Raw genomic sequence first — 56719 nt, 5'->3', positions numbered from 1 at the left:
ACGGCGACCCGCGCCCGCCGGTGCACGCGCACCGTGCCGTGCCCGGTGGCGGCCAGCGCGGACAGCGCCGCGCCGGTGGCGAGGCTCCCGGCCGCGAGGACCGGGTCGCCGGCCACCAGGTCCTCGCCGGCGCGGCGCAGGTGCTGGCCGGTACCCGGAGCCCGGTACACGGTCACGGTCTCGGCGAGCGGAGCCATCGGGTCGTCCCGGTCGGTCTGCTCCAGGGGCACGACGGCGTCGGCCGCCGTGGGCACGACGGCCCCGGTCATGATCCGGGCCGCCTCGCCCGGCGCGAGGTGGGGGTCGTCGCCGGACCCGGCGGGCAGGTCGGCCACGATCCGCAGGGTGATGCCGTGCTCGTGCGTGGCCGCAGCAATGTCGCCCGCCCGCACGGCGTAGCCGTCCATGGCGGAGTTGTCCCAGGTGGGGACGGCGATGGCGGCCGTCATGTCCTGCGCCAGGCGCAGCCCGTGCGCCTCGGCCAGGGGCAGCACCGTTGTGGGGAGGGGGGCGACGGCGTCGAGCACCCGGGCGCGCTGGTCCGCCACGGAGCGCATGGCACCCCCGGCCGGTGCCTGATCGCCGCGGGGAGGGCCGCTCACGCTCGCACCTCCCGTGCCCGCATGGCCTCGACCTGGGCGGGCGGCAACGCCTCGGCTCTCACGCCCGCGGCCTGGAGCGCCCGCGCGGCGCGGGTGGCCCGGATCCCCGCCGAGCAGTAGGTGCGCACGGGGGCGTCCGGGTCCACTCCGCGCATGATCAACAACTCACGCAGGGCCGTCGGTCCCCGCCGCGCGGTCTGCTCGACCTCCGCGACGCTGAGGTGCACGGCGCCCGCGAGGGCGTCCTCCCGGAACTCCGGACCCTCCCGCACATCCACCAACGCCCCCGCACCGTCGAAGGGTTGAGCGGATGGCGGCCCGACGGCCTCTCCCTCACCCCCAACCCCAGAGAAGCCACGAGGAGACGAAGACGACGGGACGAGCGGCACCTCGTGCACCCGCATCGCCAGCCCGTCCACCACCGCGACCCGCCCGAGCAGGGCCTCCCCGATTCCCGTGATGAGCTTGACCGCCTCCGTCGCCATCATCGAGCCGACCATGCCGCACAGGGCCCCGAGCACCCCGGCCTCGGCGCAGGAGGGCACGGTCCCGGGCGCGGGCGGCGCGGGGAAGAGGTCCCGCAGCCCCACCGGCACCGCGGGCGCCGGCGGCGTGGACCAGAACACCGAGACCTGGGCGTCGAACCGGAGCACGGAGCCCCACACCAGGGGCACGCCGAGATCCGCGCAGGTGTCGGCCACCAGGTAGCGGGTGGCGAAGGTGTCGGTGCCGTCGAGCACCACGTCCCAGCCGCGCAGCAGGTCAGCGGCGTTCTCGGGCACGAGGCGGGTGCGCAGTTCGGTCACCCGCACCTGCGGGGCGACCTCCCGCATCCGGCGGGCGGCACTGGCGGTCTTGGGCTCCCCGACGTCGCCCGTGCCGTGGATCACCTGGCGGTGCAGGTTGGAGGCGTCCACGTCGTCGTCGTCGATCACCCCGATCTCCCCGACGCCCGCCGCGGCGAGGTAGAGCAGGGCCGGTGCCCCGAGTCCGCCCGCGCCGAGCACGAGGACCCGGGCAGCGGCGAGCCGTCGCTGACCGATCTCGCCGAGCTCGGGCATCCGGGTGTGCCGCGCGGTGCGTTCCGCCTCGGCCGCCGAGAGCGACGGTGCCGGTTCCACGATCGGGGGAAGGGCCATGTCCCCACCGTAGATCAGGCCGACAGCCGCGCGGCGGCGCGTAGGTTGGTCGCATGACCAGATCCACGCAGCGCCGCCCCGTCACGCGGTTCTCGCTGGACCGCGACCCCGTGACGCGACCGGACACCCTGGCCGCGGAGGAGCCCCTGGAGATCCGGGTGGCGGGGCGCCGGTTCGCGGTCACAATGCGCACGCCCGGCAACGACTTCGATCTCGCGGCGGGGTTCCTGGTCTCCGAGGGTGTGGTGGCACGCGGCGGGGACATCGTGACCACCCGGTACTGCGCGGGCGAGACGGCCGACGGGTCCACCACTTACAACGTGCTCGACGTGACGCTCGCGCCGCATGTGCCGCCACCCGATCCGCAGCTCGCGCGGGAGCACACCACCACCTCGGCCTGCGGTCTGTGCGGGAAGGCCAGCATCAGCGCGGTGCGCACCCACTCCCACCACCCGGTGGCCGACGACGCCGCGCACCTGAGCGCCTCGGCCCTCCTCGCGCTCCCGGCCAGGCTGCGCGAGCAGCAGCGCCTGTTCGAGACGACTGGCGGCCTGCACGCCGCCGGCCTGGTCGATACCGCCACCGGCAACCTCCTGGTGGTGCGCGAGGACGTCGGACGGCACAACGCGGTGGACAAGGTCATCGGCTGGGCGCTCGCGAACGATCGGCTCCCGCTGACCGGTACCGCGCTGCAGGTCTCCGGTCGGGCGAGCTTCGAACTGGTGCAGAAGGCCTCGATGGCGGGCATCCCTATCCTGGCGGCCGTCTCCGCGCCCTCGAGTCTCGCCGTCGACCTGGCCGTGGAGGTGGGTCTGACCCTGGCGGGATTCGTGCGGGAGCGCTCGTTCGTGCTCTACAGCCGCCCCGATCGGATCGACCGACTCAGGCCGGACGGCGCCGACGCGAGGCCCAGATGAGGGCGAGGCGGTGGGCGCTCCTGCCCGCGGTGGCCGTGACGCTGCTGATGGGATGCGCTGAACCCGCCCCCACGCCGTCGCCCTCCGTGACGGGGCAGGAGGCCGCAGATGCGGAGATCTCCGGGGACCTGGTCGTGCTCGCCGCATCCTCGCTGGCGCAGGTCTTCACCGACCTCGGGGCGCACCTGGAGGCCGAGCATCCGGGGCTGACCGTGACCTTCTCCTTCGCCGCGAGTTCCGCGCTCGCCGCCCAGGTGGTTGCCGGGGCCCCCGCCGATGTGCTGGCCACGGCGAACCGGGTCACGATGACCCAGGCAGGGGACCGGGCCACGGACCCGGTGGTGTTCGCGACCAACACGCTGACCATCGTCACCCCGGTGGGGAACCCGGCCGGGGTCACGGGTCTGGCGGACTTCGCCGACCCCGACCTGCGCATCGCGGTGTGCGCGGTGGAGGTGCCGTGCGGGGCGGCCGCCATGCAGGTCTTCGACGCCGCGGGGGTCACGCCGGCCGTGGACACCTACGCCGCGAATGTGTCCGGCGCGCTGACCCTGGCCCGAGCCGGCGAGGTGGATGCCGCGCTCGTGTACACCACCGATGCGGCGGCCGCCGGCGGGCAGGTCACCGAGGTGCCGACCCCTCAGACCGTGGCCGCGGTGAATGAGGACCTGATCACCGCCCTTCAGGACGCGCGGAACCCCGAGGCCGCGCAGGCCTTCGTGGACCTCGTGACCTCCCCGGCGGGGGCCGAGGTGCTGCGTGCGGCGGGTTTCGTCGTTCAATAGCGGGATGAGGGAGACGAACGCGGTGCGCTCGGCACCGGCCCGCCGCTCCGGCCGAGGAGCGCGCCGAGGGCGCCGCCTGCCACCCTGGCAACTCCTGATCCCCGGCGCGCTCGGCTTCGCGTTCCTCACGCTGCCGCTGATCGCGCTCATCGCGCAGGCCCCGTGGGCGGACCTGGCCGGCACGGTCACCTCCGCTCCGGTGGTGCAGGCCCTGGGGCTCTCGCTGCGCACCGCCGCGAGCGCCACCGTGATCAGCGTGGTGCTCGGCGTGCCGCTCGCCTGGCTGCTCGCCCGGGGCGACCTGCCCGGGGCGGGGGTGTGGCGCGCCGTCGTCACCCTCCCCATGGTGCTGCCCCCCGTGGTCGGCGGCGTCGCCCTGCTGGCCCTGCTGGGGCGCCGCGGCCTGCTCGGCGGCGCGCTGGAGGCCCTGGGGATCACGCTGCCGTTCACCACCGCCGCGGTGGTGCTCGCCCAGACGTTCGTGGCGATGCCGTTCCTCGTTCTCTCCGTGGAGGGCGCCCTGCGGGGAATGGACCGGCGCGACGAGCAGATCGCCGCCACCCTGGGAGCCTCGACCTTCTACGCCGCACGGCGGATCACGCTGCCCGCGGCCGCCCCCGCGATCGTCTCCGGCGCCGTGCTGTGCTTCGCCCGCGCCCTGGGGGAGTTCGGTGCCACCATCACCTTCGCCGGGAACTTCCCCGGCACCACCCGCACCATGCCGATCGCGATCTACCTCGCCCTCGAGCAGGACCAGGATGCCGCGATCGCGATGGCGCTGCTGCTCATGGTGATCTGCGCCGTGGTGCTGATCGCGCTGCGCTCGCGGTGGCTGGGGTGGTGGCGGCGATGAGCGACCTCACCCTGGCCGGGGTTCGTCTGGAGCGAGGTGGGTTCACCCTCGAGGCGAGCCTCGCCGTCGCGCCGGGGGAGATCGTGGCCCTCGTGGGCGCCAACGGTGCCGGGAAGACCAGCCTGCTGCACGCCGTCGCGGGCTTGCTCGCTCCCGCCGCCGGGGAGATCACCCTGGGCGGGATGGTGCTCGACGGCGCGGCCACCCGCCTGCCCCCGGAGCGGCGGGGCGTGGGCCTGGTGCCGCAGCAGCATGTGCTGTTCGGGCACCTGAGCGCACTGGAGAACGCGGCGTTCGCGCTGCGTGCCAGGGGGGTGCGGCGCGCGCAAGCGCGCCGGGAGGCGCTCGCGGAACTGACGCGACTCGGCGTGGCCGATCGCGCCGGGGTGCGGGCCCGGGACCTCTCCGGGGGGCAGGCGCAGCGCGTGGCGCTCGCGCGCGCGGTGTGTGCGCGACCCCGGGCGCTGCTGCTGGATGAGCCGTTCGCGGCGTTGGACGCCGGTTCGCGCGGTGAGATCGCCGAGGCGGTGCGCCGCCTGGTGGACGACCTGGCGGTGCCGTGCCTGCTGGTCAGTCACGACGCCGGTGAGGTGGCGCGCCTCGCGGACGCCGTGGTGCCGGTGGCGGGCGGCCGCGCCCGCCGCTGAGGCCCGGCCCGGGGTCAGGAGTTGCGGGGGCCGAACATCGCGGCCGCCTCCAGGTGCGCCACGCCGGGGGAGAGTTGGGCGATCTGCAGGGTAGTGCGCCGGGAGAACAGCACCCGCAGCAGCTCGAAGTCGTCCCCGGCGAAGTCGAACTCCGCGATCGGGGTCTCCACCCGCCAGGTGTGCTCGCGGGTGGTGACCACGAACCCGTTGACCGCGACCTTCGCGCTCAACGCCGCTACGACGGAGGGCAGCAGCGAGCGCCAGGTCTCCTCCGGGGCGCGCGGTAGGTCCAGGGCCTCGCGGATGTCCGCCTCGTGCACGATCGCGTCCCACGCCGGGGTCACCCCGCCGCCCGCGAACGCCTCGGCCGGGATCTGCGCGGCGTACTCCCGCCACTCCGCGATCATGTCCGCGGCCTCGGTGTGGCGACGCGCCACGACCTGACGGTTGGTCCAGGCCGGGCTCGGCGCGTCGGCCATGTCCCCCTCCACGATGTTGCGCGCGGTCCCGGCCTGGTGCGCAAGCACGTCGCGCACGCTCCACATCGGTGTCGCGGGCACGATCGTGCCCCACTGCGCGGGGCTCAGGGTCTCGGCGAGGGCGGCCACCCGGTCCACGGTGGCGGCGTACAGCGCGGCGGAGTTCACCGTGCGAATCTACCCGGCCGCCTCGCGCGGCCGGGTCCTCGGGCCGACCGCGCCGGCGGAGACGTCTCGTCGATCGCGCGGAGCGGACTCAGGCGGCGCGCTCCAGGGCCCCCACACGGGTGGTGCGGCGGGCCGCCGTCGCCATCCACGTCAGCACCAGGCCCGCCACGCCCCAGAGGATCACGATCACCAGCGCCCCGGTGCCGCTCGGCGCACCCGGCACCAGGAGCCCCGCGAGCGCCTCGGCCGCGGCGCCGGTCGGCAGCGCGGAGTCCCAGGCGAGCGGTGTGATGACGGCGGCCACCGCCACGCCCGCGAGCAGCAGCGCCAGGAGCCGGCCGAGCACGGGAGCCGCGACGACGAACGCCGCCTGCAGCAGCAGGAACGCCAGGGAGCTCACCGCGCCGATCAGCACCGCGGCCGGGTAGTCACCGGCGTCCGCGCGCGCCCACCCGGCCACGATCGCGCCGGCGAGGGCGCCCAGCGCCAGCGACCACAGGGCCGGGCGCGCCAGTGCCGAGAGCGCCAGCCTCAGCGAGGAGCGCACGGAACCGAACGCCGTCGGGAGCAGGGCGGGGAAGGTCAGCAGGAGGGCAAAGGCACCGAGCCACAGCATGAGCGTGACCGCTGCCATCCCGGTGGCGGGCACCCCGGTCTCCACCGAGGGGGCGGTCACGGGTGTGGCGATCGCGGCACTGAGGGAGTCCACCTCGGAGTCGGTGTAGCTCGGCAGTTCCGAGACGGCGGTCTGGAGACCGCCGGCGAGCTCACCGGCCCCCTCGGCGATCTGGGAGGTGCCATCGGCCAGGCCATCGGCGCCCTCGGCGAGCTGACCGGTGCCGTCCGCGAGGCCCACGGCGCCCGCGGCCAGTTCCCCGGTCCCGGCGGCGAGGTCACCCACGCCTGAGGCCAGGTCTCCGGCGCCCACGGCGAGGTCGCCCGTGCCGGAGGCGACCTGCTCCACCCCGCCGGCGGCCTGGTCGGCGCCCGCGGCCAGTGCCCCGGTCCCGGCGGAGAGCTCAGCCGCCCCGCCGGCCAGCGCCCCGGCGCCGTCGGCGAGGCCCGAGATCCCCGTGCTGGCCTCCTGGATGCCGCCGCTGAGGCCGGTCACCCCGGTGGCCAGGCCATCGGCGCCGGTCGCGAGCTCGGAGGCACCAGCGGAGAGCTGACCGAGTCCGGCGGCGAGCGCGGGTGCGCCCTGCGCGGGATCGTTCAGGGCGGTGATGCCGCCGGCGAGCTGGCCCACGCCGTCGGCGAGCCCCTGGGCCCCGGTCGCGAGTTCGTCCGCCCCGGTCGCGAGCGCGTCCACGCCGGCGGCCGCGGCCGGCAGCCCGGTGGCCGGGTCCACGAGTGCCGCGGTGCCGGCGCTCACGCCCTGCGCCCCGGTGACCAGCGCGCCGAGGTCGCCGAGGCTCGCGCACGCGGCACCCATCGTCTCGCCGGCGTCGCAGGAGGCCTGCAGGAAGGCGAGGTAGCCGGCCAGGCCGGTGGCCACCCCCTGCGCCCCGGCGTCGAGCTCCTCGAGCTGCGGGAGCTGGCCGTCCAGCTGGGTGGCGAGGTCCCCGAGCCCGGTCGCGAGGCCGGCGGCGCCGTCCGCCACACCCGTGGCGCCCGCGGTGAGCTCGCCGGTGTTCTCGGCGAGCTGCCCGACGCCGTCGGCCAACTGTGAGGCGCCGTCTGCGGAAGCGGCCACACCCGCCGCGAGCTCCTCCGCGCCGCCGGCGAGGTCGTCGGCCCCGGTCGCGAGCTGCGCGCCCCCGGTGGCGAGTGCGTCCATCCCGGTGGCGGCCTGGTCGGCGCCGTCGGCGAGCTGGGCGGCGCCGTCCGCGGACTGCGCGGCACCGTCGGCCAGCGCGCCGGTGCCGGTGGCGAGCTCCCGCACACCGGAGGCGGCCTGGTCGGCCCCGTCGGCCAGCTGCGCGGCGCCGGCGGCGAACTCCCCGGCCCCGGAGGCGGCGGCCGAGGCGCCGTCAGCCAGCGCGAGGGTGCCGTCGGCCAGTTGGGTGGCGCCGTCGGCGCTCTGCCCCAATCCGTCGGCGAGTTGGGCGGCGCCGTCCGCGGACTGGGTGGCGCCGTCGGCCAGGTCGCTGGCGCCGTCGGCGGCCTCCCCGAGCTGCTCGCCCGTGGTGGTGAACCCGATGAGCACGTTCTGCAGGTAGTTCTCGGTCAGGTCGGTGCCGAGCGTTGCTGCGGCGGAGGAGGTGATGAGCTGCGCCACCGCGTCGGCATCGGCCGAGGTCCCCGGCCGGGTGGCGACGTCGATCGTGGCCGAGGTGGCCAGGCCCGGCTCGTCGGCGAAGGACATCGCGGCAGCGGAGAAGGTCTCCGGGATGGTCACCACCACGTCGAAGGTGCCGTCCGCGAGACCGTCGGCGGCCTCCGGCTCCCCGGTCACCGTCCAGTCGTAGGGGCCCGGGTTCGCCACGATCTCCGCCGCCAGCTGCCGGCCGAGCGGCACCAGCTGCCCGTCGATCTCGGTCGGCTCGTCCAGGTTGACGATCGCCCCCGACATGGTGCTGCGCGAGGTGGAGATGCTGTCGCCGGAGGCGGGGCGCCCGATCGCGGAGAGCACCACCACGAGGGCGAGTAGCCCGATCACCGCGGCCGCCAGGACGGTTCCCAGGGGTGCGCGTGCGGTCCTCATGCGTGGATCTCCTCGGTCGCGTGCGATGCCGTGTGGGCGGTGTCGATGTCGGGGGTGGTGTCGGGGGTGGGCGTGTCGAGGTCGTGCACCGGCAGGTCACGCACCCCGGCGTGCTCGACGGCGGAGGTGAGGGCCCCGGCGATCACGGCCAGCCCCGAGGGGGCCGCCTCGGCGAGCGCCGCGAGGTCGCGCGGCAGGTCCGCGGCGGCGGTCAGGTCGACCACGGCCACGCGGGCGCCGTCGCGCCGAGCGGCGTTCAGGGCTACGGCGGCGGCCTGCGGTCCGGCGACGTCCTGGGCGTGTAGCACCGCGACCAGTCGGCGCACGCGGGCGCCGCGATCCGGCAGGAGGAAACCGTCGACCTTCACATCGCCCTCGGTGACCTTCAGGCGCCCGGCCACGCTGAGCAGGAACGCCTGTACCTGGCGGGGTGAGGTGGCCGTCACGACCTGGGCTGCGCCGTCGGGCACCTCCAGGCTGGTGGCGGGGAGCACCTCGGAGTGGGCGTCGGTCACCCGCAGGTTGCGGGCGGCGACCACCACCCCCTGATCGGGCCACTGCGCCAGATCCAGCTCGCGCACCAGCCCCTCGCCCTCCACGTCGAATGTGGGCAGCAGGCGGTCCAGCCAGCGCGGGATCCACCAGGCACGATCACCCAGCAGGGTCATGATCGCGGGGATGAGGGCCATGCGGACCACGAACGCGTCCACGGCCACACCGATCGCGAGCCCCAGCGCGATCGGCTTGATGTTCTGATCACCGTGCGGCACGAAGGCCACGAACACGGCGATCATGATGATCGCGGCGGCGGTCACCACCGAGGCCGAGCCCCGGAACCCGGCGTGGATGGCGGCGCGTGCGTCCTTCCCGTGCACGTACTCCTCCCGCATCCGGGAGACCAGGAAGACCTCGTAGTCCATCGCGAGTCCGAACAGCACGCCCATCAGCAGGATCGGCATGAAACTGATGATGGGGCCGGTGTCGGTGACGTTCAGCAGCCCCCCGAACCAGCCGTACTCGAACACCAGCGTGGACGCCCCGAACGCGGCGGCCACGGACAGGATGTAGCCCAGCGTGGCGGTGATCGGCACCCAGACGGAGCGGAACACCATCGCGAGCAGGATGAGGGAGAGACCCACCACCACCACCCCGAACGGCAGGAGCGCGGCGCCGAGCTTCTCCGAGACGTCGATGCCCGCGGCGGTGAACCCGGTGACCTGGAGGTCCACACCGTAGGTCTCGTTCAGGACCTCACGGTCCTCGCGCAGCTGGTGCACCAGGTCGGCCGTCTCCTGAGTGGTCGGACCGTCCTGCGGGATCACCGTGATGACCCCGACCGTGGCGTCCTGGTTGGGCGTGGCCAGCGGCACGTCCACGACCCCGGGGAGCGCGGAGATCTCCTCGGCGAGATCCTCCATGAGGCCGACCGGGTCGGTGCTGGTGACGATCGGCGTGGTCAGCAGCAGCATGCCGTTGTAGCCCTCACCGAAGTGCTCGGAGACCAGGTCGTAGGTGATCCGGGCGCTGTTGTCCTGGGGGAGGCTGCCGGCGCCGGGCAGGGCCAGTTTGAGGTTCTGCGCCGGCAGGGCCAGGGCGCCGACGGCCACGACGAGCGTGACCAGGGTGAGCACGGGCTTGGCCGTGACCACGCGGACCCATCCGGCGAAGAACCCGGCGGGCTTGCGGGACTGCTCCCCGCCGGCCGTCCCCTGGTTCAGGCTGCGGCGGGCGCGGCGGCTGAGCAGGCGGGGACCGACCACGGCCAGCAGCGCCGGGAGGAAGGTGAGGGAGACCAGGACGGCCACGCCCACCCCGGCGGCCGCCGCGATCCCCATGGTGGTCAGGAACGGGATCCCGGCCACGCTGAGTCCCACCAGCGCGATCATCACGGTCAGGCCGGCGAAGATGACGGCGGATCCCGCCGTGGCCACGGCGCGCGCGATCGACTCGTGTACGTCGATGCCCTCGCGCAGTTGGTCGCGGTGACGCGAGACGATGAACAGGGCGTAGTCGATGCCCACGGCCAGGCCGAGCATGACCGAGAGCAGCGGTGTGGTGGTGTTGATCGAGGCCACGGAGGTGGCCCCGAGCATCAGCACGGTGGTGAGCGCCACGCCGAGGATGGCGTTGACCAGCGGGAGGCTCGCGGCGACCACGGTGCCGAGCGCCAGCACCAGCACGAAGAAGGCGACGATCACGCCGAGCGCCTCGGTGGCCGTGAAGCCGGGGATCTCCACGGCGAACAGCGAGCCGCCGATCTCGGACTGCGTCCCCTCGGGCAGCGCGGCCGCGAGGTCCTCGGCCACGTCGCGGAGTTCGTCCTTGGTCTCGTCCGTGACCGAGGGTTCGCCCTGGTCGAGTTGGATGGTCAACAGGGCGGCCTGCTCGTCGTCGCTGATGTCGGCCGCCAGCAGGTCGCCGTCGATCTCCGAGACGGCGACCACGTGGTCCACGGCCTGGAAGTCCTCCACGGCCTGGTCCACCGGTTCGGTGATGCTCGGGTCCAGCACGGATGTGCCTTCGGGCGCGACCACGATGACCTGCGCACTGGCACCCACGATCTCGGGGAAGACGGCGCTGAGGCTCTCCAGTGCGTCCTGGGACTCGGTGCCCGGGATGGAGATGGCGCTGTCGAAGCCCTGATTGATGGCGACGGCGCCGCCGGAGATGGCGACGAAGGCCACAAGCCACAGGGAGATCACCAGGCGCCTGGCGTGGATCACCCATCGGGTCAGGGCGAAGAGCAGTGACGACAACGAGTCCTCCGTGGTGCGCCGGTTCGGGTGCGGGCCGGACTCGCCGTTGAATCCGATACACGACTGTATCGAATACGCTGCTGTATCGACATGTCCTACCTGTGAGCACCCTGAGGACGCATGACCGCCACACCGCCCCATGACCGCCCGAGCCGCCGCCGAGGCGCGACCCGCGAGCGCCTGCTGGACGCCGCCTACGCGACCTTCGCGCAGGCGGGGGTGGCGCAGTCCTCCATCGAGGCGATCTGTGAGGCGGCCGGGTTCACCCGGGGGGCGTTCTACTCCAACTTCTCCAGCAAGGAGGAGTTGTTCCTGGCGCTCGCGGACCGGGAGATCCATGCCCGCATCGACGCCCTGGAGGACGTGGTGGAGCGGGTGACGCGCGATCCCGCGCTGCTCGCGCAGGGACTGGCCAATCGGGAGGCGCGGCAGGCGCGAGAGGCGCGAGAGGCGCGAGAGGCGCGAGAGGCGCGAGAGGCGCGAGAGGCGCGAGAAGCGGGTGCGCCGCGCCCTGCGGTGCCCGGGCCTGGAGTGGAGCCGGGGAGTGCTCTGGAGCGCCCGATCGTCCAGGCGATCCTGGCCGAGGTGTTGGCGGATGTGCACGGCGAGCGCCAGTGGCACCAGATGAACCTGGAGTTCGAGCTCCTCGCGCTGCGCGATGCGCAGGTTGCCCAGGCGTTCGCCGCCCTGCGCCAGGCATACCTGGCGCGTGTGGCGGACGTGCTGGAGCGGATCCTGGCCCGGCTGCGACTGCGGTTGCGGACCGCGCCGGTCGCCGCGGCCCAGATCCTCATCGCGGGGTACGTGGCCGCGACGCGCGAGGTCTACATCGCCGGCGATGGCGAGCGCTCGGGGGTGGGTGCGGCTGGGTCGACCGGGGCGGCCGAGCCGACCCGGACCTGGTTCACCGCGCTGATCGAGTTGGTGGTCGAACCGGACTGAGTGGCCGGGGTCCACGCCGACGGTGTCGCCGCGAACCCCGGCCATGGCTCGGGTGGTGCCTGTCTCAGCCCGGAATGGCGGCGCGCGCCTGTTGCAGCGCTCGGCGCGCCACGTCGTCGTTCTCCGAGAGCGAGGTACGGATGGCCGCGATGACGTCCCGCACCTGCTGGCCGGCGGTGTTCCACTGCTGCTCGAGCGCCGCGTACTCCGCGGAGACGCCGTCGGCCTGGTAGTCGGCCATGGCCTGCTTCACGTCGCTGTCGCGGCGATCGAGCGCGGCCTCCAGGCGGGCGGCCACCGCCTCGAAGTTCGCCTGGGCGGACTCGGAGGAGGAGATGTTGTAGTCGTTGCGGTCGGCGATGTTCATGGACACGGTGGTCTCCTTCAGTCGGGGTGCGGCCTCAGGCCTGCGGGCCGATGCGGTTGAGGAACGCCTCGGCGCTGAAGTCCGTGGCACCCGCCGTCGATTCGTGCGTGGCGGCGCCCTCCTCGGCGGCGGTGGTGAAGGCGAGGTTCTGACCACCGATCGAGGTGACGATGCCCGCCAGCGCCCCGTTGAGGGAGTGCGAGATCGCATCCGTCTTCGCCTTGAAGGTGTTGAACGCGGCCTTCGCTGGGCCGTTGAACGTGGTGGCCAGAGGCTCCGCGGCATCACCCAACTGCCGCACGAGCTCGGCAAGGTCATCGGATTCCGTCTGGGAACGCTGCCCCAGCGTGACGAGCGTCTGTGCTTCCATCGAGAACTTCATCGAGTCATCCCCTCCGGGCCCGGCGGCCGCTGTCGGCGCAGCGGTGAGGGCCGTCGTGCCCGTTGTCTTGGCCGCGATATCGGCGCGGCCAGGCTGACACGGCCACGGCGGTGGCGTCCAGGGCCGCGCATGGGGAGAACTCCCCATCGAAGATCTCCTCGTGCCTCGCTAGCCTCCAGCAAGTGTGGGGACGTGGGGAGATTCCGGCGAGCGTGCCCAGAGTGGCCGCCTCGGTGGTGATCGACGCTGCCCTCGTGCTCGGCCTCGCTGCGGGCGCCGGCCTGCTCGCTGCGAGCGGCTACGGACCCCGCGCAGCCTGGGTCAGCGCGTGCGCGATCGCCGCGAGCTGCCTGGGGGCATGGTGGTGGGACCGGGCGACGATGGGAACGAGTCCGGGGCACGCCGCCCTCGGCCTGCGCACTGTGGCGGCCGCCGACCGCATGCCCTCCCACCCCCTGCGCGGGCAGCGACTCACCCTGGACATCGGGACGGGTGCCGACCCGCTGCGGCTCCGGGCCCGGCCGATCCACCTGGATCCGCCCGCCCGGCGGCAGCGGCGCAGCGACCGGGCGGAGGTGCGTCTGGTCTTCGAGGATGGGACCCGCGTGGAGGGTCGGGGCACTTTCGTGCTCGGGCGCGCACCCAAGCCGCAGCGCCACGGTGACGCCACGATGGCGGTGCCGGATCTCACGCGCAGCCTTGCGCCGTCCCACGCCGTGCTGCGGGTGGACGGTCGCGGTGTCACCGTCACCGACCTCGGGAGCGCCCACGGCACCATCGTGGTGGACGCGGCCGGCCGCCGAGCCCTGCAGCCACATCTTCCGACGCACGTGCCGTGGAACTCCACCCTCACCCTGGGTGAGCGCTCCGCCCTCCTGGAACGGCGCGACCCGATCGAGGCACGCGAATGATCGACGCCGACCGCACGCTGGTGGAGACGACGGCCGCCCATCGTGAACGCATGGTCAGGGTGCTGACGCGACCGCCCCGGGGACCTCGTCGCCGCTTCCGCTCCAACGTCGGCAGGCTGATGGGGTCGGTCGTCCTCGCGGCCGTGATCTGCTGTGCGTGTCTGGGAACGGGCTTCGTCCTCGGCCTCCTGGAGCGGCAGCGACACACCGAGGCGGTGGCGGCCTTCCAGGCCGCGCTCGCTGCCAACCCGATCCAGCCAGGAGACGGGCTCCTCGAGGAGGAGGGCACCGCCTTCCTCCTCGATGAGGACTCCGGCGAGTACATCGACCCCCGCACGGGGTTCCCGGTCGATCCCGAGACCGGGTACGCCACCGATCCCCAGGGGCGTCTCCTGGACACGCGTCTGGGCTGGTACGTCGATCCGTTGACCGGCTGGTACACCGACCCCACCAGCGGCGTGACCCTTGACCCGCAGACCCTCACCGTTGTGGAGGACCCGTGACCTACACCCGCGTGACGATCCGAGGGAGCCGGCGGAAGGCAGACGTCACGGTCCCGAGTGAGGAATCCGTGGGCACCCTCATGCCAGCACTGCTGGACCTGCTCCAGGAGCCCTCACGCGGTGGCGAGGCCATGGTGATCAGCGACCTCGCGGGGTCGGCACTGGACCCTGACCTGACCTGGCAGGAGCAGGGCATCCGACCCGGCGCCCTGCTACAGGTGACAACGGTCGACGACGCACCTCAGGCGCCCGAGGTGATCGCTGTGACGGACGTGCTCGCCGATCGCCTCGCCCACCGTCGGGATGCCTGGAACCCCGGGTACACCGCGGCGGGCATCCGGCTCGGGGTCGCGGTGATGGGCTTCCTCATCGCCCGACTCCTCACGAGTCGACCGGAGCTGCTGGCGGGAGCGTCGGGAGCGCCGAGTGCGTGGACGATCGTGTCTCTCCTGGCCGGGGGCGGCGTGGTGCTCGGCGCGGTGGTGAACCGGCGTGGACTCCCCGGGCCCGGTGGCGCCCTGATCGCGCTCGGGTTCGGTGCCTCGCTGCCGCTCGCGGGACTGCTCGGAGGAGGTGACCTGGTCAGCGTGAGCGTGTGGGCGGCGGCGCTCGGCTGGCTCGTTCTGGCCGTCGGACTCGGCCTGGGCAGGGGGAGCACCTCCGCCCTGATCGGCGGCGGGCTGGGCACCGCCGTCTCCGCGCTGCTGCTGGTCGCCCTCGCCTGCGGAGTGCAGCCGGCCACGATCGCCGTGATCGGGGGGATCCTGGCGATCGGGGCCCTCGGCCTGCTGCCGGGAATCGCCCTGGCCCTCAGCGGCCTGACCGGCTACGACGAGCGTGCCATGGGGGGTGCCGTGGTGCCAGGAGCCGACGTGGTTCGCAGCGTGGGCTCGGCGTTCGCCACGCTCACCTGGACCACCGTGGCGGTGGCACTCGTCGCTGCCGAGGCCATGGTGGTGCTCGTCCTCACGGGCCGAGGGTGGCATATGGGGCTCGCGGTGGCGCTGGCCGTGGTCACGGCGCTGCGCGCCCGCACCTTCGCGCTGGCAGCCTCGCGGGCGGCGCTGCTGGCCGCGACGGCGGCGCCGGTGATCGCGTGGGTGGCCGCCTCCTCCGCGGGCGTCACCGAGCGGATGATCGCTGCCGGGCTGGCGGTGCTGCTCCTCCTCGTGTGGTCCGCGGCGCGTCCGAGTGACGTGGTGCAGGCGCGGCTGCGCCGCCTGGGCGATGTGGCGGAACTCCTTGCGATGCTCGCGACCGTGCCCCTGGCGCTCGCCGCACTGGGAGTGTTCAGCGACCTGCTGCAGGTGTTCGCATGAGGGCCGCGGGCGCACTCGGAACACTGCTGCGCTCCGCCGGGCCGGCGTCCGGTCGGGACCTGCGCGCGTGGCACAGCGGGGCGGTCGCGCCGCTAGCGGTGAAGCGACGCGTCGGCGTGACGGCACTGGCGGCGGGCGCCGGGTGCACCACGGTCGCCCTCGAACTCGCCACGCTGTTCGCGACCCGTCGCGCCGGCGGGGCGCGACTCGTCCTGGCGCAGGGACCGGGGACGCCGCGCTCCGCCCGCCTGGAGACACCCGGGCTCGAGGTCGTCACTCTTGCTCGTGAGGCGTGGCCCGCCGATACCGCGGCGTGGCGGGCCGCCCAGGATCGACTCGCGCCACCGGTGGACCTGACGATCACCGACTGGGGTGCCACACCCGCGAACCGTCTGCGGGACCTCGCCGACCACTCGCACGCGATGTGCGTGGTGACGAAGGCGGACCGCGCGAGCATCCAGGAGGCGTTCGACGTGGCGACGGCGCTGGCCGTTCGGGTGCGGATCGTGCTCATCGCCGTCGACCGTGCCGGGAGCGCCGGGCGTGCCACGCGCTTCGTGCTCGAGGCACTGCCGCTCCCGGCGGTGCTCATCGAGCACGACCGGGTGCGCGCCCGCGGCGTGGACCGTGCGCTGGCCGCTCCCTCGCTCTACCGCGCTGCGGCCACCGTCATCGAGGCCCTCGCCGCACCGACCGAGACCACGCCGGCGGCCCACGCGGTCACCCCCGCACCCGGGACCCACGAGACCACGCCCGCGGCCGGTGCCACCGAGACCCTCCCGACCCGCCGCCGGCGCCGGGCACGTACCACCGGCAGGGCCGGGGACTTCCAGGCCGGGGACGGCGAGCCCGAGGAGGGGAGATGAGCATCGACCCGCACCACAGGCACCGGCCCACCCGGACCCTGTTCAGCGCGCCGAGGCCACCTGCCCTGCAGGTGGCCACACCGCCGGTGCTGAGCGATGACGCCACCGGGACCCCGTTCCAGTTCCTGCTCCCCGTGGTGGGCGCGCTGACCTCCGTCACGATGATGGTGGTCCTGCGCAACGGGCAACCACTGTTCATGCTGATCGCGGGGATCGTGTTCCTCGTCGCCGTGGTCTCGGGGGTCGGGTTCGCGGTGTCCGCACGGGGACGCGCGGGCCGGGCCCTGCGCCTTCGACGCAGCCGGTACCTGGACTACCTGGAGCGCACCCGCATCCGTCTTCGGGAGCAGGCGCTCGGCACAGCGGCCGCCCAACGCGAACTGCACCCGGCACCGCCCGCGTTGCTGTCGGTGGTCCGCGACCCCGCTCGGCTCTGGCACCGCCGGCCCCGCGATGAGGATCATCTGCTCGCGCGGATCGGGACCGCCACGGTGCCCTGGTTCGACCTCTCGGTGGATTCCGAGGAGTCCCCGACCGAACCCCTGGATCCGATTCTGCTGCGTGAGGCCGAACTCCTGGTCGAGGCCCATCGGGAGGTCCCGGGAATGCCCGCCCTGGTGGATCTGCGCTCGGCCGGGACCGTGGCGGTCATCGGGCCGCGGGAGGAGACACTTCCCCTGGTCCGGGCGATGCTCGCGCAGGTGGCGAGCCATCAGGTCCCGGAGGACCTCGCTCTGGCCGCGGCCTACCCGCACGACCGGGCCGCGGACTGGCGCGGGTTCGACCTGCTGCCCCACGTGCACAACCCCCAGTTGTTCGATGGGCCCGTCCCGGCCCGTCGTGTTGCCCCTGATCTGCGCCAACTGGCGCAGGTGCTCGGCGCCGAATTGGTGGACCGGACCCAGGCTGCGATCCAGGCACGGCGCCGCGGGGCACCCGCGGCTGACCTCCCGCGCCTGATCGTGGTGGACGACGCATACGGCCACCCGGCCGGTTCGCTGCCGCTACCGGATGCGGCGCTGCGGCCGCTGGCGCTGGGTATCACCGTGATCCATCTGGTGGCGGACCGGCTCGACGAGCCGGACGATGTGGACGTGCGGATCGTGGTCGACCCGCAGCCAAGGCTCACCCATGCCGCAGACTCGCCGCAGGCTGCGCACCTGACCTTCGAGCCCGATGGGATGACCGCTCCCGCGTTCGAGGGGCTTGCGCGTGGCCTCGCTGCGCAGCGCACGTTCGCGGCAGCCACATCGCCGGACGACGCCCCGGCGGCCGACCTCGCCGACATCCTGGGGGTCGAGAGTCTGCACGGCATCGATCCGCAGCAGGTGTGGCAACCGCGGCCTCCCGGGGAGTTCCTGCGGGTGGCGTTCGGCGTGAACGACCATGGCCAGCCGGTCCACCTCGACCTGAAGGAGAGCGCGCAGCAGGGCATGGGGCCGCACGGGATCTGCATCGGGGCCACGGGATCGGGCAAGTCCGAGATGCTGCGCACCCTCATTCTCTCGCTGGCGATCGCGCATCCTCCCGAGGACCTGGCCATGGTGCTCGTGGATTACAAGGGAGGTGCGGCGTTCGCTCCGTTCGCCGGCCTTCCGCACCTCGCGGGCCTGATCGACAACCTGGCCGATGACCCCCAGTTGACCGAGCGGGCGCGCGCCTCCATCCAGGGTGAGGTGGTCCGCCGTCAACGGCTGCTCAAGGAGGCGGACTCAGCGCCCTCGATCACGCACTATCGCGAGGTGCGCCGCACCCGAGGGGACCTGCCACCACTGCCGCATCTGTTCGTCGTCGTGGATGAGTTCGGCGAGTTGCTCACTGCTGAGCCGGACTTCATCGACCTGTTCCTGCAGATCGGCCGGATCGGCCGGTCGATCGGCGTGCACCTGCTGCTGTCCAGCCAGCGCATCGAGGGCGGGAAGCTGCGGGGACTGGACACCTACCTCTCCTATCGTCTGGGGCTGCGCACGTTCAGCGAGGCGGAGTCGCAGGTGGTCCTCGGGACGGCGGATGCCTTCCGCCTGCCCCCGCTCCCCGGCTACGGCTACCTCAAGGTGGACACCAGCGTGTACGAGCGTTTCCACGCCGGGTACGTCTCCGGGCCGTCGCACGAGCCGGCGCCGGTGTTGCCCGTCGCCGAGGAGGGCACCGCCGGGGTCATCGAGGTGCCGACCTACAACACGATCCGCAGCCGCGCGGAAGGGCAGTCGACCCCGGAGCTGCATGCTCCCGACGTCGGTCGGACCGTGGTGGAGGAGGTCGTCGATGGCCTGCGGGGGGATCCCGTGGCCCCGGTGTGGCTACCGCCGCTGGGTGAACGCATCGCGCTCGGTGAGGTGCTCGACCCGCAGGGGTCGGGCGATCCGTTGCAGGTGGTGATCGGCCGGGAGGACGACCCGACCGGGCAGCGGCAGGAGCCCTGGGTCCTGGATCTCACCCGGTCGGGTGGGCACGTGGCCATCATCGGTGGGCCCCAGTCGGGTCGTTCGACGACGCTGCGCACCATCGCTGCCTCGCTCGCGCTCTCGAGCACACCGCAGCAGGTGGGCGTCTACGGCATGGACCTCACCGGCGGCGGCCTGCGGCGCATCGAGGCGTTCCCGCACGTGGGTGGTGTGGCCACGCGCGGTGACGCGGGCCGTCTGTCTCGCCTGATGGAGGAGATCACCGCGATGCTCACGCTGCGCGAGGAGGTGTTCAAGAGGGAGCAACTGGACTCGATGGCGCAGGTGCGTGCGCGGCACGCCCAGGGAGCACTGCCGGACCTGCCCACGGCCGACATCGTCCTGCTCGTGGACGGCTACGGTGCCTTGCGCCAGGACTTCGAGCACCTGGACCCCGTGTTCACGAGACTGATGGTGCAGGCCTCGAGTTACGGAATCCACCTGGTGTTGACCCTGGGCCGGTGGAGTGAGTTGCGCATGGCCCATCAGTCGGTGTTCGGTACCCGCATCGAGTTGCGGCTGAATGAACCGGCGGACTCCACGATCGATCGCAAACTGGCGGCGACGGTGCCCCCGGACTCACACGGACGTGCGCTGACCGATGCCAAGACCCTCGCACAGGTGGCGCTGCCCGTGCTCGAGGTCACCGAGTCCCTGGATGTCGGAGAAGAGCTCACCCGGCTCGCCGAGCGCGTCGCGGCGTCATGGCGAGGTCCGGGGGCTGCCCCCATCCGATTGCTCCCGGAGCGGGTGGATCCGGCCCTGCTGCCCTCCGTCACCCAGGAGCCGGACGCCGTGCCGCTCGGCCTCCGGCAGGACACGATGGACCCGTTCTTCTGGGAGTTCGAGGACGGCGAACAGCACCTGGTGGTGCTCGGAGACGCCCGCAGTGGGAAGTCCAGCACGCTCCGTTTCCTCGCCCGGGGCCTGGTCGAGCGGTTCACCTCGGAGGAGTTGGCCATCGCCGTCGTGGACCCGCGCAGCACCCTGGCCCCCGCCATCCCTGAGCCCTACCTCGCGGCGCATGCCCGCTCCGGCGCGCAGGTGGCGGGGCTCGCCGCTTCGATCGCGGCCGAGATGACGCAGCGGCCGGAGCGACCTGAGGGCTCACACGCCCCCAGGATCGTCGTGCTCGTGGACGACTACGACATCGTGGCGGCGGGCGGCGCCGATCCACTGGGTGCGCTCGTGCCGCACCTCCCGATGGCCCGCGACCTGCGCCTGCACGTGGTGGTCGCGCGTCCCGTGGCCGGCTCGACCCGGGCGATGTATGCGCCGTTCCTTCAATCGGCCCGGGAGACGGGAGGTGCCCTGCTCCTCCTCTCCGGTGAGCGTGGGGAGGGCCAGATCGCACCGCGGTTGTACGCCGAGTCGATGCCCCCGGGGCGGGGCCGTTTCCTGCAGCGCGGCGCAGCACCGGTGGTGGTGCAGGTGGCTTACCACGAACCGGCTCCCGGTGGGGTGAACGATGCCCCGTGAGAAGTGGGGAGTTCTCCCCATCGCCCGAGGCGGCACCCCCGGGTTAGCGTCCTGAGGCGCGGGGTGCGGAGCAACGGGGGGACGGCGGCGGGTGCACATACCAGAGTTCGGCGAAGAGCACGGAGGTGCCACGCCCCGCGGCGTGCCCTTCAGTGAGTACCGCACCACCTCCTGGCGCGTGACCCTCACGGCGCCGCTGCAGAGCTTCATCGCACAGTCCGTGGCGCACGGGGTCCGTCCGATTCTCCTGACGGAGGTCGGTGCCCACGTCTCCGCCTTCGTGGTCGCGGCCCTGCGTGCCGCTGGTGGCCGATGGGTGGCCGTGGGGATCGCGCAGTGGGACGCCCTCCAGTGCACCCTCCTGGACACTGTCGATGACGTGCTGGGGAGTGTGTTCGACCACCTGGAGCCAGATGAGGCGATCGAGTCGCATCCGGACCTGGTGGATCCGCCGTTGTTCGCTCAGCGGATGCCCGCCTACCTGGTGCGGGTCCACCTGGAGCACCGCGCGGAGGCCGGCACAGTGCTCGGTGCGGTGGTCGAGGATCTCCTGCGGTTGTTCGGTGCCGGGCGACCTCTGCTGTGGGATGTCACCGAGCCCGTCGCCCAGCCGTGGAGCGCCCCCGCGCTCACGGCCTCCATCCGGGAACAGATGCCCATCGCGCGCCCGCATCTGATCCTGGGGGAGGGGCAGAGCGCCGCACAGGTCATGGGGGCGCGCACGGCGACGGGGGTCGCGGAGTACGCGGAGGCGTGGATCCCGATCCGGGACGAGGCACGTGTGGCGCTCGCCCGTCAGGGGCCTGAGGTCCTGGCCGCCGATCCCCACGTGGCGGAGGTGCTCACCGCTCTCACGGCATCGCACCGGGTGGTGTCGGCATCGGTGGCGTTGGGACGCCTGGATGAACGGTGCGGTTCCATCGGCCGCTTCGCCGGGTACCAACCGCGTGAGGCGATGCTCGGCTCGCTGCTCGGACCCACGGCCGTCAGCGACGGGGGCCTGGATCCTCAGGCCGCAGCGGCGCAGCCGGAGGTCACGGTGCTGGGACGACGGCGCGCACCCTCGCTCCTGAGGCGATGGCTCCGGCGGCAGGAGACCGGGCCTGCCCCTGAACCTGGCGCTGCCTCTGCTGTGACCACGGGCCCGGCCCATGTGCCGCCGGGCATGGACGCGCCAGATGTGTGGGGCGGGGAGCTCGATCTCACTCTCGAGGAGTTGCGATGCCGCACGAGCTGGTGATCCTCACGCGGGAGCCGATCGCGCTCGGCGTGGTCGAACGGGTGGTGCGGGAGTGGAATCCGATCGCGGCCAACGCCGTGCACAGGATGCCGGATCGCTCCCTCGCGGTGGTCGACACGCTCGGGGTGGTGGTGCTGCGCCTCTTCACGGGTCGGGTGCTGCGGGATGTGGACCAGGCGGAGCGGGCGCTGGCCGTCGCTCCGGAATCGGGATCGGTATGGACGGAGGCCACCGTTCCCTGGTCGCGGCTGGACGCGGGGCGTGCCTGCGCCCAGCGGGTGGCGCGAGCCGCCGGCGGAGACGTACGAGAGAGGTTGTGACGTGACGAGTTGGCAGATCGCGCCCGAGGGCGTGCAGGCAGTGCTCGAGTCGGTGGGTGCGGCGCAGGAGGACCTCACCGGCCACGCCACCCCAGAGCGGCTGGTGGCAGTGCATGCGGGCGTGCAGTCCGGTGCACCGGTGACGCAGGCCGTGCATGACGCGATGGGGTCCTTGCTGCTCGACCTCGAGGACACGGTGCTCGCCGTGATGGGGCGCATCAACGCCGGCAGAGTGGGTGTGTACTCCGCGACCACCGCCTATCAGCAGGGTCAGCTCGATATGGCGGCTGAGTGCCAGGGAGAGATGAGCCGCGCGGCGGACTCCGGTGACTTGAGCTACTTCCTCACCCGCGGGTACATCGAGGCGGGCTGATGGGAACGGATGCCGACCTGATCGACCCGTCGGCCTTCGTGGTACGCAGCGGTGACCTCAGGCCGAACGAGGTGGAGGAGTCCGCGACTCAGTTGGCCTCGATCGCGGTGGGCCTGCGGGATGGTGTCGACGACGTGGCCTCGCGCTGGCGTGGGTTGAGCGCGCACTACCGTGCTCCCGAGCAGGAGTCCGTGTACACGGCGATGGCGCCCGCGGTCGAGCGCGCCGAGATCGCCGGCACCGGCCTCGGGCTGGCAGCAGCGGCTCTCGAGGAGTACGCCGAGGTGATGAGGGACTGCGCGGTGCGGCTCTCGGTGGTGGAGCTCAGTGCGGCGCTGTTCCGGCACCGCGCGCTCCAGGGGTACGAGGACACCTTCGAGATGCAAGGGATCTCGGCCGGGTCGCACACCCGAGGCCCGGACGTCCCGTGGTACCAGTACGGGCCCGCTGTGGAGCGGAATCAGGAACTGCTCGGCGCCTATGCCACGATCATCTCCCGCCTGAGTGAGGCCGCTGCCGCGTGTGCCAATGTCCTGGGAAGAGCGCTGCGACCGGATTCGGCATTGCCGGGTCTGGGATCACCCTGGGCCGTGGGTGAGGGTGCGGCCTCGATCCTGTCGCAAGCGCAGCCGTGGGGAAACCCCGTGGCGGAGGACCTCGACGTCGGCGAGCGGCTCGACACTGCCGTGAACAATCGGGTCTCCGGCGCAGCGATGCTTCTCGGCTTCGACCCGGTGACCGGTCAGTGGGGCAGTGGGAGCAGCGCCGGCGCAGCCTGGAAGTGGCTCTGGGACGGCGCGGTGGCAAGGGCGTCCACCGCGGCTCTGGCGGTGGTGCCACAGGTCGGGACGCAGGGCTTTCGGGACTGGCGCGAACAGCAACGGGTGCTGGCGGTCTCCAGTGTCACGTCCGCCGTCGGATTCGACTATCAGGAGCATGTGGCCGGCGGGGACGGCTGGTACACGTGGCGGGAGGATCCGCTCATCGCCGGGACCGAGATCGGCCTGGGCTTGGCGCTGAGCCTCACGGCGGGCGGTAGGGTCGCAACGCTGGGGCGTGCGCCCAGTTTGCGGGGCGCTGCGGTGCCCGGGAGCCCCGGACCGGTAGGTGGGCGGGGGACGTGGGACGCCCGGGCCGTCCGCGAGCTGCCCAGCATGGCGCGGTTGAGGCAGGTGCAGGGAACGCTCGACCTGCGCAACGTGGTGCGGCTGGCTGACGTACCGGGGCGCGCGGACTCGCCGAGCGTGGTGCGCCTAGGAGGTGTTGAGCCGAGGCCGGACCCACCCGGCCGGATCAGCAACTCCTCGAGCGCGCCGAACCCGCCGACCGGGGCCGCGCGGTCGGGTCTTCGGGCTGAGGTGTGGGCGAATGCGCCGCGCAACATGGACGGCGTGCCGATCGACCCGCGGACCGGTGAGCCGCTGCGGGGGATGAGCGTCTCGGGCGGGTGGGTACTCAAGTGGGACTCGGTCGATGAGGTCTTCGTGGCGCGCAACCCGGGGTCGGGGTTCGAGCTCACGGACCGTCAGCGTGCCGAGGCGCACGAAGTGGCCTTCCAACGGCAGGTGGGTGACCAACGGGTGGCGGAGTATGCCTCGGGGGATGTGTCATTGCCCGGGGATCATCCGCCTCACACGCCGCCGGTCTCGTTCGCCAAGGGCGACTCGGCGGGCATCGTGCACGTCAACCACTCGCGGTCCTCGGCGTGGATGGAGTACCAGTCGCAGGTGTCCGGGTGGGCACGCACCCCGGACGGTGCCCTCCCGGAGTACCGGGTCGTGGGGCACCGAGGCGCCGTCAACTTCGATGGACATGTCTGGCGTGGGCACCCCCCGGTGGAGGTGTTCATGGATGCGAAGCGCAACCACGCCGACCTGGTGAGCCCACACTCGACGTGGGCATCCACACGTCGCAAAGAGCTCGTGGACGAAGCGTGGCGACAGTTGGCCGCACTGCCGCCGGGTGCGAGGCTGGAGTGGCACGTCTCGACTCCCGGCGGTGCGCAGGCAATTCGTGCGCTGCTCGAAGACCGAGACGTGCCTGGAATTGACGTGATCTGGACGCCAGAGGACTAGGGGATAGTGCTGTGACATCTGTGTTGACTGAGTCCAAGTTCATTGTGAATGCGGTGTGCGTGCGGGTGGGGGAGTCTGCGGGGTGGGTTGCTGAGGCGACGGATGCTTGTGCGCGGGGTGTGGGTGAGGCCCTGGGCGTGGGCGGGTGGGTGCATTCGGGTTCGGATTCACCGTGGCCTGGTGATGCGGATGAGCGTGGGGATCTGGTGCGCTCCGAGGTGGTGACGGATCAGGGTGAGCCGTTGTGGGCAGCGGGATACAGCCTCAGCCTGATGGCGAAGGGTGACCGTTTCATTGTGGAACTGTCTGTGGCCGCTGGGTCGGATGATGTCGGGGTGCGGTTGCCGGAGCATCGGGTGTCGTTGACGGTGTGGCCGGGGCGGGTGGGGGATGTGTCCTCGGGTGAGGTGGATGGTGTGGTGGGGGCGGTTGTGAGGGCGTGGGGGCCGGCGATGGTGTCGGCTTCCACGTCGCCGGTGAAGCGTATGGAGCGTCGGGGTGGTTGGCAGGTGGTGGGTGGGTATCGGTTGTGGTTGGCCGATGGTGTGGTGTCGGTGGGTGAGGTGGCGCGTGGTGTTGGTGTCTCGCGTGTGTGGGGTGGGGTGTTGTTGTCGGTGCCGGATGAGTGGCATCACGAGCAGGTGGCGGCGGCGATGGCTCGCACGCGTGAGTTGAACGGGTGGGATGAACTCCCGCATTGAGGTCGTGGCTGGGGCAGGGGGTGCGTGGTGAGCAATGTGTTCACTGAATCCGAGATCGACGTGAATGTGGTGTGTGTGCGGGTGGGGGAGTCTGCGGGGTGGGTTGCTGAGGCGACGGATGCTTGTGCGCGGGGTGTGGGTGAGGCCCTGGGCGTGGGCGGGTGGGTGCATTCGGGTTCGGATTCACCGTGGCCTGGTGATGCGGATGAGCGTGGGGATCTGGTGCGCTCCGAGGTGGTGACGGATCAGGGTGAGCCGTTGTGGGTAGCGGGATACAGCCTCAGCCTGATGGCGAAGGGTGACCGTTTCATTGTGGAACTGTCTGTGGCCGCTGGGTCGGATGATGTCGGGGTGCGGTTGCCGGAGCATCGGGTGTCGTTGACGGTGTGGCCGGGGCGGGTGGGGGATGTGTCCTCGGGTGAGGTGGATGGTGTGGTGGGGGCGGTTGTGAGGGCGTGGGGGCCGGCGATGGTTCGGGTGGGCACCGTTGAGGTGAGTCAGGTTGCTCGGCGTGGAAACTGGAAGATCTCGGCGGGGTATCGGTTGTGGTTGGCCGATGGTGTGGTGTCGGTGGGTGAGGTGGCGCGTGGTGTTGGTGTCTCGCGTGTGTGGGGTGGTGTGTTGTTGTCGGTGCCGGATGAGTGGCATCACGAGCAGGTGGCGGCGGCGATGGCTCGCACGCGTGAGTTGAACGGGTGGGATGAACTCCCGCATTGAGGTCGTGGCTGGGGCAGGGGGTGCGTGGTGAGCAATGTGTTCACTGAATCCGAGATCGACGTGAATGTGGTGTGTGTGCGGGTGGGGGAGTCTGCGGGGTGGGTTGCTGAGGCGACGGATGCTTGTGCGCGGGGTGTGGGTGAGGCCCTGGGCGTGAGCGGGTGGCGTGACCTGGGGGCCGGGGTGGCGTGGCCGGGTGATGCGGATGAGCGTGAGGATCTGGTGCGGTCTCATGTCGCGGCGGATCGGGGTGTGCCGTTGTGGGCGGAGGGTTTTACCTTCGGTGTGGCGGCGAAGGGGGACCGCTTTTCGGTGCATTTGTCTGTGGCCGCTGGGTCGGATGATGTCGGGGTGCGGTTGCCGGAGCACGTGGTGTCGTTGAGTGTGCGCCAGCGTCGGGTGGGGGATGTGTCCTCGGGTGGGGTGGATGGTGTGGTGGGGGCGGTTGTGAGGGCGTGGGGGCCGGCGATGGTGTCGGCTTCCACGTTGCCGGTTGCGCTTGCTGAACAGCGGGGCAATTGGCAGGTGGTGGGTGGGTATCGGTTGTGGTTGGCCGATGGTGTGGTGTCGGTGGGTGAGGTGGCGCGTGGTGTTGGTGTCTCGCGTGTGTGGGGTGGTGTGTTGTTGTCGGTGCCGGATGAGTGGCATCACGAGCAGGTGGCGGCGGCGATGGCTCGCACGCGTGAGTTGAACGGGTGGGATGAACTCCCGCACTGAGAAGGTGATGGGACGTGAGAGGGACGATGACGATGAGTGAGTTGAGTGTTCGTGCATGGTGGAACCGGAATCCACTGGCGGAGCCCGATCTTGCTGACGCTGCTGACGCGCTGCTCGCACGGTGGCGAGAGGTGCTCCCGGTGGAGCGGTGGAAGGTACCTGCGGGGCCAGTGTGGGAGGGGTCGCTCGAGCACAAAGCCTCGATGTTCAGCAAGCCGGAGCTCGGGCCCGGTGGCGAACAGCCCATGGATGAGGCCCGTACCCTCAACGTCTCCGGCGGCAGTGAGAACCTGCGCGCGCACGTGATGGTGCTCGGCGGACGAGCTGATCCGCCCGAGTACCCGGTGAATCAATGCGTCGAGATGACGCTTATGCCCCGGCCCGGGAAACCGGTGGCGCCAGGCCTGCTGGGCGCCGTCGTCGACTCGTTGCGCGAGGTCTGGGAACCGCTCATCACTGTGGTCACCACACGGGAGCTCGACGCACGACTCGCTCGCCGCTACCGGAGCCTCCCCGTGGGTCAGTACACCTGGTACGCCCAGGAGGTCGCCGAGCCGACGAAGGCCCCCGCTCACGTGACCCTCAGCCAGGTCGCCGGCGGCACGAGCGTGGCACTCCCCGCGGACTGGGACGTGGAGCGCCAAGCGGTGGCCCTTCACGAGTTCCTGGACCTGAACGAACTCGCCGGGACGTTCCTGTGACCGGAGACGGCGCGCTCGTGGTCGGGTACACGCCGGAGGCGCAACGCTGGCGCCAGGCGAAGGCGAAGCAGAACCGCAAGCTCTGGGGTGTCCTCGCCACCGTCCTCGGTGCCATGTTCAGCGCAGGGAGCGTGCTCTTCTTCGGGATCTTCGCCCTCATCGGATACGGCACCGGTGGTCTCCCCGCCGCTGGCGCTGGCGTGATGGTCGGCGCGGGCCTGACGGTAGCGGTCGGCCTGGCGGTACTGGTGCTCGGGATCTGGCTGCTCGCACGGCCGGCCCGCACGCCCAGCACGTGGGCGGTACGGATCGAGGGGGACACGGTGACGTTCGCCAGTGAGGCGGCCAACGTCTTCCTCCTGGCCAGCCACTACCGGCCGCAGTCGAGCCATCCCGCCGCCGGCCTGAGCATCTCCCTGCGCGAGCCGATCGGCGTGGAGGGTCCCGGCTCCCGAGGACTGCAGCAGTACGCGCCCTACCCGGTGGCGCTGGACCGGCTCGTGTTCGACGGCCTGCCGATGCAGCAGTACCGCAACTACCCGGTCGGGGCTCTGGACACCCACCCCGATGTCATCCACGCCGCGCTGATGAGCGCCAGCGCCACCGCCGCCTGACCCCGGCACGATCGGGAACGGCCTGCAGGAGTCCGGCCCCGGGGACCTCGGCGCCAGGACTGCACCACCGAGAACGGCCGTGGGCCCGGGCGGAGTCCCGCCCGGGCCCACGGCCGCTTGCTGTCAGTGTGGTGCTGTGATCAGCCGGTGACGCCGGCGAGCTCGTTGACCGCGGTGCCGACCTCGACCGACTTCCACACCTCGCCGCCGACGTAGTCGACGATGTGGATGGTGCCCGTGGCGGGCTCGGTGACGTAGGCCATGCCGTTCAGGACCTTCACCGCCGGGTGAGCGGTCTGCCACTCCTCGGGGATGTCCCACTCACCGACCACGTCGATGGTGGTGGTCAGGGCGCCGGACTCGTCCAGCACGCGCAGCGTGCCGTCGGTGCCCAGCACCAGCAGCTCGCCGTCGTCGCCGCGCGCCAGGTCGCGGAAGGTGTACAGCGCGCCGCTGCCGTCGAACGGGTCCACGGCGGTGATGGTCTCCTCGCTGGTGTTGATCACCGCGACCTCCCCCATGCCCAGGCCGCCCTCGGGGTCCACCCGGAAGTCGCCCAGGACCACGTCGCTGCCCTCGGCGGAGAACAGGTTGCCGGTGCGGGCCGTCTGCTCGGCGGTCAGCTTGTGGACGTGGTCGCCGTGGAAGACCAGCACGCCGTCGTCGCACCCGACGGCGAAGAGCACCTCGCCGCCGGCGTTCTCGAACGCGGTCTCGCCGTGCACCCCGGGGCACTCCTCGGAGGAGACGATGACCTCGTCGTTCTCGTCCAGGATCATGGCGCCGGTGCGGGACTCGGAGTCGCCGATGGTGACCAGGAGGTTGCCCTCCTCGGTGGCCACGGCCACGCCGTGGTGCGCCTCGGGGGCGGTCCACTCGCGGATCGCGTGGACGTGCTCGTGCTCGACCATCTCGGTCCACTCGCCGGTCTCCACCACGGTCACGTGGCCGGTTGCGTCGTCCCAGATCGCGGTGAGGTCGTCGTGGGGCACCACGTGGCCGGGCGTCTCGGCCTCGATGATCACGTCGCTCAGCGCCGGGTCGGCGGTGTAGTAGTGGAAGTGGTCCCCGTGGGCCTGGCTCCAGGTCCCGGCGTCCACGACGGCGAAGCCACCCTGGGTGGACAGCGCCACGTGGCGACCGTCCCCGACCGGGTTGACGCGGTTGAAGCCGTCCAGCGGGAAGTCCTCGATCACCTCGAGGCTGTTGGCGTCCAGCACCTGGACACCGCCGTCGTAGGTGACGACGAGGCGGGGCGTGGGGGCGGACTGCTCGGTCGCGCCGGCGGCCGCGTCCGTCTCCTCCTCGTGCTCCTCGCCCTCGTGGTCGTGGTCCTCCTCGGAGGTCTCCTCGGCGGAGGTCTCGGTGTCGGCGGAGTCGGTACCGGTGCTGCACGCGGCGAGCGTGAGAGCCAGGGCGGTGGCGGTGCCGAGCACGCTCAGGGTGCGGCGGCGGGCGGTGGTCTGGGTCATCTCGTGTTGGCCCCGGGTGGGGCCATCCTTTCTATCGGGTACTGGTTCGTGGCGCGGCGCTCAGGCCGCGGGGGGAGCGGTGCGGTACAGATCGGCGGGATCGCCGAGGTACTGCGCCAGGGGGTCGGGTCGCCCGAGCCAGGCCGAGAGGCCGGCCCGGGCTTCGTCGTCGTCCAGGAGCGCCTGCTCGAACGCGCGGCGCACCGCGCGCCAGGGCGCACGCGAGGCATCGCCGTAGCCGACGACGTGCAGGTGGGTGCGCTGCTCGGCCTCCTCCCAGGGGCCGGCCACACCGACGATCACGGAGCCGTCCACGGCCTCGATGCCGCAGGCAGAGTCGGGGCGGTTCGGCACCCAGAACACACCGCGGCTGGTCACGCCCGCCGGGGCGAGCTGGGGGATCAGGCTCAGCATCCGGCCGGGGTGGAACGGGCGCTCACTGGTGAGCTCGAGGGTCCACACGCCGGAGTCGGACACGTGGGCACCCTCCACCTCGGTGGCGCGCCGCAGGCCGTAGCAGCACGGGTCGGCCGTGGGGTCGCAGCGCATCTCCAGGCCGTCGTCGTCGTGACTGCCCGCGGCGGCGGCGGCCGCCCACGCCTCCCAGGCGTCGTCGATCATGCGGGAGTGGCGCCAGCGCAGCGCATCGATCACGTCCCGTCCCCGCTCGTCCTGGCCGGGTGCCAGTACGAGGTCCGCACCCGAGACCTGGGCGGGGACCGAGTCGCGGCCCTCGGCCAACTGCGCCAGCACGCCGTCGGCCCCCGCCACCGCGACCGTGCTACCCAGGCGCGCGCCGAAGAGCGGGCCTCCGGGCGCCATGGCCGAACTCAGGGTGCGGGTGGCGGGCAGGATCTCGGCGTCCAACGGGAGCGCGAGCAGGATCGCCGGCGGGCGCTCGTCCAGGAGCCGGGCGATCGTGGGGACCGCATCCTCGCGCATGGCGCACCCCGCGCACGCGTGCTCCATCTCCACGTGGGAGCGCTCGCGCAGACCGGTCAGATCGCTGACGCGGCGGATCAGGACGACCTCGGCATCCGCGCCGTCGGCATCCCCGGCGCCGCCGTCGCCGGTGCCGGGGTACGCGGGGTTGCCGGTCCGGTCGCCGCCGTCACGGGTCAGCTCGTGGGTGACGGCGACCAGACCGGGCACCTCCAACAGCGCGGCACCGATTGCGAGGTCCCGCAGCAGCGGGTCGGTGCTGGCGAGCACGATCACCGGTGTGCCGGCCCGGGTCGGGTCGAGGTGGTCGCTGTGCTCGGGGAATCCATCGTGCATGGACCCGAGCCTAGGACTAGACAGGAATGATTATCAAGTTCTAGTGTTGTCCTCCATGTCCGCACACTGTCAGCTCACCGGGGCCTCGCCGTCGTTCGGCAAGAAGGTCTCCCACTCCCACCGCCGCACCTCGCGGCGCTGGGACCCCAACATCCAGAACAAGCGCTACTTCGTCCCCTCCCTCGGCCGCTCCGTGCGGCTGCGCCTGTCGGTCCGAGGCATCCACCTCATCGACCGGATCGGGATCGAGGCCGCCGTGGCGCGCATCCAGGCACGAGGAGAGAAGGTCTGATGGCCGCCACATCGCGCGACATCCGCCCCATCATCAAGCTGCGCTCCACCGCGGGCACCGGCGTCACGTACGTGACGAAGAAGAACCGCCGCAACAACACCGACCGCATGGTCCTGCGCAAGTACGACCCGGTCATCCGGCAGCACGTCGACTTCCGCGAGGAGCGCTGATGGCCAAGAAGTCCAAGATCGCCCGCGACGCCCAGCGCCGCGAGGTCGTGGCCCGCTACGCCGAGGTGCGCCGCGAGCTGAAGAATGCCTCGGTGGACCCGGCGCGCTCGGACGCCGAGCGGGAGGCCGCCATGCGGGCACTGCACCGCCTGCCGCGCGACGCCAGCCCCACCCGGGTGCGCAACCGCGACGTATCGGACGGCCGGTCCCGGGGATACCTGAGGAAGTTCGGGCTCTCCCGCGTGCAGATGCGCGAACGCGCGCTGCGCGGGGAACTGCCCGGCGTGACGAAGTCGAGTTGGTGAGGAACCCATGAAGAAGAACATCCACCCGGCCTACGGGCCGGTCGTGTTCCGCGACGTCTCGGTGCCCGAGGGCACCCCGGGGCGGGAGTTCCTGACGAGCAGCACCCTGGTGGCCGCGGCCCCCGGCGGTGCCGGCGGTCAGGCACCCACCACGGTGTGGGAGGACGGGAACACCTATCCGGTCATCGAGGTGCAGGTCTCCTCGGTGAGCCACCCGTTCTACACGGGCAAGCAGAAGATCGTCGACACGGCCGGGCGCGTGGAGAAGTTCCGCCGCCGCTACGGTGCGCGCGGTGCGGCTGAGCCCGCCGCACCCGAGGGTGGTGCGCGATGAAGGTCCGCTCCTCGCTGCGTTCGCTGGTGCGCCAGCCGGGCGCCCAGGTGGTCCGCCGCCGCGGCAAGATCTACGTGATCAACAAGCAGAACCCACGATTCAAGGGGAGGCAGGGCTGATGGCAGTCCCCAAGCGCAAGATGTCTCGATCCAACACCCGCGCCCGCCGGTCGCAGTGGAAGGCCACCACGGTCGACCTCGTGCCCGTGCGCACCCCGCAGGGAGAGATCCTGCGGGTGCCGCGCCGGCTGGCGCGGGCCGTGCAGCGCGGGCTGATCGGCTGACCTGCTGACCGGGTGAGGGGCTTGGCGTGGTCGCCTGGGCCTTCGCTCCTAGGCTGGGGCCATGCCGACACCCGAGTTCGTCCTCGCCCTGCGCCGCCATATCGGGACGGCGCCCCTGTGGTTGAGCGGCGTGACCGCCGTGGTGGTGCGGCCCGCTGCGGGCGAGCCGCGGGAGGTGCTGCTGGTGCAGCGCGCCGACACCGGGGCCTGGACCCCGGTCACCGGCATCATCGACCCGGGCGAGCAGCCGGCCGCCGCGGGGGCCCGCGAGGTCCTCGAGGAGGCGGGGGTGGTGGCGCAGGCCACCCGACTGGCGCGCGTGGGCGTGACCGACGAGGTCGTGTACGGCAACGGGGACCGCTCGCAGTACCTCGACCTGACCTTCCGCTTCGCCTGGGTCTCGGGTGAGCCGCACCCGGCCGACGGCGAGAACACCCAAGCCCGCTGGTTCCCGCTGGAGGCGCTCCCCGAGATGAGCGAGCACATGCGCAGCAGGGTGTCGGCGGCGCTCACGGAGCGGGGCGAGGCCGGATTCGCGCGCTGACGGGCGTCCGCGATGTGGACACCTGTGCCAGCACGTGGGCCGATGGCGGCGGGTGCCCGGTAACGTGATCCACGTCGTCACTCGGCGGCACCCCGCCACGGAGGCCTCCCGCGGGACTCGACGCTACGGCGTCGATCGGCACACGCGATCCCCCGTCGCGTCCGGATCCGGGAGGCACTCTGAGCACGTCCGACCTGTACAGCGCGTCACGTCCCACCGTGAGCTTCGAGCTCTACCCACCTCGCACACCCAAGGGTGAGGCGCAGGTCTGGGAGACGGTGCAGCGGCTGGCGCCCGTAGCCGACTACTTCTCGGTGACCTACGGTGCCTCCGGGACGACGGCGGAGCGCTCCGAGGCGCTCGTCTCGCGCATCCTGACGCAGACCTCCGTCCCAGTCATCGCACACCTGACCTGTGTGGGCCGCTCGCGGTCGCAGCTGCGAGGAGTTGTCGAGGCTTTCCTCGACCTCGGTGTGCGGGACTTCCTGGCGTTGCGCGGGGACCCGCCGGCGGGGGAGAGCGAGTGGACCCCGGCGCCGGACGGCTTCGCCAGGGCGAGCGACCTGGTCGCGCTGATCCGGGAGGTGGAGACCGAGCGGTTCGGGGCGCCGCCGCGGGACCCGGTCGAGCGCCTGGCCGCGCATCGGGCCGGCCGCGGCCGGGTGAGCATCGCGGTGGCGGCCTACCCCGGCTACGCCACGCCCGATGGGGGATTCCGGGTCCGCCAGGACGAGTTGGCCGCCCTTCGTGCGAAGCAGGACGCCGGCGCCGACTTCGCGATCACGCAGTTGTTCTTCGATCCCGGGGCCTATGACGCGCTGCTCGCCGCCGCTCGCGGCGCAGGTATCGTGCTGCCCCTGGTGCCCGGTGTCATGCCGCTCACCGACCCTGCGCGCATCCGGCGATTGTGCGACATGAACACGATCCCGCACCCCGGGGAGCTCCTGGGCGAGCTCGCCGCCTGTGGTTCTCCGGAGGTTGCCGAGCGAGTGGGGATGGAGGTCACCGGGGCGATGGTCCGCCGTGTGCTGCGCCGGGGTGCCCCCGGTCTCCACCTCTACACCTTCAACCAGCACGCGGGAGTGCTGCGGCTGCTCGACGGTGTCCTCCAGGCCTGACGGCCCGAGACGATCGGGGTGGGACCGCTTCCACCATTGCGGTGCGGGCGGGCGCCCAGGCGGACGCTCATATCGCCCATTCTGACCGCAAAGAAGCGCAAACAGTTGCAACTGTCCTGAATCCGTAACGCAACTGTTATGGCGCTCGAATCGATTCGGCGCTTGTGTGGACCCATCGGTGGGAGTTGTCTAGAGGTGTCGCCATGTTCGAGGCGGGCAGCGGCGTGTGCCGACTGCACCACGAAGCTGTGGAGGAACAGCCAAATGACATCATCAATCCGTCGGGGGCGCGGGATGGCCGCTGTGGTGGGTACCGCAGCCGTGGCCCTCGTGCTCTCTGCCTGCAGCTCTGACTCCGGGGACTCCGACTCCGGCTCGGGTGACGGTGGGGACACCGCCGCCTCGGGCGAGATCGACTGCTCGGTGTACGAGGAGTTCGGGGACCTGTCCGGCACCGAGGTGAACGTGTACACCTCGATCGTCGAGCCCGAGTCCGACCAGCAGAAGGAGTCCTACGTCCCCTTCGAGGAGTGCACCGGTGTCACGGTGAACTACGAGGGCTCGCGCGAGTTCGAGGCTCAGCTCCTCGTGCGTCTGCAGGCCGGCAACGCGCCCGACGTGGCCTACATGCCGCAGCCGGGTCTGCTGTCCACCATCGTCCACGACTTCTCCGACCAGGTCGTGCCCGCGGGTGACGCCACCGTCTCGATGGTGGATGAGTACTTCACCGAGTCCTGGAAGGGCTTCGGCACCGTGGACGGCACGTTCTACGCCGCCCCGCTCGGCTCCAACGGAAAGTCCTTCGTCTGGTACTCGCCCTCGGCCTTCTCCGACGCCGGCTACGAGGTCCCGACCACCTGGGACGAGTTGATGCAGCTCTCCGAGACGATCGCCTCCGACACCGGCGCCCCGCCGTGGTGCGCGGGTGTGGAGTCCGGCGACGCGACCGGCTGGCCGGGCACCGACTTCATCGAGGACGTCGTGGTGCGCCACGTCGGCGTGGAGGGCTATGAGGCCTGGTACACGCACGAGGCCGCGTTCAACGCTCCCGAGTACGTGGAGTCCTGGGACATCGCCGGTGAGATCCTGAAGAACCCGGAGATGGTCAACGGCGGGCTTGGCGACGTGACGTCCGTGGCCACGACCTCCTGGACCGACGCCGGCTACCCGATTCTCGATGGCAACTGCTACCTGCACCGCGCTGCGAACTTCTACCAGACGCAGTGGCCCGAGGGCACCACGGTCGCCGAGGACGGCGACGTGTGGGCGTTCTACATGCCGGCCATGAACGAGGACACCAAGCCGATGCTGGTGGGTGGCGAGTTCGTGCTCGCGTTCGATGACCGTCCCGAGGTGCAGGCATTCCAGACCTACCTCGCCTCCGCGGACTGGGCGAACAACAAGGCCAAGGCCACCCCGGGCGGCGGCTGGGTGAGCGCCAACTCGGGTCTCGACCCGGCCAATCTCGGCACCGACTTCGACCGTCTGGTGTGGGAGACCCTCTCCTCCGATGAGTACACCGCCGTCTTCGACGGCTCCGACCTGATGCCCGGCGCCGTGGGCGCCGGCACGTTCTGGACGGGCGTCGTGGACTGGCTCACCGGTGCCACCTCCCAGGAGGTCACCGACTCGATCGAGGCCGGCTGGCCGAACTGATCGCCACGCGCAGGGGGCCCGCCAACTACGGTGGGCCCCCTGTGGGTGTCTCGAATCGACATGACCTCGCGGCGTCAGTGCTGACGCGTGGAGGTGGAGGGGAGTGAAATGGACCTGATCAACCCGGATACCCCGGGCGGCAAGATCCTGCTGATGGTTCTTGCCATTATTCTTTTCGTGGTCGTCATGGGGGCGATCCTGCTCGCGGTCGACCGGCCCAAGCGCGTGCCGGGCTGGGTCATCGGGCTGGCGTTCGCCGGCCCGGCGGTCCTGATGATCGCGGGGGGCCTGATCTACCCGGCGATCCTCACGATCATCAAGTCCTTCCAGAACCGCACGAGCACCGAGTTCGTCGGTATGGACAACTACATCACCGCGTTCACGGAGAGCCAGTTCCAGATCGTGCTGCGCAACACGGTGCTCTGGGTCATCCTGGTGCCGCTGGTGGCCACGGTTTTCGGCCTCGTGTACGCCGTGCTGGTGGACCGCACCAAGTTCGAGAAGGCCGCCAAGGGACTGGTGTTCCTGCCGATGGCGATCTCCATGGTGGGCGCCTCGATCATCTGGAAGTTCGTCTACGAGTACAAGCCGGTGCAGGGGAACATCCAGCAGACCGGACTGCTCAACCAGTTCATCGTGTGGCTCGGTGGCGAACCGCAGCACTTCCTCGTGAACGAGCCGTGGAACACCTTCTTCCTGATTGTGGTCATGATCTGGATCCAGGCCGGTTTCGCGATGACGGTGCTGTCCGCATCGATCAAGGCCATCCCGGACGACATCATCGAGGCGGCGAAGCTCGACGGCCTCAAGGGCTGGGGGATGTTCCGCTACATCCAGGTGCCGAGCGTGCGCCCGGCGCTCGTGGTCGTGATCACCACCGTCATGTTGGCGACGTTGAAGGCGTTCGACATCGTCCGCACCATGACCGGTGGGCAGTTCAACACCTCGATCGTCGCGAACGAGTTCTACACCCAGAGCTTCCGTCAGAACGACCAGGGACTGGGCTCCGCGCTCGCGGTGATCCTGTTCCTCGTGGTGATCCCGGTGATCATCTACAACATCCGGCAGATGAAGAAGTCGGAGGAGGTCCGATGACGTCGACGCCCACCCCCACCGGTGCTGCTGCACCCGAACTCACCAAGCGGCAGCAGCGCCGCAACGAGAAGCTCGCGGAGCGAGCGGCCGACGCGAAGACCAAGCTCTCCTCGCCGTGGGCCTCGGGGGTCGCGATCCTCATCGCGATCCTGTGGACCGTCCCGTCCTTCGGGCTCCTGGTCACCTCCTTCCGTCCGCAGCAGGACATCTCCAACTCCGGTTGGTGGACGATCTTCTCGGACTTCCAACTCACCACCGCCAACTACGAGGAGGCGCTCTCCCGCGGCCTGGGCGACGGGTTCCTGAACTCCTTCGTGCTGACCATCCCGGCGGCGCTGATCCCGATCTCGATCGCCCTGCTGGCCGCGTACGCGTTCGCGTGGGTGGACTTCCCGGGTCGGAACTTCCTGTTCGTGGCGGTCTTTGCGCTGCAGGTGGTGCCGCTGCAGGTGGCGCTCGTCCCGCTGCAGCAGATCTACCTGGCCGTGGGGATCCAGGGCTCGTTCTGGTCGGTGTGGCTCTCCCACTCGATCTTCGCCCTGCCGCTGGCCATCTTCCTGCTGCACAACTTCATGAAGGACATCCCACCGGCGCTGGTCGAGGCCGCACGGGTTGACGGTGCCGGGCATGTGAAGATCTTCTTCCAGGTGCTGCTGCCCCTGCTGGTCCCGGCGATCGCCTCGTTCGCGATCTTCCAGTTCCTGTGGGTCTGGAACGACCTGCTCGTCGGGTTGACATTCGCCAGCCCCGAGAACCGTCCGCTGACCGTGGCCATTGCGGAACTGGCCGGTACGCGTGGTGGGGCCTGGTACCTGCTCTCGGCAGGTGCGTTCATCTCGATGATCGTGCCCGTGATCGTGTTCCTGTCCCTCCAGCGTTACTTCGTGCGCGGTCTCCTGGCGGGTTCGGTCAAGGGCTGAGCCTGCCAGCGGTATGGATCCCCACGGGAAACGTCTGCGGGGATACACTCGAAGGAGGGGGGAAGTCGAGTCGAGATCCCTCGTCTCGCACCTTCTCCCGGAGTGACGATGTCGGCCTGGCTCGCCTGGTCGGGGGGCTGGAGTGAGTAACGTCGGCATCGGGGATGCACGCATGGTCGGGGGGCTGTGCGGCTGCGTCCGAAGGACCCTCGCCCGTATCGGGCGGGGGTCCTTCCCGTTCTCTGGGCCACCGCCCCGCTCGCCGAGCGTGTGGTTGCGCTGATGTCCCGCTCGTCGAGCGTGTGGTTGCGCTGTTGTCCGGCTCGTCGAGCGTGTGGTTGTGCAGGCTGGGCGCGCTCCCACCGTGCGCAGGCCATCGTTCGGCGGGTGGCGCTGTTGTCCGGCTCGTCGAGCGTGTGGTTGTGCAGGCTGGGCGCGCTCCCACCGTGCGCAGGCCATCGTTCGGCGGGTGGCGCTGTTGTCCGGCTCGTCGAGCGTGTGGTTGTGCAGGCTGGGCGCGCTCCCACCGTGCGCAGGCCATCGTTCGGCGGGTGGCGCTGTTGTCCGGCTCGTCGAGCGTGTGGTTGTGCAGGCTGGGCGCGCTCGCATCGTGCGCAATCCATCGTTCGGCGGTGGTGGGCCTCGTCGAGCGTGTGGTTGTGCAGGCTGGGCGCGCTCCCACCCTGCGCAAGTCATCGTTCGGCGGTGGGGTGGCGGGCGGCTCAGGGCATGCGCGGAGTGGCCCGGGCGATGAGGCGCAGGAACGCACCCAGGTCGGCGAGCGCGTCCCCGCCGTGCGGGAGCGCGTCCGTCAGCCCCGGGGAGTAGACCAGGTGCGCCGCCCACTGGGCGCGCGAGAGCGCGACGTTCAGCCGGTTGCGGTTCAACAGGAAGTCGGCGCCGCGCGGAGCGTCGCGGGCGCTGGAGGCTGCGAGAGTGACGATGGCGATTGCGCCCTCCTGCCCCTGGAACTTGTCCACTGTCCCGACCCGGATCTCCGTGAGCCCCGCGCTGTCCAGGGCGCTGCGCACCGCGGTGACCTGGGCGTTGTACCCGGCCACCACGATGATGTCGCGCTGCTCGAGGGGCCGAGCGACGGCGGAACCCCCCGGGTTCCAGGCCCGACCCAGGGCGTCGCGGACGATGCGCACGACCTCCTGCGCCTCCTCCCGGCTCGCTGAGGAATTCCCGCTGTGCGTCACCGGATGCGCGTGCAGCCCTGGCGCCTGACCGGCGAGCGCCCGTCCGCGCGTGACCGTCTCCTGGGCGGACAGGCGGCCGTCGTAGCTGAGGTCGCTGACCACCGCACACAGGTCCGGGTGCATCCGCCAGCTGCGCGCGAGGAAGTAGCCGCGGTCCGGCGGCATGGTGGCCGAACCCTGCGTCAGCCAGGCGAGGGCGGAGGTGTCCACGGGCTCACTGTGGGAGCCCTGGGTCACCTGCGGGAGTTGCTGAGGGTCGCCCAGCAGCAGGAGTCGCTGCCCGGCGGAGGCGACCGCGAGCGTGTTGGCGAGCGAGAACTGCCCCGCCTCGTCGATGACGACCAGGTCCAGTTCGGCCTCGCCGATGCGATTGCGGTTCGTGAGGTCCCACGCGGTGCCACCCACCACGCAGCCCGTCTCGCGGTGGCGGGCGAGGAAGTCGGCGTGGTCCTTGGTCCCCAGCTCAGTCCAGGACCGGGTGGACTGCTCGCCCTCACGGGTGGGTTCCTTGGGCCGCTTGCCGACGAGGTCACCCGTGAGCCCCGCGTCCACGACCCGGTCGAGAAGGTGCTCCACCACGGCGTGCGACTGCGCCACCACGCCGACCCGCCACCCGTGATCCGTCACGAGACGCGCGATCACGTGCGATCCCACGAACGTCTTGCCCGTGCCGGGCGGGCCCTGCACCCCGATCGCTGCCGAGGGCGAGGCCGTCAGCGAGGTGAGGATGGCCGCTGCGGAGTCGGCGTCGCGTGCGGGCACCAGGCCGGCGGGGCGTTGCCGCCGCAGCACGGCCAGCCCCGGGCTGGGGGAGGTGCGCAGGCGCCCCAGCATGCGCTGCCCGTCCAGTGCGCTGGTGAAGCCGGCCTCGATGTCCGCCAGCGTGCGGCCCGCCACCTCCTGCGCGAGCTCGACCAGGGCCGTGTGGACGGATCTGGCCTCGATCGGTGCCCCGGGCACGAGCGCGATCGGCGAGGCGGCGGCACCAGGTCCGCTGGCGAACTCCGGCGCGGCGCTCTCGGTGAGGGACAGGCTCGCGCGCGTCCCGTCTGGGGAGACCGTGGCGTCGGTGACCTTCGCCCGCGTGGTCGCATACGCGGCACCGGGGATGCGCGGGAGTCCGGCGGACTCGGCGATCGGGTACACGCAGAACACCTCGGTGAGATTCTCCGGGGTGCTACCGCTGCCGAGGGTCCCCGTCAGCCGCAGTGCCCGCCGCTCCGACCGCGGGCCACCGGCCCAGTCCTCGAGCACCTCGCAGCCGCTGGGGTCGGGATCGATCACGAGCACGTCCCGCACGTCCGCCCACCAGTCCACCGGGTGGCCCAGGCGCTCGAAGTGGGCGCGCCAGACCGGGGCGTTCTCGCGCCGGTGGTAGTCCAGCGAGGCGGCCAGCATCGCCAGCGCCGCGTGGTCCGCGCTGAGATACGGATGGTCGCCGGCCGCCTCGGCCAGGAGCCGCTGCAGCACCTGCTCGGAGGTCGGGGCGAACCCATCGGCCTCGTCGTGCTGCCCGTCCTCGAGGTCCTGCCCGCCCTCGCCGGGCGTCCCCGCGCGGAGCGGCACCCGCGCGCCACCCGGTAGGGCCCCGGCGGGCAGGCGGACCTGCCGCCCCGCACCGACGGTGTCGAGTGCCGGGTCCGGCCGGCCGCGGTCGAGCCCGTCGTCGTCCGCCACCAGCGACCGCAGCCACTGCACCAGGCGCCGGGTGGAGACACAGTCGTACCGGTTGTAGTCCGCGAGTTCGGCCATGACCCGCTCGAACTCCTCCTCGTCCCCGGCGCGGCGTGCCGCACACGCGGCGGCGTACTGCGCCACGGAGTCCCCGCCCGTGGTCACCTCCGCCTCGCGTAGTTCCTCCCCCATGTACAGCGGCTCGAGCTTCTTGATCGAGTAACTCTCCTGGCCCACCGCCACACCGCTGCGCACCACGGGGAACAGGTCGACCAGCACGCCCTCCCGCGCCAGCGTCAGCACCGCCTCCAGGCCCTCGCCGTGGCGTTCGGCCAGGCGCTCCAGTGCGGTGCGTTCGTAGGAGGCGTAGTGGTAGATGTGCAGGTCCGGGTAGCGACGGCGTCGCTCCCGCACGTAGGCGAGGAACTCCCGCAGGGCCACCTTCTCCTGGCCCCGGTCGTGTGCCCAGAAGGCCACGTACTCCTCCGCGGGGCCCTCCTGGACGAGTCCGAAGAGGTACTCCAGCCCGCCCTCCATGGCCCCGGAGACCGACCACATCGGGTCGCCCTCGAAGTCGAAGTAGAGGTCCCCGGGGGAGGGCTCGGGCAGGGCGCGTAGCACCTGGGGCGCCACCACACGGGCCCGCACCACCGGCTCGAGGTCCGCCACCAGGCTCGGGGGCGGCGCCGCGCCGTCGGGCAGCGTGAGCCGCATCCCCGGGCCCACCACCAGGCCCCGGGAGGCCGCCTCGTCCACCCGTGCCAGCTGAGCCACCTGCATGCCCGCCTGGCGCACGAGCCGCTCCTGCACCACCGGGGTCATCCGGGGCACCGGATGCGACAACTGCGCCAGGTCCACCAGGCCGCGCACTCCCTCGCCGTACAGCCGGGTGCGCTGCACGCTGCGGATCCCGTGCACCAGCTGCACATCACGGGTGCGCTCGACCTCCACGGTGCACGCATCGCACCGTCCGCATGCGCGTCGCGTGAGCCCGAGCCCCGCGGGCAGGGACGCCAGGATCGCCGGCTCACCCAGCGGATCGCGCCACTCCTCCCAGTCCACCGGTGCGCCGGTGGCGGCGTGAGCATCCAGCAGCGACTGCACCACAGCACGCTCCGTGCGGTACACCTCGAGCAGATCCGCCAGCTTCTGCGCGCTGCGCTCCCCGTTGCCGTGGTGCACGGTCACGCGATCGGCCACCGGGACGCCGGCCGCGATGAGCTGATCGGCGTAGGCGGCCATCTGCATCAGCGCGGTGGAGCGCACCTTGTTCGTCAGCTTCGTGTCGACCACCGCCCAGCGGTAGACGCCGCGAGAGCCAGCCTCGAGAGCGGACTCGCCGCCGGCCCCGCTGTCCTCTCGCAGCAGGAAGTCCGCCCGGCCGTAGAACCTGCCGTCGAAGAACGTGGCCTGGAAGACCACATCGGCGCCGTCCGCCAGTGCCCGCATCGTCGCCTCGCGTGCGGGCACGAGGGAGGCGCGGAACTCCCCCTCGTCCCGGACCTCCGCCACACCCCCGGGTGTGCCCGGCGTGTGCGGGCCGAACCGGTCCCGGTAGGACTGCAGCACCCGCTCCTCGTGCGCGTCCCCCATCAGGGCAGCGCGGCGCAGCATCGGGTCCTCCGGCACCTCCAGCTCCGGGCGGCGCCCCAGCTTCTCGTCCAGTGCCCAGAGCAGGTCGAAGGGACAGGCCGCGCGGGTGATGTCGGTCGGGGAGTAGACCACGACGCCGTCGAGCAGGAACATGCTGTGCACGCTATCCCCGGGGGCCGACATCGCACTCGGGCGCACGCCGAACCGATCCATCGCGGGTACCCGCACCGCCCGATTCGGGCGACCGAATCGTTGCACCGAGACGCCCGCCGCCGGAATGATGACAGGGTGAGCGCCCCACCGACGCCCTCCGACCTTCGCCGATGGCGGCGCTACCTCGCCGACGAGCGGGCCGAGGCCGCGGTCTACCGCGACCTCGCGAGCCGCCGCGACGGCGAGGAACGCGCCATCCTGCTGGACCTCGCCGAGGCGGAGGGCCGGCACGAGCAGCACTGGCTCCACCTGCTCGGGGACCAGGTGGGCAAGCCCCGCAAGGGCGCGCTGCGCACCCGCTGGCTCGGCTTCCTCGCGCGCCGGTTCGGGTCGGTGTTCGTGCTCGCCCTGGCGCAGCGCGCCGAGGCCCGCGCCGTGTACGAGGACGAGCGGGACGCCACCCCGCAGATGGTCGCCGACGAGCGCATCCACGAGGAGGTGGTGCGCTCCCTGGCCGCCCGGGGTCGCGCCCGGCTCTCCGGCTCCTTCCGTGCCGCGGTGTTCGGGATGAACGACGGCCTGGTCTCCAACCTCGCGCTCGTGCTGGGCATCGGCGCCACCGGTGTGGCCCCCGGGATCGTGCTGGCCACCGGCCTGGCCGGTCTGCTCGCCGGCGCCCTGTCGATGGCCGCGGGGGAGTACGTCTCCGTCCGCAGTCAGCGCGAGCTCCTGGAGGCCTCTACCCCCGACCCGCTCTCCCGCACCGCCTACCCGCACCTGGACCTGGAGGCGAACGAACTCGCCCTGGTCTACCGAGCGCGCGGGGAGAGCATCGAGGACGCGCAGGCGCACGCCCGCCGCTCCATCGCCTCCTACCGCCCGAACGAGGTGCAGCCGCGGCGAGCCCACGCGGAGTACGAGGAGATCGGCTCCGCCTGGTCCGCGGCGGCCGCCAGCTTCGGCCTGTTCGCGGCCGGTGCGATCATCCCGGTGCTGCCCTACCTGGTGGGGCTGACCGGGCTGACGGCCGTCATCACCTCCGCCGCCCTGGTGGGCCTGGCGCTCTTGGTGACCGGCGCCGTCGTCGGCATCATCTCCGGCGGACCCCCGCTGCGCCGCGCGATGCGCCAGCTCGCCATCGGCTGGGGAGCGGCCGCCGTCACCTATCTGCTGGGCCTGGCGTTCGGCACCACCCTGGCGTGAGGGGGCGTGGCTAGGCTGGTGGCATGACGAGGGAGCAGACCTGGGAGCGGCTGTGCGGCCTGGTGGCCGAGGACCCGGCGGTGCTCGACGACGTGCGCGAGGCGCTCGCGGAGGGGGAGGACACCGCGGGGGTGTGGCAGGTGTTCCTCTCCGGCCTGGACGACGCTGGTGAGCTCGCCTACCTCAAGGCCAGCGACGGCCCGATGGAACTCGAGGCGGCGCTCGCGCAGCTGCCGCGCGTGGTCCGCGCCGATGTGGACCTGGAGAGCGTGGGGGACGTCGACGGCGATCTCGCGGCGGGCGTGGACGTGGCCGAGGAGGTGCTCGCCGAGGTGGACCTCGCGACCGTGCACCTTCCCGAGGACGAGGACGCCCACCCGTTGGCCGTGGTGGAACTCTCCGCGTTGGACGACGCCGAGGCGCTCATCGAGGACCTGCTCGGCGACTAGCGCGCCCTGATTCGGCGGCGGATCTGACGCGCCCTACCAGCCGCGCGCCCGCCACTCCTCCAGCGCACCCGCCTCCGCGGCCACGCTGGTGTCCGGCCCGTGCCCCGGCACCAGCACGGTCGTGGGCGGCAGGGTGAGGATCGTCGCGGCGATCGACTCCAGGATCGTGGGGAAGCTGGAGTACTCCCAACGGGTGGCGCCCGGGCCGCCCCGGAACAGGGTGTCGCCCGTTAGGGCGAGTCCCAGATCGGTCGCGACGAGGATGCTCGAGCCGGGCGTGTGGCCGGGGGTGTGACGCACCTGGAGTACCCCGGAGCCCACGGCGAGCCGCAGACCATCGCTCGCCTCGCCGTCGGGCACGGCCTGGGCGTGGGTCTCCCGCCACAGCGGCAGGTCAGCGGGGTGCAGCAGCACCGGGGCGCCGGTCTCCCCCGCCAGCCACGGCGCACCGCCCACGTGATCCCAGTGACCGTGGGTGAGAAGGATCGCGACGACGTCGCGGCCGTCGATCAGGGGCAGCAGGGCCTCGTCCGGGTGGCCGGGATCCACCACCAGGCACTCCTGTGCGTCGCCCACCACGAGGACGTTGGTCTCGTGCCCGGGGCGGCGGGAGCCGGCGGGGGCGGTGCTCACGTGACGGTCCAGGCGCAGGGTCATGGACCCAGCCTGACAGGTCCTGCCGCCCCCCCGACTCCCAGGAAGCCCCCAGCGCCGCCCCAGAACCGTCCCATATCGGCCTGGTTGTCTACCCCCATGAAGAAGCGAGCCTCCCTCACCACGATCAGCGCAACTGCGGCAGCCATCGCCCTCGTCCTGGCGGGCTGCTCCACGGCGGCCACCGGTTCCACCACCGCCTCGGGCACCACGAGCGTCACCAGCGTCAGCCTCGCGGCCGACGACGGATCGTTCTTCGACTCCTCCACCGTCCACTCCATCGAGATCCTGGTGGACGAGGCCGAGGTCGAGGCCATGATCCAGACCTACCTCGACACCGGCGAGAAGGAGTGGCTCGAGGCCGATGTGGTGATCGACGGCGTGACCTACGAGAGCGTGGGCATCAAGCTCAAGGGCAACTCCAGCCTGCAGGGCGTGACGCTGGACACCCCGATCACTGACCTGCCGTGGCGGATCCGGACTGACAAGTACGTGGATGACCAGAGCATCGAGGGCGTCACCGACATCGTGGTGCGTTCCAACAACACCGAGAGCTCCCTGAACGAGGCGGTGGCCCTGGAGATGCTCAGCTACGCGGGCCTGGCCACCGAGGAGTCCAGCGCCACCCGGTTCTCGATCAATGGGAGCGAGGAGGACCTGCGGCTGACGGTCGCGGTGCCCAACGACTCCTGGCTGGAGCGCAACGCCGAGGCGGGTCTGCTGCCCTCCTCCGACGGCATCCTGTACAAGGCCGAGAGCGGGTACGACTACTCCTGGTTGGGGGAGGACGGCGACCTCTACACCGAAGCCTTCGACCTGGAGGAGGGCGAGGAGGACTACCAACCGCTGGTGGACTTCCTGGACGTGGTCAACAACACCACCGACGAGGAGTTCGCCGAGCAGCTCCCCGAGGTGCTCGACGTCGATTCCTTCGCGCGCTACCTCGCGCTGGAGGACCTCATCGACAACTTCGATGACATCGACGGCCCGGGGAACAACTCCTACCTCTACTACGACCCCGCCTCCGGTCAGATGACCGTGGTGGCGTGGGACCACAACCTCGCCTTCGGGGTGCAGAACGGCGGCGGCCAGCCCGGTGAGATGGGCGGCGCACCCGGCGAGAGGGGCGGCGTGCCCGGTGGCCGCGGCGCTGCTCCCGGCGCCGCCGGTGAGTTGCCGGAGGGTGTGGCCGAGGGTGAACTGCCGGAGGGTGTGGCCGAGGGTGAACTGCCGGAGGGTGTGGCCGAGGGTGAGCTGCCGGCGAGGCCGGGCGGCGCACCGGGTGGTGTGCCCGGCGACGCCGCTGGCGGTGGCTTCGGCGGTGGCGCCCAGAGCGGGAACAACCAGCTCACCACCCGCTTCCTGGAGAACGAGGAGTTCGCCGCCCTGTACGAGGAGGCGCTCGCCGATCTGCAGGCGGAGCTCTACGACTCCGGGCTCCTGGAGGAGACCGTCGACTCCTGGGTCGACGTCCTGACCGCCGGCGCCTCCGACCTGATCGACACCACCACGCTGCAGAGCGAGTCCGAGTCGATCCTCGGCTACGCGACCAGCGAGGTCCAGGCCCGCACCAGTGAGACCCGCGAGGAGACCGGCGCCGCCGACCCCGGCGCGACAGCGTGAGATGAGGCGTCCCGGGGTGGCCCCTCCCGCCCGGGACGAGACGGCCCCCGGACCGCGTGTGCGGTCCGGGGGCCGTCTCGTGCTGCCGGGGTCCGGCGCCCCCGAGCGGGGGTGCCGGGCTCGGTCTCAGCCCTCCAGGAGGAAGCGCGTGGCGCGCTCGGCGGCGCGCGCCGTCGGGGGCTGGGTGCTGCGGAAGGCCAGGTGGGTTCCGCCGTCGCCCACGAGGTCGCCGTCACGGGTGACCTCGATGCCCCAGGAGCGGGGCTGGTCGACCGGGCGGCCGCGGCCCGCGTCGACGATGAGGAAGACGCGACGGCCGTCGTCCAGGAAGGCGAGCGGCTGGGGCCGGCGGGGTTCGCGGCGCTCCGCGAGCATGGTGCGCACGCCGTGGGCCGCGGCCTCGGCTGCCAGCGTGATCTCGCCCGCCAGGGTGCCGGGGCGGGTGGTGGTCAGATCGGGGTGAATGGTGGTCATGGGTCCTGCTCCTTGTGCTGTGCGGCCCGATCGCCGGGATCGACTCGCTCGCGGTCGGCGCGTGATGAGTGCTGCCAGACCTGCGGTGCGTGCCGGGGCCGCGGGGGTTCTCACCGCGTCGGCCGAACGGTCGGGTGGGGCCTCGTGGCCCTCGCGGGGCCGGTGGCCCTGCGATTGGCGGCTTACGCCGCCGATCTCGTCGCGACGTCGAAGTCGCGGACGAAGCCTTCACTGTAGGTGACAACCGCGCCGTCGTCCACTTCATTCCGCCGCCTCCGGCCCGCGAGCGACGACGATGCCCGCGAGATGGTCCGCCGGGCGTCGTCGCTCGCGGGCTTCGGACCATCTCGCGGCGGCGCAGGCAGCGAGGACAGTGCGGCGGCACACGCAGCGAGGGCGCGGCGGGCACCTGGCCCACCGCGCCCTCGCTGTTGTGCGATGCGGCGCTGCTGCGCGTTCAGCTCGCCGCGTCGGTCAGCTGCGCGTTCTGCGCGCTGTGCTGCACCTCGATGCGGCGCGGCTTGGCCTCCTCGGCGACCGGGATGGTCAGCGTGAGGACGCCGTCGGCGTAGGTCGCCTCGATCTTGTCCAGCGCGAGGCCGCGGCCCACGGTGAGCTGCCGGGCGTAGGTGCCGACCGGGCGCTCCTTGGCGAGCCACTGCACGTCGTTGTCCTCGGCGGCGCTGCGCTCGGCGCGGATCGTCAGGGTGCGGTCCTCGACGTTCACGTCGATCGAGCCGGGGTCAGCGCCCGGCAGGTCGGTGCGCAGCACGTAGTGGTCGCCGCTGCGGTAGAGGTCCATCGGCATCTGCGCGGATGCGCGCTGCGAGGAGACCATCTGGCCGAAGAGGCGGTCCAGCTCCTGGAAGGGGTCGTAGCGGTTGGCCATGTCCTTCTCACCTCCGGTGTCGGGGTCCTCATCGGACCCGGTGTGGTTGGTCGGCGGGGTTTCCCGTCGGCGGTACACCACTGTTTTAGCACTCCGCAACCGAGAGTGCCAGCCAAAGTTGAGCGGAGTTCACTCAAGGCGAACGGCAGTGTGTGGGCGCGCGCGGAGGTGGCCCGTGCTCGCGCCTGGAGGGCCGGAACGGGGAGTGAGGGTGTGGCGGAATCGGGGCGCCGTCAGGCCCGGGCGCGCGCCGGCCCGACGGAGTTGCGCTCGACGACGTGACTCCCGCCCGTGACGGTGACGTCGGCCGGGTCCGCACCCTCGATCTGCGCCACGAGGGCGTCGACGGCGGCGACCCCGAGCTGGTCCAGGGGCATCGCCACGGTCGTGAGGCTGGGAATGAGGAAGTCCGCGGCGGGGAGGTCGTCGTAGCCGATGACCGAGACGTCCCCTGGCACGCTCAGGCCGAGGCGCGTGACCGCCTTCAGGCAGCCGAGCGACTGGCCGAAGGTGGAGCCGAACACGGCGGTCAGTTCCGGGTGCGCGCCCAGGAGTTCCGTGGCGGCCCCGTGGCCCCCGGTCTCGTTGAACGGTCCGGTGCGGACCCGGCTGCCGTCCAGGCCGAGCGCCTCCATGCGGGCCTGGAAGCCCGCGATGCGTGAGCGGGCGGGTTGGAGCTCCAGCGGGCCGGAGACGAGGCCGATCTCGGTGTGGCCCTGGGCGTGCAGGTAGTCCACCACCAAGGCTGCGGCGCCGGCGATGTCGAGCCCCACATTGCGCCCCGACCCGGGGACCTCGCGGTTGACGAAGACATGAGCGATGGAGCGCGAGTCGCCCGCGAGGCTGGCCAGCAGGGGGGAGTCGGGCCGCGCCGATCCGACCAGGAGCCCGTCCACGCGCCCGGTGCTCACCAGGTCGGCGTACTCGTTGGCGCCGGCGGGGGACTCCGCCGCATCCTCGGCGATCAGCACGACGTAGCTGAGTTCACTCGCGCGGCGGATCGCTCCCCGCAGGATCGTGGAGTAGACGGTGTTCGTCAGGTCCGGGATGAGGAAGGCCAGCGTGCCGGTGCGGGCCACCGAGAGGGCGCGGGCGCCGGCGTGGGGTCGGTACCCGAGCTCTCGGGCGATCTCGAGCACGCGTTCGCGGGTCTCCGGGCGGGTGCGCAGCGTGGGATCGGCGTTCATGATGCGCGAGACGACGGACTTGGTCACGCCGCTGCGCTCGGCGACGTCGATCAGGCGCGGCCGCGAGCGGGGTGAGGTCGCGCCGATGCCCCCGTGCTCCTGCGTCACTGTCCGTCTCCGTCGTCGTCAGCCGCGGGGCTCCGTTCCGCGGCGTGGTGTGCGTCGCGGCAAGCCTATCCAGGTGCTCCCTGGTGTTCCGTCCTGAGCGACGAGGAGGAGCCAGGCGCAGACGCTCGTGCCGTCCCGGCCCACCGGGTGGCACGGTGCGGGGCGTGCGCCGATCGGCGCACGCCCCGCACCGTGCTCGCGGGAGGCGGTCGCTAGACCTGGGAGGCCGGTGAGGCCGCCTCGGCGTGGGTGCCGCGCCACCGCGCGATCGCACGCATCACGTGGTAGATCACCAGGGCCGCCACCGAGCCGAGCGCGATGCCCTCGAAGGTGAGGTCCCCGGCCACCCAGGTGTAGTTCGCGATGCCGATGATCAGGGCGATCGCGGCGGTGGTCAGGTTCACGGGGTCGGCGAAGTTCACCTTGTTCTGCACCCAGATCCTGGCGCCGAGCACGCCGATCATGCCGTACAGCACGGTGCCGGCCCCGCCGAGCACACCCACCGGGATCGTGGCGATGAGCGCACCGAACTTGGGGGACAGGGAGAGCAGGAACGCCGTGGCGGCCGCCACGTAGTAGGCCGCCGTGGAGTAGACCCGGGTCGCGGCCATCACGCCGATGTTCTCCGCGTAGGTGGTGGTCCCCGAGCCGCCTCCGAATCCGGCGAGCGTGGTGGCCAGTCCGTCGGCGAACAGCGCGCGCCCGGCCATCGGGTCCAGGTTCTCCCCGGTCATGGCCGCCACCGACTTCACGTGCCCGATGTTCTCCGCGATCAGCACCAGCACCACCGGCACGAACAGGCCCAGCACGGAGATGGAGAAGGTGGGGGCGGTGAACTCCGGGAGGCCGATCCACGCTGCCTCACGCACGGCCTCGAAGGTGACCTCGCCGAGAACGAGGGCCACGACGTATCCCACGAGCACGCCGACCAGGATCGCCAACCGGCCCAGGATGCCGCGGAAGAGCACGGTCGCCAGCACCACGGCGAGGATTGTCACCACGGCGGTGACCGGAGCCTGCTGCACGTTGCCCCAGGCCGCGGGTGCCAGGTTGAAGCCGATGAGCGCCACGATGGTGCCGGTGACCACGGGTGGCATCACCACGTCGATCCAGCGGTGCCCCGCCCAGTTCACGATGAGGCCGACGACGGCGAGGGTCACCCCCGCGATCACCACGCCTCCCAGCGCGCTCGCCATCCCGCCGGAGGCCTCAGCCGCCGCGATCGGGGCGATGAAGGCGAAACTCGAACCGAGGTAGCTGGGCACCTTCCCGCGCGTGATGAGCAGGAACAGGAACGTGCCGACCCCGGAGAAGAACAGGGTGGTCGCGGGCGGGAGCCCGGTGATCAGCGGTACCAGGAACGTGGCGCCGAACATGGCAACCACGTGCTGCATGCCGATGCCGATGGTGCGCGGCCAACTCAGCCGCTCCGACGGCGTGACCACCGTCCCGGGCGCGACGGTCCGACCGTCCCCGTGGACCCGCCAGGAGAAGGGATTGCGGGAACCGGTGGCGGGGGAGCCTGCAGTGGGCACGACGAGACCTTCGTTCGGGCTGGGCGCGGATGGGGGAACCGCGCCCAGCCTAGTGTTCGCCGCGCCCGCTCAGGGGGTCCGGGTCAGGCGGTCGGGCTCAGGGCGTGGATGTCGGGCCCGAGGTGCCTTGCCGGCGCGCCGCACCACGGCGGCGGATGATCACGGCGACCACCGCCACGGCGAGCAGGACCACCACGATGATGAGCGCCAGGGTGAGCCACAGGCCGCCCGCGTCGCCGCTCTCGGCGGTCGCGGTCAACTCGGCGGCGCTGTACTCGGTCAGGTCCCACCGCGCGGTGTTGCCGGAGATCTCGGCGCCCTCGGCCTCGGTCACCGGCCCCGGGAAGGTGATCTGCACCCAGGCCTCATCGACCATGCTCGTGGCATCGAACGGCATCTCGGAGCCCGCGGACTCCTCCTCGAGCTCCGCCAGCGGTGAGTCCATCGCAAAGGTGATCACGCCGTCCTGCTCGCTGATGGACAGGCCGGGCGCGGCCTCCGACACCCCCTCACCCGAGGTGAACTCCGAGGCTGACACCCCCTCCAGGCCGAAGACGAACCCGGAGTAGGTGCCGTCGTCCAGAGGTTCGTAGGTGGCCCCCTCGGGTAGGTCCTCGGGCGCCTCCCCGACCACGTCCTCCGGAGTCGCCCCCATGGTCTCCAGGGCCTGGGTCTCGATCCCGAACACGATCTCCCCGGACACGTTCAGGTCGGCGTCGATCGTCAGGTCGGTCGTGAACTTCATGCACCCGGTCAGCAGGCCCATCAGGGCGATCGCCACCACGGCAAGGAGACCGCGTGACCTCCCCGATCGGTGGGTGCGGCGCGGAGCGGTCGTCGTGGCTGCGGACATCATGGGCCTCTCGGTGGTCGTGACGGCTTGGGCGCACGCTACCGAGGCCGTGCTCGCCCTGCCAGTCCCGGCGCCCGGGAGGCGGGCCGACCGGCTCCACCACTCGGCCCGCGCGCGCGGCACTCGCGCGGACTACGGTTGGGGCATGAGCGCTCCGATCGACCCCACCACCACTGACGCCTGGGCGGAGTTGACCGCCCTGCACGCCGACTTCACCCCCGACCTGCGCGGCTGGTTCGCTGGAGACCCGGCCCGCGTCGGCAAGCTGAGCAAGCCCCTGGCCGAGCTCCACGTGGACCTGTCCAAGAACCTCGTGACCGACGAGATCCTCGCCGCCCTGGTGCGCCTGGCCGAGCAGACCGGCGTGGCCGGCCGCTATGAGGCGATGCTGCGCGGCGAGCACATCAACACCACCGAGGACCGCGCGGTGCTGCACACCGCGCTGCGCCGTCCGGTGGGGGCCAACCCGCCGCTCGTGGTGGACGACCAGCAGGTGGACGCCGACGTCCACGAGGTGCTGGACCGCATCGCCGCGTTCGCCGAGCGCGTTCGCAGCGGCGAGTTCACCGGTGTCACCGGCAAGAAGATCACCCACCTCGTCAACATCGGCATCGGCGGCTCCGACCTCGGCCCGGTCATGGTCTTCGAGGCGCTGAAGCCGTACGCCACCGCCGGCATCGAGGCCAGGTTCGTCTCCAACATCGACCCCACGGACATCGCCCAGAAGACCGGCGACCTGGACCCCGAGACCACCCTGTTCATCGTCGCCTCCAAGACCTTCACCACGCTGGAGACCCTCACCAACGCCCGCCTCGCGCGGGAGTGGCTGTGGGAGGGCCTGGCCGGGGCCGGGGCCATCGGCGACGACGACGCCTCCCGCACGGGCGCCGTCGCCCATCACTTCATCGCCGTGTCCACGGCCCTGGAGAAGGTGGCCGAGTTCGGCATCGACACCGACAACGCGTTCGGGTTCTGGGACTGGGTCGGCGGCCGCTACTCCGTGGACTCCGCGATCGGCACGAGCCTGGCGATCGCGCTGGGCCCGGACGTCTTCCGCGAGTTCCTGGCGGGCTTCCATGCCGTCGACCAGCACGTGGCCACCACGCCGTTGGCGGAGAACGTGCCGGTCCTCATGGGCCTGCTGAACGTCTGGTACACCAACTTCCTCGGTGCGCAGACCCACGCGGTGCTGCCCTACGCCCAGCTCCTGCACCGTTTCCCCGCCTACCTGCAGCAGTTGACGATGGAGTCCAACGGCAAGCGGGTGCGCTGGGACGGCTCCGACGTGGTGACCGACACCGGCGAGGTGTTCTGGGGCGAGCCCGGCACGAACGGCCAGCACGCCTTCTACCAGTTGATCCACCAGGGCACCCGGCTGATCCCGGCCGACTTCATCGCCATGGTCAACCCGTCCTACCCGCTGAAGGACGGCGAGCGGGACGTGCACGGCCTGTTCCTGGCCAACTTCCTGGCCCAGACCAAGGCCCTCGCGTTCGGCAAGACCGCCGAGGAGGTGGAGGCCGAGGGCACCACGGGCGCCCTGGTCGCGGCCCGCACCTTCCCCGGCAACCGGCCGACCACGTCGATCTTCGCCCCCGCGCTCACCCCGCGGGTGCTGGGCGAACTGATCGCGCTGTACGAGCACATCACCTTCACGCAGGGCGCGATCTGGGGGATCAACTCCTTCGACCAGTGGGGCGTGGAGCTCGGCAAGAAGTTGGCGCTGGAGATCGCCCCGGCGATCGAGGGCGATGCCGCAGCCCTGGCCGCGCAGGACGCCTCCACCCAGGCGCTGCTCGCCTACTACTCCGATCACCGCAAGTAGGCACTCCTCCCCTACGGTGAGGGATGAGGCCCGACGACGTCGTCGGGCCTCATCTCGTTCCTCCGGGTGTGGATGCGGTCGGTGGCCGTACGGTCAGTGCTCCGTGTCCGGCGGTGACGTGTGGGGCCGGCCGCTCGTCGGCTCCGACCCCACGCCGTGCTGCTCCCAACGCTGCCTGCCGTGCCCGCCGGGCAGGTAGGCCGGCGGCATCTGTTCCGCTCGGGTCTGCGCGCGCGTCCCGCCGCGGCGGGCGAGGAGGAGTGCGGCTGTTCCCACCCCGGTGAGTCCGCCCATGACGCCGAGCATCATCGGCCATGGGAAGCCCGCGTCCACCTCGGCGGTGGCAGCGAGCGGGCCGAGGTGCTCGGCCAGGTCCCACCGCGCGGTGTTGCCGTCGATCTCGGCGCCCTCGGCCTCGATGACCGGCCCGGGGAAGGTGATCTCCACCCACGCCTCGTCGATCATCGAAGTGGAGTCGAGTCCGGGAAGGCTCGCGTCACTCTCCAGCTCATGGGTGATGGGCTGTTCCATGTCGAAGGAGATCACGTCGTCCTCGCGCTCGAGGACGAAGAACGTCTCCCCGTCGGTGGCGAGATCACCGCCGTCGAGGAACTCCGCTGCCGGCACGTCCTGCAGCCGGACGGTGAAGCCCGCGTAGCCGTCCTCGTCGTACACCTCGACGGTGGCGCCCGGCGGGATGACCTCGGGGGTGTTCTGCCAGATGTCCTGGTCGCTGGATCCGAAGCGTTCCAGGGCGCTCGCCTGGATGGCGACGAGCATCTCCCCGGAGACATTCAGGTCGCCGTCCACCTCCAGGTCGTAGGTGGCGCGCATACAGCCGGTCAGGAGGGTGGCCGTGGCCAGGAGGGCGACGGCGATCCCACCGCTGCGCAAGCGGCGCCCCGGGGTGGTCGGGTGCCCGGTGGCGGTGGCGGTGGTGTGGATCGGGTGAGTGCGCGGATGCGTGGTCATGGTTCCCCCAGGGTCGGACGAGCGGTGAGTCGTGGTGCGGGTCAGGCGGTGGGACGACGGCGCAGGAGCGCCCAGATCCCGGCGAGCAGGACGCCTGCGCCGACCACGCCGAGCGCGACCGGGAGAACGGCGGAGCCACTGCCGCCGCCTGTGGTGCCGGAGGAGGAGACGTCTCCCTGCTCCTCGGCGGCGGCGGCGTCGCCGTCGGAGACCCCATCGCCGTCGCCGGCCTCGGGGTTCTCGGGGTCCTCGGGTGCGAGCGCCTCGCTGGTCTCCACACCTTCCGGCAGCAGGTAGCCCGGTCCCTCGGCGACCTCGCCGTCCACCAGGACGTCCATGGTGACCGTGATCGGTCCGGGCTCGCTGCACGAGCCGATGCACTCGTTGCGGGCGATGGCGAAGGTGTAGGCGCCCGGGAGGGCGAGCTCCTTCACGCCGGTGGCGTTGGACTCGCGGTTGCGGTAGTTCACCGGCGCGGTGCGGTACCCCTCGATCCGGGGGTCCTGGCTCGAGGTGTCCACGCCGTTGACGTCGATCGAGTGCCCTGTCACGGAGTCGCCGGTGGGGGAGAAGAGGGTGAGGTCGGAGTAGTCGTTCAGCGAGGTGCGCACCTGCAGGCTCTGACCCCAGTCGAGCATCGAGTGGAACAGGGCGCTCTCGCCGGGCAGGAGATCGAAGGCGTAGGTGCCGGTGGTCACCTCAGGGTTCTCCGCGAGGCTGACGCCCCCGAGGATCTGCGTGGCGTCGGCGCTGGCGACATCCACCCACGCCTCCGGCTCCTCGACCGCGCCCGGGAGCACGGCGAGGTTGGCCACGGGAGGCTCCTCGATGATCGTGAGTTCGGACAGGAGGCCCTCGGCTCCCTCGGCACCGAAGAAGTTCTCCAACTTCAGGATCAGGCTGTCCGTGGTGGAGCACTCCGGCTCGGGGTCACTGGAGGCGATCGCGGTGTGGACCTGCAGGGAACTGGAGACGTTGCTGGACGTCGAGAGGTCGTTCCCGCACCGCTCCCAGTCCCCGGCCGCGCCACCGAGGAACTCGATGCTCGCGGGTATGCCGATGGATTCGCGTTCGCTGCTCAGGGACGCCCACAACTGCGATCCGGGGATCTCCCGCTCGATGCGGAAGTGACGCACATCGCCCTCGGCGGGGATCGGCGTGAGGTAGCGCGTGCCCGCGGTGAGGGTCGGGGCCACGGAGGTGTCGGGCGTCCCCTCGATCTCCTCGCCGCTGACCTCGAACGAACGCATGGCGCGGAATGTCACGCGCTGGAGGGCCGCCGTCAGGCTGTCGGTGTCGGAGGCGTCGTAGTACTGGCCACCGCCGGCGTCGGCGATGCACAGCAGGGCGTCCCGCGCCTCGCCGGTGACCTGGAAGCCGATGGCGTGGATCTGGGTCTCGATGTCCTGGGCGGCGAGGTCCTGTGCGACCTCGCACGGGTCGGGCTCGCAGTTGGCCTCGCCGTCGGAGATCACCAGGATGGACCGCTGGCCGGATTCCCCGAGGTCGCCACCGGCCTCGGAGAGGGCGTGGCCCAGCGGCGTCTCGCCGTAGGGTTCGTAGGCGCGTGCGGCCGCTCGTAGGGCATCTCGGTTGTCGGTGCCGAGGGGAACCGTGAGTTGGGAGTCGGTGCAGGACTCGGGGTTGTCCATGCCTGTGGCAGTGGCGCCGAACTGCCGCAGGCCCACCTGCGCGGAGTTCCCGAGGGCATCCACCACATCCAGGAGCGCCGCCGTGGCGGCATCCGCGCGGGTGTTCCCGTCGGCGGTCTCCTCCAGCATCGACCCCGAGGAGTCCAGCACGATCATCAACTGCGAGTCGGCATCCGTGGCCTCGGCGTCGGCGAGGGCGGGTGCCAGGAGGGAGGTCGGGAACGCCAGCCCCAGGAGGGTGGCGATGATAAGTGAGCGTCGTCGAGTGCGCATGTCGAGACCGTAGAGTATTTGCAACCGCAAACGCAAGAGTTGCGATCGGGAACAAAGTGATCTGGATGGGACGGCGGTGACCTCTCTACCATGGGCGACGTGGGGGATGTGTTCGCGGGTCGGTACGAGCTCGTCGATCCGCTGGGAAGCGGAGGGTCGGGCGTGGTCTGGCGCGCCTGGGATCAGGCGGCGGACTGTTATGTCGCGGCGAAGGTGCTTCGGCAGGTCGATGCGGCGTCCCTGGTGCGCTTCGTCCGGGAGCAGGCGGTGCGCATCGACCACGATCACGTGCTCGCGCCCACGGGGTGGGCCGGCTCGGATGACCGGGTACTCCTGTCGATGCCGTTGGTGCGCGGCGGGTCGGTCGCCGCACTGATCGGCGACCACGGGGCGCTGCCGATCGCCTGGGTGGTGCCCATGGTGATCCAGATGCTCGATGCCCTCGCGGCCATCCACGCCGAGGGTGTGGTGCACCGAGACGTGAAGCCGGCCAACCTCCTCCTGGACGCCACGGGCCGAGGCGCGCCTCACCTGTGGCTGGCGGACTTCGGTATCGCCTCCGCGCTGGGCGCCCCACGACTCACCCACGGCCCGTATGCCTCGGGCACCCCCGGCTACGTGGCTCCGGAGTGTCTGCGTGAGGGGTGGGTGCCCTCGCCTGCTGCAGATCAGTACTCCGCGGGGGTCTGCGCGGTCGAGATGCTCACCGGGCAGGCTCCTGTGGTCGGTGCCTCGGGTAGTGAGCTCACCGCCGCTGCCGCAGCGGCCCTTCTCGAGAGCGACGACTTCGTCGATGCCTCCGGGCGGTGGCTGGTGCGCGATGTGATTGCCGACCTGCTGGCCTCGGATGCCGCGCGACGTCCCGACGCAGCGGCGGCTGCCGACGCGCTGCGTACAGTCCGGGTGCTGGAGTCCCCGGGGGGCGCGGACCCTGTCGAGGTGTTCGAGCACCTCCCGCCCTACCCGCAGGGGTGGGGTCCGTGTGGGCCGCTGCCGGATTCACCGAACGGGTCGGACTCCCTCGACGGCCGGGCCGGGGTGCCTCCCGCGCCCGTCTCGCCGCCACCGTCCGCGCTCCTCTCGCCGCCGACCCTGCCGACCCTGGCGCAGGGCGCAACCGGGGACGCGGAGACGACGGAGGTCGCGGAGCCGGCCGGGGCGCCGGAACCCACTGGGTCGCCGAGTTCGTCGGAGGATGAGCGGCCCCCGGGTGTGGCGGGCGACGGCGAGAGTGCACGGCGCGGGATCGCACTCCCCCTCGTCGCGGTGGCG

General features: G+C 71.6%; 53 protein-coding genes (2 of these 53 running past the window's edge). 35 read left to right on the top strand and 18 right to left on the bottom strand.

Translation table 11 applies throughout. The annotated features are described in order from the left end of the window. On the bottom strand, positions 1-602 hold the beginning of the coding sequence (locus ATL40_RS13035) for a molybdopterin molybdotransferase MoeA (protein ID WP_245867097.1). Its footprint begins 703 nt before the window's first position; the window shows 602 of its 1305 coding nt (coding positions 1-602); the start codon lies at positions 600-602; its stop codon lies off the left edge, out of view. Beyond that, positions 599-1741, bottom strand: coding sequence for a ThiF family adenylyltransferase (locus ATL40_RS13030; protein ID WP_098469922.1), 1143 nt, complete (start codon positions 1739-1741; stop codon positions 599-601). Before ATL40_RS13030 ends, ATL40_RS13035 begins: the two co-directional genes overlap by 4 nt. A 53-nt stretch (positions 1742-1794) precedes the next feature. Between ATL40_RS13030 and fdhD the strand changes: the two genes are divergently transcribed. The 4 genes from fdhD to ATL40_RS13010 are packed head-to-tail and all read left to right on the top strand — an operon-like array spanning position 1795 to position 4943. After that, the gene (gene fdhD, locus ATL40_RS13025) at positions 1795-2658 is read left to right on the top strand and encodes a formate dehydrogenase accessory sulfurtransferase FdhD (RefSeq protein WP_098469921.1); all 864 of its coding nucleotides are present in this window, start codon (positions 1795-1797) and stop codon (positions 2656-2658) included. Continuing rightward, positions 2655-3443, top strand: coding sequence for a molybdate ABC transporter substrate-binding protein (gene modA, locus ATL40_RS13020; RefSeq protein WP_098469920.1), 789 nt, complete (start codon positions 2655-2657; stop codon positions 3441-3443). Before fdhD ends, modA begins: the two co-directional genes overlap by 4 nt. Before the next feature lie 4 nt (positions 3444-3447). Next, positions 3448-4296: an ABC transporter permease gene (locus ATL40_RS13015; protein WP_098469919.1), complete on the top strand. Its 849-nt coding sequence runs from the start codon at positions 3448-3450 to the stop codon at positions 4294-4296. Beyond that, positions 4293-4943: an ABC transporter ATP-binding protein gene (locus tag ATL40_RS13010; RefSeq protein WP_143556991.1), complete on the top strand. Its 651-nt coding sequence runs from the start codon at positions 4293-4295 to the stop codon at positions 4941-4943. The genes ATL40_RS13015 and ATL40_RS13010 overlap by 4 nt, the downstream gene beginning before the upstream one ends. A gap of 14 nt (positions 4944-4957) precedes the next feature. Here ATL40_RS13010 and ATL40_RS13005 read toward each other — a convergent pair whose 3' ends face one another. The 3 genes from ATL40_RS13005 to ATL40_RS12995 form a co-directional block, all read right to left on the bottom strand. Further along, positions 4958-5590 (bottom strand): maleylpyruvate isomerase N-terminal domain-containing protein, encoded by a 633-nt coding sequence (locus ATL40_RS13005; RefSeq protein ID WP_098469917.1) that lies wholly within the window; start codon positions 5588-5590, stop codon positions 4958-4960. 88 nt (positions 5591-5678) lie between these two features. After that, a complete protein-coding gene (locus ATL40_RS13000; RefSeq protein ID WP_098469916.1) occupies positions 5679-8234 on the bottom strand; it encodes a YhgE/Pip domain-containing protein in 2556 nt (851 codons plus the stop codon). Further along, entirely contained in the window at positions 8231-10990 is a 2760-nt protein-coding gene (locus ATL40_RS12995) for an MMPL family transporter (RefSeq protein ID WP_098469915.1), read from the bottom strand. Before ATL40_RS12995 ends, ATL40_RS13000 begins: the two co-directional genes overlap by 4 nt. 120 nt (positions 10991-11110) lie before the next feature. Between ATL40_RS12995 and ATL40_RS15260 the strand changes: the two genes are divergently transcribed. Then, the gene (locus tag ATL40_RS15260; protein ID WP_098469914.1) at positions 11111-11932 is read left to right on the top strand and encodes a TetR/AcrR family transcriptional regulator; all 822 of its coding nucleotides are present in this window, start codon (positions 11111-11113) and stop codon (positions 11930-11932) included. Between the two features lie 64 nt (positions 11933-11996). Here ATL40_RS15260 and ATL40_RS12985 read toward each other — a convergent pair whose 3' ends face one another. After that, positions 11997-12299: a pore-forming ESAT-6 family protein gene (locus ATL40_RS12985; protein WP_245867240.1), complete on the bottom strand. Its 303-nt coding sequence runs from the start codon at positions 12297-12299 to the stop codon at positions 11997-11999. A 34-nt stretch (positions 12300-12333) separates the two neighbouring features. Further along, the gene (locus tag ATL40_RS12980; protein ID WP_098469912.1) at positions 12334-12681 is read right to left on the bottom strand and encodes a hypothetical protein; all 348 of its coding nucleotides are present in this window, start codon (positions 12679-12681) and stop codon (positions 12334-12336) included. Between the two features lie 182 nt (positions 12682-12863). Between ATL40_RS12980 and ATL40_RS12975 the strand changes: the two genes are divergently transcribed. From ATL40_RS12975 to ATL40_RS12910, 14 genes are all read left to right on the top strand, one after another. Continuing rightward, positions 12864-13592, top strand: coding sequence for an FHA domain-containing protein (locus ATL40_RS12975; RefSeq protein ID WP_143556989.1), 729 nt, complete (start codon positions 12864-12866; stop codon positions 13590-13592). Further along, positions 13589-14095 carry a hypothetical protein gene (locus ATL40_RS12970; RefSeq protein WP_098469910.1) on the top strand — a complete coding sequence of 169 codons (507 nt, stop codon included), beginning with the start codon at positions 13589-13591 and terminating at the stop codon, positions 14093-14095. Before ATL40_RS12975 ends, ATL40_RS12970 begins: the two co-directional genes overlap by 4 nt. Next, the gene (locus tag ATL40_RS12965) at positions 14092-15414 is read left to right on the top strand and encodes an EsaB/YukD family protein (protein ID WP_098469909.1); all 1323 of its coding nucleotides are present in this window, start codon (positions 14092-14094) and stop codon (positions 15412-15414) included. Before ATL40_RS12970 ends, ATL40_RS12965 begins: the two co-directional genes overlap by 4 nt. Further along, positions 15411-16280 (top strand): hypothetical protein, encoded by an 870-nt coding sequence (locus ATL40_RS12960; protein WP_098469908.1) that lies wholly within the window; start codon positions 15411-15413, stop codon positions 16278-16280. The genes ATL40_RS12965 and ATL40_RS12960 overlap by 4 nt, the downstream gene beginning before the upstream one ends. Continuing rightward, on the top strand, positions 16277-20203 hold the full coding sequence (gene eccCa, locus ATL40_RS12955; protein ID WP_098469907.1) for a type VII secretion protein EccCa: 3927 nt from the start codon (positions 16277-16279) through the stop codon (positions 20201-20203). Before ATL40_RS12960 ends, eccCa begins: the two co-directional genes overlap by 4 nt. Positions 20204-20345: 142 nt before the next feature. Further along, positions 20346-21443, top strand: a complete 1098-nt coding sequence (locus tag ATL40_RS15100; RefSeq protein ID WP_098469906.1) for a DUF6177 family protein — start codon at positions 20346-20348, stop codon at positions 21441-21443. After that, positions 21425-21763 carry a hypothetical protein gene (locus ATL40_RS12945; RefSeq protein WP_098469905.1) on the top strand — a complete coding sequence of 113 codons (339 nt, stop codon included), beginning with the start codon at positions 21425-21427 and terminating at the stop codon, positions 21761-21763. The genes ATL40_RS15100 and ATL40_RS12945 overlap by 19 nt, the downstream gene beginning before the upstream one ends. Before the next feature lies 1 nt (position 21764). Continuing rightward, positions 21765-22136 (top strand): DUF6507 family protein, encoded by a 372-nt coding sequence (locus tag ATL40_RS12940; RefSeq protein WP_098469904.1) that lies wholly within the window; start codon positions 21765-21767, stop codon positions 22134-22136. Then, on the top strand, positions 22136-24211 hold the full coding sequence (locus ATL40_RS12935) for a Tox-REase-5 domain-containing protein (RefSeq protein ID WP_098469903.1): 2076 nt from the start codon (positions 22136-22138) through the stop codon (positions 24209-24211). Before ATL40_RS12940 ends, ATL40_RS12935 begins: the two co-directional genes overlap by 1 nt. 11 nt (positions 24212-24222) lie before the next feature. Beyond that, positions 24223-24912 (top strand): hypothetical protein, encoded by a 690-nt coding sequence (locus ATL40_RS12930; RefSeq protein WP_143556986.1) that lies wholly within the window; start codon positions 24223-24225, stop codon positions 24910-24912. Positions 24913-24939: 27 nt separating this feature from the next. Beyond that, positions 24940-25629: a hypothetical protein gene (locus ATL40_RS12925; RefSeq protein ID WP_143556985.1), complete on the top strand. Its 690-nt coding sequence runs from the start codon at positions 24940-24942 to the stop codon at positions 25627-25629. 27 nt (positions 25630-25656) lie between these two features. After that, complete coding sequence (locus ATL40_RS12920; protein ID WP_143556984.1) at positions 25657-26346, top strand: hypothetical protein; 690 nt, start codon at positions 25657-25659, stop codon at positions 26344-26346. A gap of 203 nt (positions 26347-26549) precedes the next feature. Then, positions 26550-27047 (top strand): hypothetical protein, encoded by a 498-nt coding sequence (locus ATL40_RS12915; protein WP_143556983.1) that lies wholly within the window; start codon positions 26550-26552, stop codon positions 27045-27047. Then, positions 27044-27661, top strand: a complete 618-nt coding sequence (locus ATL40_RS12910) for a hypothetical protein (protein ID WP_098469898.1) — start codon at positions 27044-27046, stop codon at positions 27659-27661. Before ATL40_RS12915 ends, ATL40_RS12910 begins: the two co-directional genes overlap by 4 nt. Before the next feature lie 140 nt (positions 27662-27801). On the opposite strand, the gene ATL40_RS12905 is transcribed toward ATL40_RS12910, so the two are convergent. Together ATL40_RS12905 and ATL40_RS12900 are read right to left on the bottom strand one after the other, a co-directional pair. Next, a complete protein-coding gene (locus ATL40_RS12905) occupies positions 27802-29133 on the bottom strand; it encodes a hypothetical protein (RefSeq protein ID WP_098469897.1) in 1332 nt (443 codons plus the stop codon). A gap of 60 nt (positions 29134-29193) precedes the next feature. Continuing rightward, positions 29194-30411: a GTP-binding protein gene (locus ATL40_RS12900; protein ID WP_098469896.1), complete on the bottom strand. Its 1218-nt coding sequence runs from the start codon at positions 30409-30411 to the stop codon at positions 29194-29196. Between the two features lie 55 nt (positions 30412-30466). Between ATL40_RS12900 and rpmB the strand changes: the two genes are divergently transcribed. The 11 genes from rpmB (at position 30467) to ATL40_RS12845 (ending at position 37128) form a co-directional block, all read left to right on the top strand. Continuing rightward, on the top strand, positions 30467-30703 hold the full coding sequence (gene rpmB / locus ATL40_RS12895; RefSeq protein ID WP_098469895.1) for a 50S ribosomal protein L28: 237 nt from the start codon (positions 30467-30469) through the stop codon (positions 30701-30703). After that, on the top strand, positions 30703-30873 hold the full coding sequence (rpmG, locus tag ATL40_RS12890; protein ID WP_098469894.1) for a 50S ribosomal protein L33: 171 nt from the start codon (positions 30703-30705) through the stop codon (positions 30871-30873). Before rpmB ends, rpmG begins: the two co-directional genes overlap by 1 nt. Beyond that, a complete protein-coding gene (gene rpsN / locus ATL40_RS12885) occupies positions 30873-31178 on the top strand; it encodes a 30S ribosomal protein S14 (protein ID WP_098469893.1) in 306 nt (101 codons plus the stop codon). The genes rpmG and rpsN overlap by 1 nt, the downstream gene beginning before the upstream one ends. Positions 31179-31185: 7 nt before the next feature. After that, positions 31186-31512, top strand: a complete 327-nt coding sequence (locus ATL40_RS12880; RefSeq protein ID WP_098469892.1) for a type B 50S ribosomal protein L31 — start codon at positions 31186-31188, stop codon at positions 31510-31512. Beyond that, the gene (gene ykgO, locus ATL40_RS12875; RefSeq protein WP_098469891.1) at positions 31509-31631 is read left to right on the top strand and encodes a type B 50S ribosomal protein L36; all 123 of its coding nucleotides are present in this window, start codon (positions 31509-31511) and stop codon (positions 31629-31631) included. Before ATL40_RS12880 ends, ykgO begins: the two co-directional genes overlap by 4 nt. After that, positions 31631-31795, top strand: coding sequence for a 50S ribosomal protein L32 (gene rpmF / locus ATL40_RS12870; protein WP_098469890.1), 165 nt, complete (start codon positions 31631-31633; stop codon positions 31793-31795). The genes ykgO and rpmF overlap by 1 nt, the downstream gene beginning before the upstream one ends. 61 nt (positions 31796-31856) lie before the next feature. Beyond that, positions 31857-32339, top strand: a complete 483-nt coding sequence (locus ATL40_RS12865; RefSeq protein WP_098469889.1) for an NUDIX hydrolase — start codon at positions 31857-31859, stop codon at positions 32337-32339. A gap of 134 nt (positions 32340-32473) precedes the next feature. Continuing rightward, the gene (locus ATL40_RS12860) at positions 32474-33457 is read left to right on the top strand and encodes a methylenetetrahydrofolate reductase (protein WP_098469888.1); all 984 of its coding nucleotides are present in this window, start codon (positions 32474-32476) and stop codon (positions 33455-33457) included. Positions 33458-33721: 264 nt separating this feature from the next. After that, positions 33722-35113 (top strand): ABC transporter substrate-binding protein, encoded by a 1392-nt coding sequence (locus ATL40_RS12855; RefSeq protein ID WP_098469887.1) that lies wholly within the window; start codon positions 33722-33724, stop codon positions 35111-35113. Between the two features lie 108 nt (positions 35114-35221). Further along, positions 35222-36208, top strand: a complete 987-nt coding sequence (locus ATL40_RS12850; protein WP_098469886.1) for a carbohydrate ABC transporter permease — start codon at positions 35222-35224, stop codon at positions 36206-36208. Then, complete coding sequence (locus tag ATL40_RS12845) at positions 36205-37128, top strand: carbohydrate ABC transporter permease (protein WP_098469885.1); 924 nt, start codon at positions 36205-36207, stop codon at positions 37126-37128. Before ATL40_RS12850 ends, ATL40_RS12845 begins: the two co-directional genes overlap by 4 nt. Before the next feature lie 722 nt (positions 37129-37850). Here ATL40_RS12845 and ATL40_RS12840 read toward each other — a convergent pair. Continuing rightward, a complete protein-coding gene (locus ATL40_RS12840; protein WP_169925981.1) occupies positions 37851-41750 on the bottom strand; it encodes a TM0106 family RecB-like putative nuclease in 3900 nt (1299 codons plus the stop codon). Positions 41751-41885: 135 nt separating this feature from the next. Between ATL40_RS12840 and ATL40_RS12835 the strand changes: the two genes are divergently transcribed. Beyond that, positions 41886-42953 (top strand): VIT1/CCC1 transporter family protein, encoded by a 1068-nt coding sequence (locus ATL40_RS12835; protein ID WP_098469883.1) that lies wholly within the window; start codon positions 41886-41888, stop codon positions 42951-42953. 23 nt (positions 42954-42976) lie between these two features. After that, positions 42977-43402 carry a DUF6630 family protein gene (locus ATL40_RS12830; RefSeq protein ID WP_098469882.1) on the top strand — a complete coding sequence of 142 codons (426 nt, stop codon included), beginning with the start codon at positions 42977-42979 and terminating at the stop codon, positions 43400-43402. A gap of 33 nt (positions 43403-43435) precedes the next feature. Here ATL40_RS12830 and ATL40_RS12825 read toward each other — a convergent pair whose 3' ends face one another. After that, entirely contained in the window at positions 43436-44059 is a 624-nt protein-coding gene (locus tag ATL40_RS12825) for an MBL fold metallo-hydrolase (protein WP_098469881.1), read from the bottom strand. A 96-nt stretch (positions 44060-44155) separates the two neighbouring features. Between ATL40_RS12825 and ATL40_RS12820 the strand changes: the two genes are divergently transcribed. Continuing rightward, on the top strand, positions 44156-45679 hold the full coding sequence (locus tag ATL40_RS12820; protein ID WP_098469880.1) for a CotH kinase family protein: 1524 nt from the start codon (positions 44156-44158) through the stop codon (positions 45677-45679). Between the two features lie 126 nt (positions 45680-45805). Here the strand turns inward: ATL40_RS12820 and ATL40_RS12815 are convergent, their stop codons facing one another. The 5 genes from ATL40_RS12815 to ATL40_RS12795 all read right to left on the bottom strand — a co-directional run bounded on the left by ATL40_RS12815 (position 45806) and on the right by ATL40_RS12795 (position 50653). After that, a complete protein-coding gene (locus ATL40_RS12815) occupies positions 45806-46153 on the bottom strand; it encodes a hypothetical protein (RefSeq protein ID WP_098469879.1) in 348 nt (115 codons plus the stop codon). Between the two features lie 457 nt (positions 46154-46610). After that, complete coding sequence (locus tag ATL40_RS12810) at positions 46611-47042, bottom strand: Hsp20/alpha crystallin family protein (RefSeq protein ID WP_098470490.1); 432 nt, start codon at positions 47040-47042, stop codon at positions 46611-46613. Positions 47043-47275: 233 nt separating this feature from the next. Beyond that, complete coding sequence (locus ATL40_RS12805) at positions 47276-48337, bottom strand: LacI family DNA-binding transcriptional regulator (protein ID WP_245867094.1); 1062 nt, start codon at positions 48335-48337, stop codon at positions 47276-47278. A 212-nt stretch (positions 48338-48549) separates the two neighbouring features. Beyond that, a complete protein-coding gene (locus tag ATL40_RS12800) occupies positions 48550-49872 on the bottom strand; it encodes a uracil-xanthine permease family protein (protein ID WP_098469878.1) in 1323 nt (440 codons plus the stop codon). Between the two features lie 97 nt (positions 49873-49969). After that, positions 49970-50653: an LppM family (lipo)protein gene (locus ATL40_RS12795; protein WP_143556981.1), complete on the bottom strand. Its 684-nt coding sequence runs from the start codon at positions 50651-50653 to the stop codon at positions 49970-49972. Positions 50654-50870: 217 nt separating this feature from the next. On the opposite strand from ATL40_RS12795, the gene pgi reads away from it, so the two are divergent. Continuing rightward, positions 50871-52550, top strand: a complete 1680-nt coding sequence (gene pgi, locus ATL40_RS12790) for a glucose-6-phosphate isomerase (RefSeq protein ID WP_098470489.1) — start codon at positions 50871-50873, stop codon at positions 52548-52550. Positions 52551-52643: 93 nt separating this feature from the next. Here pgi and ATL40_RS12785 read toward each other — a convergent pair whose 3' ends face one another. Together ATL40_RS12785 and ATL40_RS12780 are read right to left on the bottom strand one after the other, a co-directional pair. Next, positions 52644-53522, bottom strand: coding sequence for an LppM family (lipo)protein (locus tag ATL40_RS12785; RefSeq protein WP_098469876.1), 879 nt, complete (start codon positions 53520-53522; stop codon positions 52644-52646). 41 nt (positions 53523-53563) lie between these two features. After that, on the bottom strand, positions 53564-55447 hold the full coding sequence (locus ATL40_RS12780; protein WP_098469875.1) for a vWA domain-containing protein: 1884 nt from the start codon (positions 55445-55447) through the stop codon (positions 53564-53566). Positions 55448-55546: 99 nt separating this feature from the next. Here ATL40_RS12780 and ATL40_RS12775 point away from each other — a divergent pair, with 99 nt between their 5' ends. Next, positions 55547-56719, top strand: the 5' portion of a protein-coding gene (locus ATL40_RS12775; RefSeq protein WP_169925980.1) for a serine/threonine-protein kinase. Its footprint extends 48 nt past the window's final position; the window shows 1173 of its 1221 coding nt (coding positions 1-1173); the start codon lies at positions 55547-55549; its stop codon lies off the right edge, out of view.

It is taken from the genome of Serinibacter salmoneus, from assembly GCF_002563925.1.
Lineage (GTDB): Bacteria > Actinomycetota > Actinomycetes > Actinomycetales > Beutenbergiaceae > Serinibacter > Serinibacter salmoneus.
The sequence above is the reverse complement of the archived record's forward strand: the minus strand, read 5'-3'. Positions and strand labels throughout refer to the sequence as shown.

What these genes read in the sequence shown, in the direction of transcription:
- ATL40_RS15260 (WP_098469914.1), top strand. Translation starts at nt 11,111, where the DNA reads ATGACCGCCACACCGCCCCATGACCGCCCGAGCCGCCGCCGAGGCGCG.
- ATL40_RS12980 (WP_098469912.1), bottom strand. Translation starts at nt 12,681, where the DNA reads ATGAAGTTCTCGATGGAAGCACAGACGCTCGTCACGCTGGGGCAGCGT.
- ykgO (WP_098469891.1), top strand. Translation starts at nt 31,509, where the DNA reads ATGAAGGTCCGCTCCTCGCTGCGTTCGCTGGTGCGCCAGCCGGGCGCC.
- ATL40_RS12855 (WP_098469887.1), top strand. Translation starts at nt 33,722, where the DNA reads ATGACATCATCAATCCGTCGGGGGCGCGGGATGGCCGCTGTGGTGGGT.
- ATL40_RS13030 (WP_098469922.1), bottom strand. Translation starts at nt 1,741, where the DNA reads ATGGCCCTTCCCCCGATCGTGGAACCGGCACCGTCGCTCTCGGCGGCC.
- ATL40_RS12840 (WP_169925981.1), bottom strand. Translation starts at nt 41,750, where the DNA reads ATGTTCCTGCTCGACGGCGTCGTGGTCTACTCCCCGACCGACATCACC.
- rpmB (WP_098469895.1), top strand. Translation starts at nt 30,467, where the DNA reads ATGTCCGCACACTGTCAGCTCACCGGGGCCTCGCCGTCGTTCGGCAAG.
- eccCa (WP_098469907.1), top strand. Translation starts at nt 16,277, where the DNA reads ATGAGCATCGACCCGCACCACAGGCACCGGCCCACCCGGACCCTGTTC.
- ATL40_RS12985 (WP_245867240.1), bottom strand. Translation starts at nt 12,299, where the DNA reads ATGAACATCGCCGACCGCAACGACTACAACATCTCCTCCTCCGAGTCC.
- modA (WP_098469920.1), top strand. Translation starts at nt 2,655, where the DNA reads ATGAGGGCGAGGCGGTGGGCGCTCCTGCCCGCGGTGGCCGTGACGCTG.
- ATL40_RS12780 (WP_098469875.1), bottom strand. Translation starts at nt 55,447, where the DNA reads ATGCGCACTCGACGACGCTCACTTATCATCGCCACCCTCCTGGGGCTG.
- ATL40_RS12850 (WP_098469886.1), top strand. Translation starts at nt 35,222, where the DNA reads ATGGACCTGATCAACCCGGATACCCCGGGCGGCAAGATCCTGCTGATG.
- ATL40_RS12845 (WP_098469885.1), top strand. Translation starts at nt 36,205, where the DNA reads ATGACGTCGACGCCCACCCCCACCGGTGCTGCTGCACCCGAACTCACC.
- rpmG (WP_098469894.1), top strand. Translation starts at nt 30,703, where the DNA reads ATGGCCGCCACATCGCGCGACATCCGCCCCATCATCAAGCTGCGCTCC.
- ATL40_RS12825 (WP_098469881.1), bottom strand. Translation starts at nt 44,059, where the DNA reads ATGACCCTGCGCCTGGACCGTCACGTGAGCACCGCCCCCGCCGGCTCC.
- ATL40_RS12970 (WP_098469910.1), top strand. Translation starts at nt 13,589, where the DNA reads ATGATCGACGCCGACCGCACGCTGGTGGAGACGACGGCCGCCCATCGT.
- ATL40_RS12880 (WP_098469892.1), top strand. Translation starts at nt 31,186, where the DNA reads ATGAAGAAGAACATCCACCCGGCCTACGGGCCGGTCGTGTTCCGCGAC.
- ATL40_RS12915 (WP_143556983.1), top strand. Translation starts at nt 26,550, where the DNA reads ATGTTCAGCAAGCCGGAGCTCGGGCCCGGTGGCGAACAGCCCATGGAT.
- ATL40_RS12945 (WP_098469905.1), top strand. Translation starts at nt 21,425, where the DNA reads ATGCCGCACGAGCTGGTGATCCTCACGCGGGAGCCGATCGCGCTCGGC.
- ATL40_RS12960 (WP_098469908.1), top strand. Translation starts at nt 15,411, where the DNA reads ATGAGGGCCGCGGGCGCACTCGGAACACTGCTGCGCTCCGCCGGGCCG.
- ATL40_RS12905 (WP_098469897.1), bottom strand. Translation starts at nt 29,133, where the DNA reads ATGACCCAGACCACCGCCCGCCGCCGCACCCTGAGCGTGCTCGGCACC.
- pgi (WP_098470489.1), top strand. Translation starts at nt 50,871, where the DNA reads ATGAGCGCTCCGATCGACCCCACCACCACTGACGCCTGGGCGGAGTTG.
- ATL40_RS12810 (WP_098470490.1), bottom strand. Translation starts at nt 47,042, where the DNA reads ATGGCCAACCGCTACGACCCCTTCCAGGAGCTGGACCGCCTCTTCGGC.
- ATL40_RS12865 (WP_098469889.1), top strand. Translation starts at nt 31,857, where the DNA reads ATGCCGACACCCGAGTTCGTCCTCGCCCTGCGCCGCCATATCGGGACG.
- fdhD (WP_098469921.1), top strand. Translation starts at nt 1,795, where the DNA reads ATGACCAGATCCACGCAGCGCCGCCCCGTCACGCGGTTCTCGCTGGAC.
- ATL40_RS12900 (WP_098469896.1), bottom strand. Translation starts at nt 30,411, where the DNA reads ATGCACGATGGATTCCCCGAGCACAGCGACCACCTCGACCCGACCCGG.
- ATL40_RS12785 (WP_098469876.1), bottom strand. Translation starts at nt 53,522, where the DNA reads ATGACCACGCATCCGCGCACTCACCCGATCCACACCACCGCCACCGCC.
- ATL40_RS13015 (WP_098469919.1), top strand. Translation starts at nt 3,448, where the DNA reads ATGAGGGAGACGAACGCGGTGCGCTCGGCACCGGCCCGCCGCTCCGGC.
- ATL40_RS12820 (WP_098469880.1), top strand. Translation starts at nt 44,156, where the DNA reads ATGAAGAAGCGAGCCTCCCTCACCACGATCAGCGCAACTGCGGCAGCC.
- rpmF (WP_098469890.1), top strand. Translation starts at nt 31,631, where the DNA reads ATGGCAGTCCCCAAGCGCAAGATGTCTCGATCCAACACCCGCGCCCGC.
- ATL40_RS12815 (WP_098469879.1), bottom strand. Translation starts at nt 46,153, where the DNA reads ATGACCACCATTCACCCCGATCTGACCACCACCCGCCCCGGCACCCTG.
- ATL40_RS12935 (WP_098469903.1), top strand. Translation starts at nt 22,136, where the DNA reads ATGGGAACGGATGCCGACCTGATCGACCCGTCGGCCTTCGTGGTACGC.
- ATL40_RS13000 (WP_098469916.1), bottom strand. Translation starts at nt 8,234, where the DNA reads ATGAGGACCGCACGCGCACCCCTGGGAACCGTCCTGGCGGCCGCGGTG.
- ATL40_RS13010 (WP_143556991.1), top strand. Translation starts at nt 4,293, where the DNA reads ATGAGCGACCTCACCCTGGCCGGGGTTCGTCTGGAGCGAGGTGGGTTC.
- rpsN (WP_098469893.1), top strand. Translation starts at nt 30,873, where the DNA reads ATGGCCAAGAAGTCCAAGATCGCCCGCGACGCCCAGCGCCGCGAGGTC.
- ATL40_RS12830 (WP_098469882.1), top strand. Translation starts at nt 42,977, where the DNA reads ATGACGAGGGAGCAGACCTGGGAGCGGCTGTGCGGCCTGGTGGCCGAG.